Annotated in this window: 54 protein-coding genes and 1 other RNA gene (1 of these 55 cut by a window edge); 24 read left to right on the top strand and 31 right to left on the bottom strand. The window is 61.6% G+C overall.

Features of this window, described 5'->3' with window-relative positions; genetic code table 11:
• Positions 1-143 precede the first annotated feature (143 nt).
• From AC1DUB_RS22175 to ompA, 8 genes are all read right to left on the bottom strand, one after another.
• Entirely contained in the window at positions 144-350 is a 207-nt protein-coding gene (locus AC1DUB_RS22175; protein WP_477731344.1) for a helix-turn-helix transcriptional regulator, read from the bottom strand.
• A 128-nt stretch (positions 351-478) separates the two neighbouring features.
• Complete coding sequence (locus AC1DUB_RS22180) at positions 479-1189, bottom strand: hypothetical protein (protein WP_477731345.1); 711 nt, start codon at positions 1187-1189, stop codon at positions 479-481.
• A gap of 457 nt (positions 1190-1646) precedes the next feature.
• Positions 1647-1856: a hypothetical protein gene (locus AC1DUB_RS22185; protein ID WP_477731346.1), complete on the bottom strand. Its 210-nt coding sequence runs from the start codon at positions 1854-1856 to the stop codon at positions 1647-1649.
• A 31-nt stretch (positions 1857-1887) separates the two neighbouring features.
• Complete coding sequence (locus tag AC1DUB_RS22190; RefSeq protein ID WP_477731347.1) at positions 1888-3114, bottom strand: tyrosine-type recombinase/integrase; 1227 nt, start codon at positions 3112-3114, stop codon at positions 1888-1890.
• A 218-nt stretch (positions 3115-3332) separates the two neighbouring features.
• Positions 3333-3719, bottom strand: a transfer-messenger RNA (tmRNA) gene (gene ssrA / locus AC1DUB_RS22195).
• Positions 3720-3731: 12 nt separating this feature from the next.
• Positions 3732-4397 carry an HAD family hydrolase gene (locus AC1DUB_RS22200; protein ID WP_477731348.1) on the bottom strand — a complete coding sequence of 222 codons (666 nt, stop codon included), beginning with the start codon at positions 4395-4397 and terminating at the stop codon, positions 3732-3734.
• Positions 4398-4414: 17 nt separating this feature from the next.
• Entirely contained in the window at positions 4415-5122 is a 708-nt protein-coding gene (ubiG, locus tag AC1DUB_RS22205) for a bifunctional 2-polyprenyl-6-hydroxyphenol methylase/3-demethylubiquinol 3-O-methyltransferase UbiG (RefSeq protein WP_477718752.1), read from the bottom strand.
• Between the two features lie 67 nt (positions 5123-5189).
• Positions 5190-5831: an outer membrane protein OmpA gene (ompA, locus tag AC1DUB_RS22210; RefSeq protein ID WP_477731349.1), complete on the bottom strand. Its 642-nt coding sequence runs from the start codon at positions 5829-5831 to the stop codon at positions 5190-5192.
• Positions 5832-6086: 255 nt separating this feature from the next.
• Between ompA and gyrA the strand changes: the two genes are divergently transcribed.
• From gyrA to AC1DUB_RS22275, 13 genes are all read left to right on the top strand, one after another.
• Positions 6087-8729: a DNA gyrase subunit A gene (gene gyrA, locus AC1DUB_RS22215; RefSeq protein ID WP_477718750.1), complete on the top strand. Its 2643-nt coding sequence runs from the start codon at positions 6087-6089 to the stop codon at positions 8727-8729.
• A gap of 35 nt (positions 8730-8764) precedes the next feature.
• A complete protein-coding gene (locus tag AC1DUB_RS22220; protein ID WP_477731350.1) occupies positions 8765-9340 on the top strand; it encodes a DUF2059 domain-containing protein in 576 nt (191 codons plus the stop codon).
• Positions 9341-9350: 10 nt separating this feature from the next.
• Complete coding sequence (gene serC / locus AC1DUB_RS22225; protein WP_477731351.1) at positions 9351-10457, top strand: 3-phosphoserine/phosphohydroxythreonine transaminase; 1107 nt, start codon at positions 9351-9353, stop codon at positions 10455-10457.
• 83 nt (positions 10458-10540) lie between these two features.
• The gene (gene pheA, locus AC1DUB_RS22230; protein WP_477731352.1) at positions 10541-11623 is read left to right on the top strand and encodes a prephenate dehydratase; all 1083 of its coding nucleotides are present in this window, start codon (positions 10541-10543) and stop codon (positions 11621-11623) included.
• A 52-nt stretch (positions 11624-11675) separates the two neighbouring features.
• Entirely contained in the window at positions 11676-12554 is an 879-nt protein-coding gene (locus tag AC1DUB_RS22235; protein WP_477718747.1) for a prephenate dehydrogenase, read from the top strand.
• Positions 12555-12564: 10 nt separating this feature from the next.
• Positions 12565-14571 (top strand): bifunctional 3-phosphoshikimate 1-carboxyvinyltransferase/cytidylate kinase, encoded by a 2007-nt coding sequence (locus tag AC1DUB_RS22240; protein ID WP_477731353.1) that lies wholly within the window; start codon positions 12565-12567, stop codon positions 14569-14571.
• A 159-nt stretch (positions 14572-14730) separates the two neighbouring features.
• Positions 14731-16416 carry a 30S ribosomal protein S1 gene (gene rpsA, locus AC1DUB_RS22245; RefSeq protein ID WP_477718745.1) on the top strand — a complete coding sequence of 562 codons (1686 nt, stop codon included), beginning with the start codon at positions 14731-14733 and terminating at the stop codon, positions 16414-16416.
• A 63-nt stretch (positions 16417-16479) separates the two neighbouring features.
• Positions 16480-16794, top strand: coding sequence for an integration host factor subunit beta (locus AC1DUB_RS22250; protein WP_011482723.1), 315 nt, complete (start codon positions 16480-16482; stop codon positions 16792-16794).
• 60 nt (positions 16795-16854) lie between these two features.
• Entirely contained in the window at positions 16855-17136 is a 282-nt protein-coding gene (locus AC1DUB_RS22255) for a LapA family protein (protein ID WP_477718744.1), read from the top strand.
• Positions 17126-18271 (top strand): lipopolysaccharide assembly protein LapB, encoded by a 1146-nt coding sequence (gene lapB / locus AC1DUB_RS22260; RefSeq protein ID WP_477731354.1) that lies wholly within the window; start codon positions 17126-17128, stop codon positions 18269-18271. The genes AC1DUB_RS22255 and lapB overlap by 11 nt, the downstream gene beginning before the upstream one ends.
• Positions 18272-18419: 148 nt before the next feature.
• Complete coding sequence (gene rfaE1 / locus AC1DUB_RS22265; protein ID WP_477731355.1) at positions 18420-19364, top strand: D-glycero-beta-D-manno-heptose-7-phosphate kinase; 945 nt, start codon at positions 18420-18422, stop codon at positions 19362-19364.
• Positions 19365-19416: 52 nt separating this feature from the next.
• The gene (gene rfaD, locus AC1DUB_RS22270) at positions 19417-20424 is read left to right on the top strand and encodes an ADP-glyceromanno-heptose 6-epimerase (RefSeq protein WP_477731356.1); all 1008 of its coding nucleotides are present in this window, start codon (positions 19417-19419) and stop codon (positions 20422-20424) included.
• A 129-nt stretch (positions 20425-20553) separates the two neighbouring features.
• Positions 20554-21105, top strand: coding sequence for a ComEA family DNA-binding protein (locus AC1DUB_RS22275; protein WP_477731357.1), 552 nt, complete (start codon positions 20554-20556; stop codon positions 21103-21105).
• Positions 21106-21239: 134 nt separating this feature from the next.
• Here the strand turns inward: AC1DUB_RS22275 and AC1DUB_RS22280 are convergent, their stop codons facing one another.
• The 8 genes from AC1DUB_RS22280 to AC1DUB_RS22315 all read right to left on the bottom strand — a co-directional run bounded on the left by AC1DUB_RS22280 (position 21240) and on the right by AC1DUB_RS22315 (position 30590).
• Positions 21240-21785 (bottom strand): DinB family protein, encoded by a 546-nt coding sequence (locus AC1DUB_RS22280; protein WP_477731358.1) that lies wholly within the window; start codon positions 21783-21785, stop codon positions 21240-21242.
• A gap of 65 nt (positions 21786-21850) precedes the next feature.
• Positions 21851-25486 (bottom strand): hydantoinase B/oxoprolinase family protein, encoded by a 3636-nt coding sequence (locus AC1DUB_RS22285; protein WP_477731359.1) that lies wholly within the window; start codon positions 25484-25486, stop codon positions 21851-21853.
• A 158-nt stretch (positions 25487-25644) separates the two neighbouring features.
• The gene (locus AC1DUB_RS22290) at positions 25645-25773 is read right to left on the bottom strand and encodes a hypothetical protein (RefSeq protein ID WP_477731360.1); all 129 of its coding nucleotides are present in this window, start codon (positions 25771-25773) and stop codon (positions 25645-25647) included.
• 22 nt (positions 25774-25795) lie between these two features.
• Positions 25796-27106 (bottom strand): TRAP transporter large permease, encoded by a 1311-nt coding sequence (locus AC1DUB_RS22295; RefSeq protein WP_477731361.1) that lies wholly within the window; start codon positions 27104-27106, stop codon positions 25796-25798.
• A gap of 24 nt (positions 27107-27130) precedes the next feature.
• Positions 27131-27733 (bottom strand): TRAP transporter small permease subunit, encoded by a 603-nt coding sequence (locus tag AC1DUB_RS22300; protein WP_477731362.1) that lies wholly within the window; start codon positions 27731-27733, stop codon positions 27131-27133.
• 8 nt (positions 27734-27741) lie between these two features.
• Entirely contained in the window at positions 27742-28710 is a 969-nt protein-coding gene (locus tag AC1DUB_RS22305) for a TRAP transporter substrate-binding protein (protein WP_477731363.1), read from the bottom strand.
• A gap of 26 nt (positions 28711-28736) precedes the next feature.
• Positions 28737-29561 carry a putative hydro-lyase gene (locus AC1DUB_RS22310; protein ID WP_477731364.1) on the bottom strand — a complete coding sequence of 275 codons (825 nt, stop codon included), beginning with the start codon at positions 29559-29561 and terminating at the stop codon, positions 28737-28739.
• A gap of 114 nt (positions 29562-29675) precedes the next feature.
• A complete protein-coding gene (locus AC1DUB_RS22315) occupies positions 29676-30590 on the bottom strand; it encodes a LysR substrate-binding domain-containing protein (protein ID WP_477731365.1) in 915 nt (304 codons plus the stop codon).
• Between the two features lie 121 nt (positions 30591-30711).
• On the opposite strand from AC1DUB_RS22315, the gene AC1DUB_RS22320 reads away from it, so the two are divergent.
• The 3 genes from AC1DUB_RS22320 to AC1DUB_RS22330 are packed head-to-tail and all read left to right on the top strand — an operon-like array spanning position 30712 to position 33526.
• Positions 30712-31695 carry a TRAP transporter substrate-binding protein gene (locus tag AC1DUB_RS22320; RefSeq protein ID WP_477731366.1) on the top strand — a complete coding sequence of 328 codons (984 nt, stop codon included), beginning with the start codon at positions 30712-30714 and terminating at the stop codon, positions 31693-31695.
• Positions 31696-31697: 2 nt separating this feature from the next.
• Positions 31698-32213 (top strand): TRAP transporter small permease, encoded by a 516-nt coding sequence (locus AC1DUB_RS22325; protein ID WP_477731367.1) that lies wholly within the window; start codon positions 31698-31700, stop codon positions 32211-32213.
• 17 nt (positions 32214-32230) lie between these two features.
• A complete protein-coding gene (locus AC1DUB_RS22330; protein ID WP_477731368.1) occupies positions 32231-33526 on the top strand; it encodes a TRAP transporter large permease in 1296 nt (431 codons plus the stop codon).
• 54 nt (positions 33527-33580) lie between these two features.
• Here the strand turns inward: AC1DUB_RS22330 and AC1DUB_RS22335 are convergent, their stop codons facing one another.
• A complete protein-coding gene (locus AC1DUB_RS22335; protein WP_477731369.1) occupies positions 33581-34321 on the bottom strand; it encodes an aspartate/glutamate racemase family protein in 741 nt (246 codons plus the stop codon).
• 38 nt (positions 34322-34359) lie between these two features.
• Here AC1DUB_RS22335 and crcB point away from each other — a divergent pair, with 38 nt between their 5' ends.
• On the top strand, positions 34360-34746 hold the full coding sequence (gene crcB, locus AC1DUB_RS22340) for a fluoride efflux transporter CrcB (protein WP_477731370.1): 387 nt from the start codon (positions 34360-34362) through the stop codon (positions 34744-34746).
• Between the two features lie 156 nt (positions 34747-34902).
• Complete coding sequence (locus tag AC1DUB_RS22345; protein ID WP_477731371.1) at positions 34903-36066, top strand: helix-turn-helix domain-containing protein; 1164 nt, start codon at positions 34903-34905, stop codon at positions 36064-36066.
• Between the two features lie 40 nt (positions 36067-36106).
• Here the strand turns inward: AC1DUB_RS22345 and AC1DUB_RS22350 are convergent, their stop codons facing one another.
• The 13 genes from AC1DUB_RS22350 to AC1DUB_RS22410 form a co-directional block, all read right to left on the bottom strand.
• Positions 36107-36622, bottom strand: a complete 516-nt coding sequence (locus AC1DUB_RS22350) for a copper chaperone PCu(A)C (protein WP_477731372.1) — start codon at positions 36620-36622, stop codon at positions 36107-36109.
• A 103-nt stretch (positions 36623-36725) separates the two neighbouring features.
• On the bottom strand, positions 36726-36953 hold the full coding sequence (locus AC1DUB_RS22355; RefSeq protein ID WP_477731373.1) for a hypothetical protein: 228 nt from the start codon (positions 36951-36953) through the stop codon (positions 36726-36728).
• Between the two features lie 103 nt (positions 36954-37056).
• Positions 37057-37590, bottom strand: a complete 534-nt coding sequence (locus AC1DUB_RS22360) for a YcnI family copper-binding membrane protein (protein ID WP_477731374.1) — start codon at positions 37588-37590, stop codon at positions 37057-37059.
• Positions 37591-37657: 67 nt separating this feature from the next.
• Positions 37658-40021, bottom strand: coding sequence for a TonB-dependent receptor (locus AC1DUB_RS22365; RefSeq protein ID WP_477731375.1), 2364 nt, complete (start codon positions 40019-40021; stop codon positions 37658-37660).
• A gap of 85 nt (positions 40022-40106) precedes the next feature.
• A complete protein-coding gene (locus AC1DUB_RS22370; RefSeq protein WP_477731376.1) occupies positions 40107-40484 on the bottom strand; it encodes a DUF2946 family protein in 378 nt (125 codons plus the stop codon).
• Between the two features lie 75 nt (positions 40485-40559).
• Positions 40560-41369, bottom strand: coding sequence for an ABC transporter substrate-binding protein (locus AC1DUB_RS22375; protein ID WP_477731403.1), 810 nt, complete (start codon positions 41367-41369; stop codon positions 40560-40562).
• Positions 41370-41410: 41 nt separating this feature from the next.
• Positions 41411-42112: an ABC transporter ATP-binding protein gene (locus AC1DUB_RS22380; RefSeq protein ID WP_477731377.1), complete on the bottom strand. Its 702-nt coding sequence runs from the start codon at positions 42110-42112 to the stop codon at positions 41411-41413.
• A 169-nt stretch (positions 42113-42281) separates the two neighbouring features.
• Positions 42282-43016, bottom strand: coding sequence for an ABC transporter permease (locus tag AC1DUB_RS22385; protein WP_477731378.1), 735 nt, complete (start codon positions 43014-43016; stop codon positions 42282-42284).
• 181 nt (positions 43017-43197) lie between these two features.
• Positions 43198-43422, bottom strand: a complete 225-nt coding sequence (locus AC1DUB_RS22390; RefSeq protein ID WP_477731379.1) for a formate dehydrogenase subunit delta — start codon at positions 43420-43422, stop codon at positions 43198-43200.
• 14 nt (positions 43423-43436) lie between these two features.
• Entirely contained in the window at positions 43437-44258 is an 822-nt protein-coding gene (fdhD, locus tag AC1DUB_RS22395; protein WP_477731380.1) for a formate dehydrogenase accessory sulfurtransferase FdhD, read from the bottom strand.
• A gap of 10 nt (positions 44259-44268) precedes the next feature.
• On the bottom strand, positions 44269-47148 hold the full coding sequence (gene fdhF, locus AC1DUB_RS22400; RefSeq protein WP_477731381.1) for a formate dehydrogenase subunit alpha: 2880 nt from the start codon (positions 47146-47148) through the stop codon (positions 44269-44271).
• Between the two features lie 20 nt (positions 47149-47168).
• Positions 47169-48776, bottom strand: a complete 1608-nt coding sequence (locus tag AC1DUB_RS22405; RefSeq protein ID WP_477731382.1) for a formate dehydrogenase beta subunit — start codon at positions 48774-48776, stop codon at positions 47169-47171.
• Positions 48777-48831: 55 nt separating this feature from the next.
• Complete coding sequence (locus tag AC1DUB_RS22410; protein ID WP_477731383.1) at positions 48832-49299, bottom strand: formate dehydrogenase subunit gamma; 468 nt, start codon at positions 49297-49299, stop codon at positions 48832-48834.
• Positions 49300-49426: 127 nt separating this feature from the next.
• Here AC1DUB_RS22410 and AC1DUB_RS22415 point away from each other — a divergent pair, with 127 nt between their 5' ends.
• Both AC1DUB_RS22415 and AC1DUB_RS22420 read left to right on the top strand, forming a co-directional pair.
• The gene (locus tag AC1DUB_RS22415; RefSeq protein WP_477731384.1) at positions 49427-50527 is read left to right on the top strand and encodes a substrate-binding domain-containing protein; all 1101 of its coding nucleotides are present in this window, start codon (positions 49427-49429) and stop codon (positions 50525-50527) included.
• A gap of 29 nt (positions 50528-50556) precedes the next feature.
• On the top strand, positions 50557-51672 hold the full coding sequence (locus AC1DUB_RS22420; protein ID WP_477731385.1) for a substrate-binding domain-containing protein: 1116 nt from the start codon (positions 50557-50559) through the stop codon (positions 51670-51672).
• Positions 51673-51713: 41 nt separating this feature from the next.
• On the opposite strand, the gene senA is transcribed toward AC1DUB_RS22420, so the two are convergent.
• A complete protein-coding gene (gene senA / locus AC1DUB_RS22425) occupies positions 51714-52976 on the bottom strand; it encodes a selenoneine synthase SenA (protein WP_477731386.1) in 1263 nt (420 codons plus the stop codon).
• 40 nt (positions 52977-53016) lie between these two features.
• On the opposite strand from senA, the gene senB reads away from it, so the two are divergent.
• The 4 genes from senB to AC1DUB_RS22445 all read left to right on the top strand — a co-directional run.
• On the top strand, positions 53017-54036 hold the full coding sequence (gene senB / locus AC1DUB_RS22430) for a selenoneine biosynthesis selenosugar synthase SenB (RefSeq protein WP_477731387.1): 1020 nt from the start codon (positions 53017-53019) through the stop codon (positions 54034-54036).
• 10 nt (positions 54037-54046) lie between these two features.
• Positions 54047-55120 (top strand): selenide, water dikinase SelD, encoded by a 1074-nt coding sequence (selD, locus tag AC1DUB_RS22435; RefSeq protein WP_477731388.1) that lies wholly within the window; start codon positions 54047-54049, stop codon positions 55118-55120.
• Between the two features lie 201 nt (positions 55121-55321).
• Positions 55322-55861 carry a TRAP transporter small permease subunit gene (locus tag AC1DUB_RS22440; protein WP_477718716.1) on the top strand — a complete coding sequence of 180 codons (540 nt, stop codon included), beginning with the start codon at positions 55322-55324 and terminating at the stop codon, positions 55859-55861.
• A gap of 46 nt (positions 55862-55907) precedes the next feature.
• Positions 55908-57184: the 5' portion of a TRAP transporter large permease gene (locus AC1DUB_RS22445; protein WP_477731389.1), read on the top strand. 250 nt of this gene lie beyond the right edge of the window; the window shows 1277 of its 1527 coding nt (coding positions 1-1277); its start codon is at positions 55908-55910; its stop codon lies off the right edge, out of view.

A 57184-nucleotide genomic window follows, 5' to 3' on the forward strand; every position in this document is an offset into this window, starting at 1 on the left:
GTCGTCGAATTGCCGGGTCACAGCTTCATGGTTGATCACGAAGACGGCACTGCCAAAATCACCATCGATCTGGTTCAGCGCGATGCCTGCGAGTGCGGCTTGGGCCTGCAGCGTAGCGAACCGCTTGGGGTCGTGGGCGGTGATCATGCGATCGCCCTTTGATCGTGCTTGGTAGCCTCAGCTTTTTTATCAACGTACGCAGCCAAATCTTGCTCACGAACGACGGAGCATCTTGGGCCCAAGCGAATTACCGGCGGGAAGTCCGGGTCTGTTTTAGTTTTGAGCCAGAACGTAGAAAGGCCAATGCCGAGCGCATCAGCGGCTTGGCGGGGACGCAGGTTTTTAACCATCCAACATACTCCAGAAGAGTGCAGCGCAAACTATTTGCACCGCTCTGGACGTATCTTTGTTTGCAGACTATGCCCCGCCGCAAGTGTCTGCTATCCCCCACTTAGGGTGATACTTTTATGGGTGATACCTACTCACCGCCAACTATTTCGCCACCCTTGCGCAGGCGGTCCCATGCTTTATCGAAAGAGTTCTTACTGAACAGCGCAGGCTCCAACAACGCAATTGCTCTGATTTCAGCTTTGGCCCCACTCCTGCCGGGGCCTCTTTTGGGCAGGTTCAACGGGTCATGGTCTTGCTCTTTCAGCATATCCACGATGCGCTGTTCCTGCATGCGCTGCTTGGGCGCGGCTGCCATTACTACCGGCGTGACATCGGTGAGCAGGTATTGATTTTCTTCCCCCGGTGACTCCTCTTCCAGTGCGCCCCTTCTCCTCTCAATAAGCGCCAGAAAGCGCTGCGCCATCTCCTTCCGAATGAACAGATCAGAGCGGTCTATAGAGAGTTTTTGCGCCAGCGTGACAGTACAGAGACCACGATCCGTGAACACGCGCTCTACTTCGCAGTGTCCACCACGGTGTAACGCCCTGATCTGGTCAATGTGCAGCTCGTAGAGCCCGTCAAAAGGTGGGATGAAGTAATCCACACCCCTTGCCGTGAGCCTATCCATGCCGTCGACCCATCCATAGCTGCGGCCGGACATGGCAACCTTATGCAGGCTGATCGAAAGGTCCAAGGGGTATTCGTCAAAATAATAGAGAACATCATCCTCAGAACAAGCCGCCATCCTCGACAGTTCCGAGACGGGATAGAAAGATTTTTCAATGGTCAAATCAAGCATAAATCACCTCAAAACGGTCGAATAACAGCATCAGCCCGCCGGGAAAGGTGTCCGACTTCTCGCCAGCGGAAATTAGTCGCCGGCTAGGCTGGGGCAAAACTGTTTTATCGCCACTGCCTAACCTCAATTGCAAAGGCACGTGGAGTGCGGCGGCGAATCCGCTTTAGTACCCTGTGCACAATGGACAGGCGTTCTATTCGGCGCGAAAGCCGGTCGCTCCGCAGCATCTGCCCGGTTGGCAATCTGATGTCACGCGCTACGAAATAGTGCGTCGAGATTGGTGCGGCAGGGGTAACATTCGATTCAGCCATTTTTCAAAATTCCGGTTTGATGATGGTTAGGGGCTGGCGCAGTGTTGGTTGCACTACCGGCCCCGTCTGTTTTGCCCAGCCATATCCGCCGCTGGGCGTTGCGGTTTACGAGCACCGGCCAATCGCCGGGGCCTCGTTAGAAATGTTCAGTCCTCATGCGTGGTGGCGTCGCCGCTCGGCTCGCGCGCCTTGTCAATTTTTTCTCGCACCCACGGCGAACCGCCCAAGCGGGCGAGCTTTTCGCGTTGATCTGGCGTCAGCTTAATGGATGTTCCCACCATGGCATTGCTCACCAGCGCCACCTTGCGTCCTTGGCCCCTGCCAGCGCCGCCGCGTCCTGTTAATTTCGTGCTCATTGATTTAGTGTATTTCCATTAATCAATAACATCAAGCAATTTTTATCGGAATGCTCGCCAAGCCGTCCAGATAGTCCGCCCACCCTTGCATCATGTCCGACCGATGCTTCAGGTACTGCGTGCGGTTGTACGCCCTGCCGTTGGCATCCTTCACCGCGTGGGCAAGCTGTGCTTCGATCACCAGCGGATCACAGTCCAGCCGCTCGGCCAGCATGGTGCGTGCCGTCGCCCGGAATCCGTGCCACGTCTGCACCTCTGACGTGTAACCCATGCTGATTAGCGCCGTGCGTACTGAGTTTTCAGATATGGGGCGTTCGTGGGCAYGTTCGCCGGGAAACACGCACACGCCCTGCCCCGTGATGGCGTGCAGGTTGCGAAGTATTCCCACGGCTTGCCGGGGCAAGGGCACAAGATGCGGGTCGCCATTTTCCTTGCCATCTTTGCCGCGCTTCATGCGTGTGGACGGAATAGTCCACAGCGCCGCATCAAGGTCAATCTCTGCCCATGTCGCGCCGCGCAGCTCACCGGGCCGCTGAAACAACATGGGCGCCAGTGCCAGCGCCGCCCGCACAATGTGCCCGCCCCGATAGGCCTTGATGGCGCGCAACAGCTCCCCCAGTTTCACCGGGTCTGTGATGGCCGCAAAGTGGGTGCCCCGATATGGTGACAGCGCGCCTTTGAGGTCTGCCGTGATATCTCGGTCAACGCGGCCCGTTGCCACGCCATAGCGCCATATCTGACGGCATAGCATGAGGCCCCTGTCGGCTGTCTCTATCGCGCCGCGCTCCTCCACCTTGCGCAATGTGGCCAGCAATTCCACCGGCTGAATTTCCTTCAAGCGCCGCTCGCCCAGCCAGGGGAACAAGTCGCGCTCAAGTTGGCGTTTTGATCGTTCGGCATGGGCATCGCTCCATTGGGTGGCTTGCTTGTCAAACCACTCCAAGGCGACGACTTTAAAGGTTTCGCCCGCCGGGTTACTGGCTTTGAGCTTTTCTACCTTCCGAAGCAGTACCGGATCGCGTCCCTCAGACTTCTGCAGCTTGGCGGCGTCACGGGCCTTACGCGCTGCCGTTAGAGTCACGACCGGATAACTGCCCAAAGCCATACGGCCCTCTTTGCCTTCTTTCCGGTATTTCCAGAACCACCGTTTAGAACCCGCTGGGCTGACTTCGAGGTAAAGCCCCCCAGAGTCGGCAAGCCGCTCGCGCTTGGCACCGGGGGAACAGGTGGCGTTTTTGCATTGCACATCGGTAAGCATTGGGGGAACAACTCCAAGTCAGAGGGAACAGTCTTGAAGAAAAAAGGGGGAACAGCCTCAAAAAAGCACCCTTTTTCACCTCTTGTTCCCCACATTGTTCCCCCGCCTTGTCGTAGATGTCAATAGTTTCATATGCACGACGTTGGACGATACGAAGTCGATTTCCCAATGAAAAAGGCCGTCTAGTGTATGAAACTAGACGGCCTTGGATTTAATGGTGGTGGAGCTGGGGGGATTTGAACCCCCGTCCGCAAGCCTTCTTCGCGTAGTTCTACATGCTTAGCCGTCTGATTTGAGTCTCACTTCCCGTATCGCGCAGCAGCACGCTATACAGGTTGCCAGCATCCTATTGTCTCGCCTGATACCAAGGTGCCCGGTACCAAGCCAGCCGATGTGTATGACCCTACAGCCGGGAGCCTTCAACTTGCGCTAAAGACCCCTTGCCCAGCCCATCGGCCTGCTGTTGTAGGGCTCACTGGTTATTAAGCAGCGAGTGCGAAACGTTCGTCGTTTGCAGTTAGTTTGTTTTAGTCTGTTTTACGAGCACACTAAGCTCGGCATGCCCCACTGCGCGTCCGTACCCGCGTCGAAACCAGTGCAGCCCCAAGATGGATAGTTTAAGGCATCCGCAGCAAATTCAAGAGCAACGTGGGTTTTGTGATGGTGGCGTCAGCCAGCCAGCCTTGCATATCGGCGGTAGCGCCCAGATAACCATAGGCGGCAGCCACTGTGGGCATGCCGGCAGCCCGGCCGGCGATCATGTCGCGTTCGTCGTCGCCCACATAGATACAGCGCCCGGGCGCCACCATGAGCCGGCGCGCCGCTTCCAGCAGGGGTGCAGGATGCGGTTTGGCATGCGGCGTGGTATCCCCGCTGACGATGACCTGGGCAGTACCAAAGAGCGGCATGGCCTGCGTCAGGGGCAGCGTGAAGCGCGCGGACTTGTTGGTGACCACTCCCCACTTGAGGCCCGCCTGGTCAATTTTTTCAATCAGCTCGGCTACACCGTCAAACGCGTAGGTGCGCTCGGTCATGCAGGCTTCGTAGTTGGCAAAGAATTCTTCTCTCAATGCGGGAAAACCGGCATCGTCGGGCGTCAGGCCAAATGCGACGCCAATCATGCCGCGGGCCCCCGCGCCCGCCATGGGCCGGTATTGCGACAAAGGTAGCGAGACCAGCCCCCGGTCGGTGCGCATCTTGTCGGCCGCGGCACCCAGGTCGGGTGCGCTATCAATCAGGGTACCGTCCAGGTCAAACAGCACGGCATCAATATCATTGAACATGGGTGTCACGGCTTCGCTCAGATTTTCTGGGTCGCCAGCAGGTAATTGACGCTGGTGTCGGCGCTGAGCCAGTAATGCCGGGTCAAAGGGTTGTACTCCATGCCTCTGGTCTGCTGCAATGTCAGTTCGTTGGTCCGGCAATAGCCAGCCAGTTCGCTGGGCTTGATCAGTTTGGCGTATTCATGGGTTCCACGCGGCAACAGGTTCAGCACGTACTCCGCACCGACGATGGCAAACAGAAAGGCCTTCGCGTTGCGGTTGATGGTCGAGAAAAACACATGCCCTCCAGGTTTGACCAGGGTGGCACAGGCCTTCACAATGGACGCCGGATCCGGTACATGCTCAAGCATTTCCATGCAGGTTACGACGTCAAAACTGGCGGGTTGCTCCGCAGCCAGCGCCTCGGCGCTGATTTCGCGGTACTCGACTCCCTCGGTCTGGGCCTCCAGGGCATGAAGCTGGGCAACCTTGAGTGCTTTGGTTGCCAGATCAATCCCGAGCACCTCGGCGCCCCTGCGGGCCATGGCATCGGCCAGAATGCCGCCACCGCAGCCCACATCCAGTACGCGACGACCGGTCAACGGGGCCAGCTCCTCAATCCAGCCCAACCGCAAGGGGTTGATCTGATGCAAGGGACGGAATTCGCTCTCGGTGTCCCACCAGCGATGGGCCAGATCAGAGAATTTGGCCAGTTCGGCAGGGTCAAAGTTTTGGCTTGTAGGCATGTCGCAATTATCGTTGAGGCATAAAAAAACCGCGCCGAAGCGCGGTTTTCAAGCGATCCCGAGAGGATTACTTGTTGGCGCGGGTACCAACAACTTCGATTTCCACGCGACGGTTTTTCGCGCGGCCTTCGGCGGTCTTGTTGTCAGCAACAGGCTGTTTCTCGCCTTTGCCTTCGGTGTAAACGCGGTTTTTCTCAATGCCTTTGGACACCAGGTAAGCCTTGACAGCTTCCGAACGGCGAACCGACAGCTTCTGGTTGTATGCATCGCTGCCGACGGAGTCGGTGTGACCCACAGCAATGATCACTTCCAGATTGATGTCCTTGATCTTGCCGACCAGGTCGTCCAGCTTGGCTTTGCCTTCTGGCTTGAGAACGGACTTGTCGAAGTCGAAGAATGCATCAGCGGCGTAAGTAACTTTGGTCGCGGCAGGAGGAGCAACTGGGGCAGGTGCTGGAGCTGCTGCAGGAGCAGGAGCGGGAGCAGCGACAGGAGCAGGAGCCGGAGCGGGCGGAACAATAGCGCCATCGCAGCCAGGAGCTGCAGTAGCAGGCGTCCAGTTGGCATCGCGCCAGCACAGTTCATTGGTCCCGTTTTTCCAGACCAGTTCACCGTTGCCATTTTTCCAGTTGTCGATCGTTTGTGCACCAGCGGCGGTAACAAGCGCTGCGGAAGCAAACAACATTGCCACTTTGTTGAGTTTCTTCATGGTTCTCCTCTAGAGAAAAGCCGCAGACTTGCTGCGATTAGTGATTTACACGCCGTGAGTGACCATCACTCAAAGCGTTACAACGATTGTGCCACAGCTACTCTAAGCTTCAAGCAAGCTATCGGCTTCATCCGACACGGAAATTAGATTCTTAATCATTTGTTGCTGACTCACCACAAACGGGGCGCTATAAACTCAAGCCTTAAAATTGCGGATTCCCCTCAAGAATCTTGAAAAATCCCAACCAGGCCTCTCATGACCCAGTTCGCCAAAGAAACCCTGCCCATCAGTCTTGAAGAGGAAATGCGACGAAGCTATCTCGATTACGCGATGAGCGTGATTGTGGGCCGCGCACTGCCCGATGCGCGGGATGGCCTCAAGCCGGTGCACCGGCGCGTGCTGTTTGCCATGCACGAGTTGAACAACGACTGGAACAGGCCCTACAAGAAATCCGCCCGTATCGTTGGTGACGTGATTGGTAAATACCATCCGCATGGCGACCAGTCGGTCTACGACACCATCGTGCGCATGGCGCAGGATTTTTCGCTGCGCCATCTGCTGGTCGACGGCCAGGGCAACTTCGGTTCGGTCGACGGCGACAACGCCGCGGCCATGCGTTACACCGAAATCCGCCTGTCCAAAATTGCCCACGAATTGCTGGCCGACCTCGACAAGGAAACCGTCGACTTCGGCCCCAACTACGACGGCAGTGAGCAGGAGCCGCTGGTCATGCCAACCCGGCTGCCCAACCTGCTGGTCAACGGCTCCGGCGGCATCGCGGTGGGCATGGCCACCAACATTCCGCCCCACAACCTCAACGAGGTGGTCGACGCGTGCCTGCACATGCTGAAGAATCCGGAAGCCTCGATTGACGAGTTGATGGAGATCGTGCCGGCACCTGACTTCCCCACCGGCGGCATTATTTATGGCATCAATGGTGTCAAGGATGGCTACCGCACCGGGCGCGGCAAGGTGGTCATGCGCGCCAAATGCCACTTTGAAGACATCGACAAGGGCCAGCGGCAATCCATCATCGTGGACGAACTGCCCTACCAGGTCAACAAGAAGACGCTGCAGGAGCGCATGGCCGAACTGGTTCACGAGAAAAAGATCGAAGGCATCAGCCATATCCAGGACGAGAGCGACAAGTCGGGCATGCGCCTGGTGATTGAACTCAAGCGCGGTGAAGTGCCCGAAGTGGTGCTGAACAACCTGTACAAACAGACGCAGCTGCAGGACACCTTCGGTATCAACATGGTGGCGCTGGTCAATGGCCAGCCCAAGCTCTGCAACCTGAAAGACCTGATCCAGGTCTTCCTGTCGCATCGCCGCGAAGTGGTGACGCGCCGCACCGTGTTCACCTTGCGCAAGGCGCGCGAACGGGGCCATGTGCTGGAAGGCCTGGCCGTTGCATTGGCCAATATCGATGACTTCATTGCCATCATCCGCAATGCACCCACGCCACCGGTGGCCAAGGCCGAACTGATGCTGCGCCCGTGGGACAGCAGTCTGGTGCGGGAAATGCTTACCCGCACCCGCGCCGATGGCGGCGTGGTCAATGCCGACGACTACCGCCCCGACGGATTGGAGAAGGCCTTTGGCATGGGCAGCGACGGACTGTACCGCCTGTCCGAGACGCAAGCCCAGGAAATCCTGCAGATGCGCCTGCAACGCCTGACCGGCCTTGAGCAGGACAAGATCGTGGCCGAGTACAAGGAAGTCATGGCCGAAATCGACGATCTGCTCGATATTCTGGCGAAGCCCGAGCGGGTATCCATCATCATTGGCGAAGAGCTGTCCGCGATCAAGCTGGAGTTCGGCCAGACCAAGCTCGGCGCGCGGCGCAGCCAGATCGAACACAGCTCGTTCGATCTCAGTACCGAAGACCTGATCACGCCGACCGACATGGTGGTGACCCTGTCGCACTCCGGCTACATCAAGAGCCAGCCTCTGTCCGAATACCGCGCCCAAAAACGCGGGGGCCGTGGCAAGCAGGCCACTGCGACCAAGGAAGATGACTGGGTCGACCAGCTGTTTATCGCCAATACGCACGACTACATCCTGTGCTTTTCCAACCGTGGCCGGCTCTACTGGCTCAAGGTATGGGAAGTGCCGGCCGGCTCGCGCGGCTCGCGCGGTCGGCCCATCGTCAATATGTTCCCGCTGCAGGAAGGTGAAAAAATCACGGTGGTCCTGCCGCTGACCGGTGAAAAGCGCAGCTTCCCGGCCGACCAGTATGTGTTCATGGCCACCTCCATGGGCACTGTCAAGAAGACGACGCTGGACGAATTCAGCAACCCGCGCAAGGCCGGCATCATCGCCGTGGACCTGGACGACGGCGACTATTTGATTGGTGCCTCCCTGACCGACGGCAAACACGACGTGATGCTGTTCAGCGACGGCGGCAAGGCCGTGCGCTTTGACGAGAACGATGTGCGCCCCATGGGCCGCAACGCGCGCGGCGTGCGCGGCATGACACTCGAAGAGGGCCAGGGCGTGATTGCGATGCTGGTCGCCGAGGACGAGCAACAGAGCGTGCTCACCGCCACCCAAAACGGCTATGGCAAGCGCACCTCCATCACCGAGTACACCCGTCATGGTCGCGGCACCAAGGGCATGATCGCGATCCAGCAAAGCGAGCGCAACGGCAAAGTGGTTGCCGCGACACTGGTGCATGTCGACGATGAAATCATGCTGATCACCGACAAGGGTGTGCTGGTGCGCACGCGGGTCAGTGAAATCCGGGAGATGGGAAGGGCTACACAGGGTGTTACGCTTATTGGCCTTGATGAGGGCTCACAATTGAGTGGTCTCCAGCGAATCGTCGAAAACGATGCCACGCTTGACGACAACGACGTGGAGAATGACGCAGGCAAAGACGCCGCCACTCCGCTCTAACCTCCTTAATCCATCCCAATCCGGAAGCTATATTCATGAAAAAACTGATCACCACACTGGCGATGGCCGGCCTTGCCTGCTCCACCGCCATTCATGCGCAAACGCCAGACCCGAAAACCGAATGGGCCACCAAAGTCGTCGCCCTGCAGCAAGGCCCGGAGCTTGACCGGCTCGTAGCTCAGCTCGCGGGCAGTACGGCCCAGGAACTGATCGCCAATTGGGGCCCCAAGCTGGAGGCGAATGTACCCAAGGCCAAACAGCAAAAAGCGTCGGATGATCTCAATGCAGAGCTCAAAAAGTATGCCGAAGACACCAACAAGCTGATTGGCAAACAGGTCAGCAAGGTCAGCAGCGACGTCCTGGTACCGGCTTATGCGGAGCGTTTTACGGTGGATGAGCTCAAGCAGATCGCCGCCTTTTTTGAATCCCCTGCCATCAAAAAATACCAGGCCAGCACACCGGAGCTGGGCAATATCTTCATAAAGAAGCTGGTCGAAGCATCGCGCGCCGATGTGATCGCCCGCGTCAAGCAGTTTGATGATGCCGCACTGAAAATTGTCGGCCCCGCACCTGCGGCACCAGGGGCGAGCAAGCCACCCGCCAAAAAATGACCCGATCCTAATGACCCGACCCTTCAATTTTTCCGCCGGCCCCGCGAATTTGCCTGAAGAGGTTTTGCAGCAGGCCGCCGCCGAAATGCTGGACTGGCACGACAGTGGCATGAGCGTCATGGAGATGAGCCACCGCGGCAAGGAGTTCATTTCCATTTACGAAAATGCGGAAGCCGATTTCCGTGAGTTGATGGCCGTTCCGGCCAACTTCAAAATCCTGTTCATGCAGGGAGGTGGCCTGGCGGAAAACGCCATCGTCCCGCTGAACCTGTCACGCGGCGCCTCGGCAGATTTTGTCGTGACTGGCAGCTGGAGCGACAAGTCCCAGAAAGAAGCACGTAAATACTGCAACGTGCAGATTGCCGCCACAAATGCAGGCAGCGACCATACCCAGTTGCCGCCGCCTGCGAGCTGGAATTTGCGGCGCGATGCCAGCTATGTGCATGTTTGCACCAACGAGACCATCCACGGCGTGGAATTTCAGGAGCTGCCCGACATCAAAGCCCTGGGAAGTGATGCGCCGCTGGTCATCGACTTTTCATCCCATGTGGCCTCGCGGCCGGTGGACTGGTCCAGGGTCGGGCTGGCTTTCGGCGGAGCGCAGAAAAACCTCGGGCCCGCCGGCGTCACGCTGGTGGTCGTCCGCGAAGAATTGATGGGGCACGCCCTGCCGGCGTGCCCAAGCGCCTTTGACTACAAGACGGTGGCGGACAACCACTCGATGTACAACACGCCGCCAACCTATGCGATTTATATTGCAGGCCTGACTTTTCAATGGCTCAAACGCCAGAAAGAAGGCGACGTGACGGGCATTGCCGCCATGGAAAAGCGCAACCTTGCCAAGGCGCAACTGCTTTACGACGCCATCGACCGTTCCCAGCTGTACTTCAATCGCGTCGGCAGCGAGTGCCGCTCGCGCATGAATGTGCCATTTCTGCTGCGGGACGAGTCGCGCAACGAGGCTTTCCTGGCCGGTGCCAAAGCCCGCGGCCTGCTGCAACTGAAGGGCCACAAGTCCGTCGGCGGCATGCGTGCCAGCATTTACAACGCCATGCCGCTGGCCGGTATCGAGGCGCTGATCGGCTACATGCGAGAATTCGAACAAAAACACGCCTAGGACGACATGCCTCCACGCTCCATTTGTTCGCAGCCCCTTGACGGGGCATCCAGTGCCGCTCAGACGGCCGGGCGGGCACCGATATGACTACCAACCTCGCCGATTTGCGCGTCCAGATTGACGCCATAGACAAGGAATTGCTGGCACTCCTGAACCGCCGCGCGCAGCTCGCCGAGCAGGTGGGAGAGGTCAAAAAAATCGAAGGCACGCCCTTTTTCCGGCCCGACCGGGTTGCCCAGGTCATTGAGCAGATCCAGCAAGCCAACACCGGTCCGCTCAAGAACGAACATGTTGCAGCCGTCTGGCGCGAAATCATGTCGGCCTGCCTGGCCCTCGAATCGCCGGTGCGCGTTGCCTACCTGGGGCCTGCCGGCACGTTCAGCGAACAGGCGGCCCTTCAATTTTTTGGCGCCAGCATTGAACACGTGCCCTGCATCAGCATTGATGAAGTGTTTCGTGCCTCGGCGGCGGGCAGTGCCGGTTATGGCGTGGTGCCGGTTGAGAACTCCACCGAAGGCGTAGTGTCGCGCTCGCTTGACCTCTTCCTGAACTCGCCGCTGCACATCGTCGGCGAGATCAGCCTGATGGTGCGGCACAACCTGCTGCGGCTGTCTGACTCCCTGGACGACATCGAGGCCGTGTATGCGCATCCTCAGGCCCTGGCACAGTGCCAGGGCTGGCTGACCACCCACCTGCCCAATGCGGAACGCCGGGCCGCGTCGAGCAACGCAGAAGGTGCACGCCTGGCCTCGACCAATCCGGCGTGGGCCGGCATCGCCAGCGATCGGGCGGCAGCGCAATTCGGCCTGCACACGGCGGCCCACGCTATCCAGGACGACGCCTTCAACCGCACCCGTTTTGCCGTGGTTTGCCTGCCGCAAACACTGCCCTCCCCACCCGCTTCCGGCAAGGACTGCGTCAGCCTGGTGGTGTCAGTGCCCAACCGCCCGGGTGCCGTGCACGACATCCTGGTGCCGCTGAAAACCCACGGGGTTTCGATGACCCGCTTCGAGTCACGTCCGGCACGATCGGGCCAGTGGGAATACTATTTCTACATTGACCTGCAAGGCCACCCGTCCCAGCCCCACGTCAAGGCAGCGCTGGCTGATTTGCAGCAACTGTGCGCGTTTTACAAGGTTCTCGGCACCTACCCCGTCAGCGATTGAGGCGCAAGCAAGAGCTCCATGCAAGAATTACAAAAATTTCCGGTACCGCTTCATGTTTGAACAGTTAGGTCTCATCGGATGCGGCCTCATGGGCGGTTCCTTCGCGCTCGCGCTCAAACGTGCCGGCCTGGTCAAGCGCATCGTTGGCTACAGCAAATCCCCCTCCACCACCGAGCGCGCCCGCCAGATGGGGGTGATCGACGTGGAAGCGCCTTCCGCCCTGCTCGCAGTCTCAGGCGCCGATATCGTGCTGCTGGCCGTACCGGTTTCCGCCACCGAAGCGACCTTCAAGGCCATCCGGCATCTGGTGGGGCCCAGCACGCTGATCATGGACGTGGGCTCGACCAAACGGGATGTGGTGGATGCGGCGCGCCGCGTCCTGCGCGACAACGTCGGCGCCTTTGTTCCCTGCCACCCCATCACCGGCAAGGAAGTCTCCGGCGTCGAGCATGCGGACGCGGACCTGTACAGCGGCAAGCAGGTCATCCTGACGCCCATCGAGCGGACTTTCACCGTCCAGCTGCAAAAGGCCACCGAGGTGTGGACCGCCCTGGGATGCCATGTGTTGAAGATGTCGCCGCAGGCCCATGATGCGGCCTACGCAGCGGTCAGCCACCTGCCCCACCTGATCGCTTTTGCCCTGATGAACGGCATCTCGGGCCAGCAGGAAGGCAAGGACTACCTGTCCCTGGCGGGGCCCGGCTTTCGCGACTTCACGCGGATTGCGGCCAGCGACCCCAAAATGTGGCGCGACATCCTGATTGCCAACCGCGAAGAACTGCTGGCGCAGTCCAAAATCTTCCAGGACACCCTGCAATCACTGGAGCAGCTGATTTCCGGTGGCAGTGGTGATGTGCTGGAGGTGCTGATCGAGCAAGCCAGCGAAACGCGCGCCAACTGGCGCATGTCCTCGCACAAATCCCATAAATAAGTCCTGGTCCATGTTCGATATTGAGTACCTGGATATTCCGCCACTGGCCCGGGCGGGAGGAACAGTCCGCCTGCCCGGCTCCAAAAGCATTTCCAATCGCGTCCTGCTGCTGGCCGCACTGAGCCGGGGACAGACCACGGTGCACGACCTGCTGGCCTCTGACGACACCGCCGTGATGCTGGCGGCCCTGAAACAGCTGGGCTGCAGCGTGGAACAGCATGGAACCACCGCCGTCATCGACGGGCTTGGTGGCCAGGTCGGACAGGCCAAAGCCACGCTTTTCATGGGCAACGCCGGCACCGCGATGCGCCCCCTGACGGCCGCCCTGGCGCTGCTCGGTGGCGAGTTCGAACTCTCGGGCGTTGCCCGCATGCACGAAAGACCCATCGGCGATCTGGTCGATGCGCTCAGGCAACTGGGCTGCTCCATCGAGTACCTCGGCAATGAGGGCTACCCGCCGCTGCGTCTGCGTCCCGCCCAGCTAAAGCTCGAAGAGCCCATCCGGGTGCGGGGCGATGTTTCCAGCCAGTTCCTGACAGCGCTGCTGATGGCTTTGCCGCTGGTGGCCAGACAGGACATCCACATTGAAGTGGTGGGCGAACTGATTTCCCGTCCCTACATCGAGATCACCCTCAACCTGCTCAAACGCTTCGGCATTCACGTCCAGCGGCCGCTGGGCGCCGACAACTGGCAGCGGTTTACTATCCCGGCCGGCAGCCAGTACCAGTCGCCCGGTGAAATCCATGTTGAGGGGGATGCCTCGTCCGCCAGCTATTTCATAGCACTCGGTGCAATTTCCGAGCCGACCGCAGGGCAAAATAATATAGAAATTCTGGGTGTGGGCGCCGACTCGATCCAGGGGGACATCCGCTTTATTGAAGCCGCCCGAATGATGGGCGCGCAGATTGAGAGCACGCCCAACTCGCTGCGGATCTCGCGCGGTAAACCCGGCGAAGGATGGCCGCTCAAGGCCATCGACCTGGACTGCAACCATATCCCCGATGCCGCCATGACGCTGGCCGTCATGGCGCTTTACGCGGATGGCACGACCACGCTGCGCAACATCGCAAGCTGGCGCGTCAAGGAAACCGACCGCATTGCAGCCATGGCCTGCGAGCTGCAAAAGCTCGGCGCCACGGTGGAGGAAGGCGCGGACTACCTCAAGATCACGCCGCCCCTGGTGTGGAAAACCGCGGCCATCCACACCTACGACGATCACCGCATCGCCATGTGCTTTTCGCTGGCGGCCTTCAATCCGGCCCAGTTGCCGGTACGGATTCTCGACCCCAAGTGCGTCGCCAAGACCTTCCCCGATTATTTCGAGGCCCTGTTTGCCGTGTCCGAAGCCGCAACCGCGCACATCCCCGTCATCTGCATCGACGGCCCGACGGCCTCGGGCAAGGGTACGCTGGCTGCACTGGCCGCCCACCGGCTTGGCTACCACTACCTTGATTCCGGCGCCCTGTACCGTTTAAGCGCCTTTGCCGCCACGCGCGCCGGCGTGGCGCTGGAGGATGGTGCCGGTGTGGCGCACATCGCCCGGACGCTGCCGGTCCGCTTTCGGGGTGACCGGATTTTCCTGGGCACCGAAGACGTGTCCGAAGCCATCCGCACCGAAGCTGCGGGCATGGCCGCCTCCAAAGTGTCGGCCCACCCCGAGGTGCGTAGCGCCCTGCTGGAACTCCAGCACAGCTTTCGGCGCCTGCCGGGGCTGGTGGCGGATGGCCGGGACATGGGAACCGTCATATTTCCCGAGGCACCCCTCAAGGTCTACCTGACGGCAAGCGCCCTGCACCGGGCTGAACGCAGGCATAAGCAATTGATTTCAAAGGGAATTTCGGCTACAATCGCCGGGATTCAGCAAGATTTAGAGGCCAGGGACGCCCGTGACATGTCCAGGCAAGTCGCCCCTTTGAAACCTGCTGATGACGCCCGCCCGCTGGATAACTCCTATCTGTCGATCGAAAAATCGGTAGATCAGGTGATTGACTGGTGGGAAGGCAGCCGGCCCTTCTGACCCCCGACRCGCTCACCTCATCACGACGCACTGGTCAGCAGGTTCATTAACGCAACCCGCGGCCTTACTAGACGTTTGGCCGCACAAAACCGCCGCAAGCAGCTATAAAAACAATAGCAATCCCGCTATTGGAACCCTGTTCTGTGGATTAGGAAAATCATGTCTGAATCTTTTGCCGATCTATTTAACGAATCACTGCAACGCTCCGAAATGCGTTCCGGTGAAGTCATTACTGCTGAAGTAGTGCGCATCGATCACAACCACGTGGTTGTGAACGCCGGACTCAAATCCGAGGCCTATGTCCCCCTCGAAGAATTCAAAAACGACCAGGGCGAACTTGAAGTCCAGGTCGGCGACTTCGTGTCCGTGGCCATCGACTCCGTCGAAAACGGCTATGGCGACACCCTGCTGAGCCGCGACAAGGCCAAGCGCCTGGCATCGTGGATGAGCCTGGAAAAAGCCCTGGAATCCGGCGAGTTCGTCACCGGCCAGACCAGCGGCAAGGTCAAGGGCGGCCTCACCGTCCTCGTCAACGGCATCCGCGCCTTCCTGCCCGGCTCGCTCATCGACACCCGCCCCATCAAGGATTTGTCTCCGTACGAGAACAAGACCATGGAATTCAAGGTCATCAAGCTCGACCGCAAGCGCAACAACGTGGTGCTGAGCCGCCGCGCCGTGGTGGAAGCCAGCATGGGCGAAGAGCGCGCCAAGCTGATGGAAACCCTGAAAGAAGGCACTGCAGTCAAGGGCATCGTCAAGAACATCACCGAATACGGTGCGTTCGTTGACCTGGGCGGCATTGACGGCCTGCTGCACATCACCGACATGGCATGGCGCCGCGTGCGTCACCCAAGCGAAGTGGTGACGGCTGGCCAGGAAATCGTGGCCAAGATCCTGAAGTTCGACACCGAGAAAAACCGCGTGTCCCTCGGCCTGAAGCAGATGGGCGACGACCCATGGATGGGTGTGAACCGCCGCTACCCGCAAGGCACACGCCTGTTCGGCAAGATCACCAACATCGCCGACTACGGCGCGTTTGTGGAACTCGAACCCGGCATCGAAGGCCTGGTCCACGTGTCCGAGATGGACTGGACCAACAAGAACGTAGCACCGAGCAAGCTCGTGGCGCTGGGCGACGAAGTCGAAGTCATGGTCCTCGAGATCGACGAAGACAAGCGCCGTATCAGCCTGGGCATGAAGCAGTGCAAGGCCAACCCGTGGCAAGAGTTTGCCCAAGACACCAAGCGCGGCGACCGCGTCAAGGGCCCGATCAAGTCGATCACCGACTTCGGCGTCTTTGTGGGCCTGGCTGCCGGCATCGACGGCCTGGTGCACCTGTCTGACCTCTCGTGGAACGAACCCGGCGAAGCCGCTGTTCGCAACTACAAAAAAGGCCAGGAAGTTGAAGCCATCGTGCTGGCAGTCGACGTCGACCGCGAGCGCATCTCCCTGGGCATCAAGCAGCTGGACTCCGACCCGTTCACCACGTTCGTGTCGATCAACGACAAGGGCGCGATCGTGACCGGCAAGGTCAAGACCGTTGACGCCAAAGGCGCCGAGATCGATCTGGGCGAAGACATCATTGGCTACCTGCGCGCCAGCGAAATCAGCCGTGACCGCGTTGAAGACGCGCGCAACGTACTGAAAGAAGGCGACGAAGTCTCCGCCGTGGTGGTGAACGTGGATCGCAAGACCCGCAACATCCAGCTGTCGGTCAAAGCCAAGGACAATGCAGACCAGCAGGAGGCCATGGCCAACCTGAGCCAGCAGTCCTCGCGTGAAAACGCCGGCTTGACCAACCTGGGCGCCCTGCTGCGCGCCAAGATGGAAAACAACGAGAAGTAACGCGACCGCGCAGCGGTGTGATGCGCCCCAGGCGGGTCGCATCGCTGCACAGCATCTTTATCCATGACCCGAAGCGACCTCGTAGAAGAACTGGCAGCCCGATTCAGCCAGCTGACGCACCGCGACGCCGAATATGCCGTCAAGACCATTCTTGATGCGATGAGCGACGCGCTGGTGCGCGGCCACCGGATTGAGATCAGGGGCTTTGGCAGTTTCTCCATCAACCGGCGTCCGCCCCGTATGGGTCGCAACCCCCGGTCCGGGGAAAGTGTGGCCATTCCGGAAAAGCGGGTGCCTCATTTCAAGCCGGGCAAGGCGTTGCGGGAAGCCGTGGACGCACGGACCGAGGAATTGCTGACTGTCACGGACTCCAGATAAGGTTTCAGGTTTTCCCACGGTGGGCTGGCTACAATCGCCAGACCACTAGGGGGATTGCCAGTGAAATACCTGATGTGGCTGCTCAAGGCAGCCATTTTTTTTACGCTCTTTGCTTTTGCACTGAACAACCAGCAGACGGTTGCGGTGCATTTCTTTTTTGGCACCTTGTGGCAGGCGCCTCTGGTGCTGGTTGTTCTGGCCGCCTTCGCTTGCGGCCTGGCGCTGGGTATTCTGGTCATGATGCCGCGCTGGTGGAAAAGACGCAAAGCGGCACGCCACCCCTCCTTCGGGGCCTCCACCAATTTGACTGACGACGCTTCCACGCTTCACCATGGAATTTGACTTCACCTGGGTTCTGCTCGGGTTTCCGATCGCCTTCACACTGGGCTGGCTGGCATCACGGCTGGATTTGCGGCAACTGCGTATTGAAAACCGCCAGGCCCCCAAGGCCTATTTCAAGGGCCTCAACTTCCTGCTGAACGAACAGCAGGACCAGGCCATCGATGCGTTCATTGAGGCCGTCCAGAACGATCCCGACACCTCGGAGCTGCATTTCGCGCTGGGCAACCTGTTTCGCCGGCGCGGCGAATACGAGCGCGCCGTACGGGTGCATGAGCACCTGATGTCGCGCGGCGACCTGACCCAGCCGGAACGCGACCGCGCGCAACACGCGCTGGCGCTGGATTTCCTGAAGGCCGGCTTGCTGGACCGCGCCGAGATCGCCCTGCGCAAACTCGAGGGCACTCCGTTTGAAGAAGAGGCGCGGCTCGCCTTGCTGTCCATTTATGAGCGTTCACGCGACTGGGCCAACGCCACCGAAATCGCTGCGCGGCTGGACAGTTCCAGCCATGGCAATTTCAGCACCCGGCAGGCGCACTACCTGTGCGAGCAGGCCAACGCCAGCGCGGCTGCCGGCGATACCGCCAAGGCATTGAGCGCACTGCATGAAGCCGCGGCCATGGCCCCTGCATCGGTGCGCCCGCTGATGGAGCTGGCCAAGCTGCAAAACCAGCTGGGCCAACCGCAGGACGCCATGCAGACGCTCCTGAAGCTGCAGAAAACCGCACCGCAGGGCCTGCCGCTGGCCGCCGGCCTGCTGGCCAACATGGCGCAAAGCAGTGGCCAGCAACCCGCTGCCCGGGCGCTGCTGGAGGCCAGCTATGCGCAAATGCCGTCCATCGACGTGATTGAGGCAATCGTCAAGCTTGAAACAGACCCGGTGGCGGCCCGCCAGTGGTATGTGCGACATCTCGAGCACCAGACCTCCCTGGTGGCGGCCGGTAAATGGATTGCCGGTGAAAAGCTCGAAAATGAACACCAGCACGCGCTGGTGCAACGCACCCTGGACCAAGCCACCAAGCCGCTGATGCGCTACCGCTGCGCTGCCTGCGGCTTCGAGGCAACCCAGCATTTCTGGCACTGCCCGGGCTGCCAGGCCTGGGACAGTTACCCGACGCGCCGCATTGAAGAGTTATGAAGCTATGAACACCCCCGTGGCTACGCTTCGCTTCGCCTCCCCCCTTGCAGGGGGCGACACTTGCGGCCCGGCAAAGCCGGTTCCGCAGTGTCCACTGGAAAAGATAAAGCGGTACCGCAGCGTTGATCCGGCTTGAAAACAAACAGACATGACAACACTTTCCCTATCCCCTGAAAAAATCGCCAAGGCCCGCGTGCTGGTCGTGGGTGACGCCATGCTGGACCGCTACTGGTACGGTGCCGTGGACCGTATTTCACCGGAGGCACCGGTTCCTGTTGTTCGCGTGACCCGCACGGAAGAGCGCATTGGTGCGGCCGCCAACGTGGCCTACAACATCGTCACGCTGGGCGCGCAGGCTTCGCTGCTGAGCGTGGTGGGCGATGATGAAGCCAGCCACCACCTCGAAGCACTGGTGGCCCAAACCGGCATCACGCCCTACTTTGGCCGCGATGCGAAACTTAAAACCACCGTCAAGCTGCGCGTGATCGGGCGCCAGCAGCAACTGCTGCGCCTCGATTTTGAGAACATACCGGAAAACGAAGTTCTGGCGTCGCAGTCCGCCACGTTTGAAAAGCTGCACCTGCAGCACGAAGCCGTGCTGTTTTCAGACTACGGCAAGGGTGGGCTGGCGCACATCGTCCTGATGATTGCCCAGGCGCGCGCTGCCGGCAAGATCGTGCTGGTCGACCCCAAGGGTTCGGACTATAAACGCTACGAGAACGCCAGCGTCATCACTCCCAACCGCGCCGAGCTGGAGCATGTGATTGGCCCCTGGAACAATGAGACCGATTTGCGGGTCAAAGCGCATAACCTGCGCACCTCGCTCAAACTACAGGCTCTGCTGCTGACCCGCAGCGAGGAAGGCATGACCCTGTTTGATGAGCAAGGCGAACTTCACGTCCCGGCGGTGGCCCGCGAAGTGTTCGACGTCACCGGTGCGGGTGACACCGTCATTGCCACGCTCGCCGCCATGCTGGCTGCCGGACTGAGCCTGCGTGAGGCAGTGCCCATCGCCAACCGCGCCGGCGGCATCGTGGTGGGCAAGTTCGGTACCGCCACCGTGAACTACAACGAGCTCTTTGCCGCCTCTTGAAGCCATTAGCGCCATTAACGCCGTTAGCGCACTGAAACCGAGGAATTTCCCCATGAAAATCGTAGTCACCGGCGCCGCCGGCTTCATCGGCAGCAACCTCGTGAAGGGACTCAACGACCGCGGCATTGACGACGTCATTGCCGTCGACGACCTGACCCACGGCGACAAGTTCCGCAACCTGGCCGACCTGAAAATTGCCGACTACGTCGATGCCGACGACTTTTATGACCTGTTTGCCGAAGGCGCTTTTGGCCCGGTCGAAGCGGTGTTCCACGAAGGCGCCTGCAGCGACACCATGGAGTCCGATGGCAAGTACATGATGGACAACAACTACACGCTGTCATGCGAGTTGTTCCATGCCTGCCAGGAGCAGGGCACGCGCCTGTTGTACGCCTCCTCGGCCGCCACCTATGGCGGCTCCGACACCTTCAGCGAATCCCCCGAGTTCGAGCGCCCGCTCAATGTGTACGGCTATTCCAAGCTGCTGTTTGACCAGCGGATGCGGCGCGAACTTGGCCCCCGGCTTGAAAACGCCGCCACCCAGGTCGCCGGCTTCAGGTACTTCAATGTCTACGGCCCGCGAGAGCAGCACAAGGGTCGCATGGCCAGCGTCGCCTTTCACCAGTTCAACCAGTTCCAGGCCGAGGGCAAGGTAAAGCTGTTTGGCGACTACGGCGGATACCAGGCTGGCGGCCAGATGCGCGACTTTGTTTTCATCGACGACGTGGTCGCCGTCAATCTCTGGTTTCTGGACCACCCGGAAAAGTCCGGCATTTTCAACCTGGGCACCGGAAGGGCGCAGCCCTTCAACGATGTGGCCCTGGCCGTCGTCAACACCTTGCGCCAAGGCCAAAACGCGGCGGCCCTGAGCCTCGAAGACGCGGTGCGCGGCGGGCTGATTGACTACATTTCCTTTCCCCCCGCCCTGGTGGGCAAGTACCAGAGCTATACCCAGGCCGACCTGCACGCCTTGCGCGCTGCCGGCTGCCAGCATGCCTTTGCCGACGTGCAGACCGGTGTGGCGGCTTACATGCAATGGCTGGGCAGCACAAAAATCTAGGGTTTCCCCGAGCGAAAACGCCTTGGGCAGGTCAACCCGGCCCGAAACCGCACGTTATTGAACAGGACATCCTTGTTCACAAGGGTGGATCACGCGTCTGGTTCAATTCAATATTTGAGGAGTTTTCTCATGTTCAAGAAATTGCTGGCGTTTTTCGCCGCTATGTACATGGCAGTGTCTTTTGCTGCTGTCGATGTCAACAAGGCTACCGCCGCCGAGCTCGATGGCATCAAGGGCATTGGCCCGGGCATCTCGGCCAAGATCCTGGACGAGCGCAAGAAAGGCAACTTCAAGGACTGGAACGACTTCATCGAGCGCGTCAAAGGCATTGGTGAAGGCAATGCCGCCAAGTTTTCAGCAGAAGGCCTGACGGTAGGCGGCTCCACCTTCAAAGGCGTCGCCGCTGCGCCAGCTGCTGCCGCCAAAGAAGAGAAGAAAGACCCGAAGGCTGAGGCAAAAGCCAAAGCTGACGAGGCCAAAGCCAAAAAAGAAGCCGACAAAAAAGCTCAGGCTGAAGAAAAAAAGAAAAAAGCCGATGAAGCCAAGGCCAAGGCCGATGCTGACAAGGCAGCCAAAGCCGATGCCACGAAGACCAAAGATGCCAAGCCTGCTGCAAAGGACGAGAAAAAAGACGCCAAAGCTGATGCCGCCAAACCAGCCGCCAGCGCCGCCAAGAAGTAATCTTCCGGAGCAGGCACAACCGGCCTCCCAAAACCCGCCACCTGGCGGGTTTTTTTATGCCTGCCCGCTTTCAAACCTTTGACTCACCGGAGCTTCCAGCTATTGAATACATGGCCGACGGGAACGGTGCAAGGCTAGACCAGTGCAATCAGGTCGGTCACGCCAACATCGATACCGGCCTGCATGAGCAGCGTGCTGACCTGCCCGCGGTGATGCGTCTGGTGGTTAAAAAAGTGTGTCATCGCCTGCCAGACCGGATGCGTGCGCTCAACGCCACTGCTGTTGCCATAGCGCATGGTGAGCTGCAGGAAAACATCGGGCATCTCCACCACCCAGTTCTCGATGGCGGCATCGAGCTGCTCGCGCTTGGCACGCAGCGCTTTCCAGTCGTCGAACACGACCGTGTTCAGGCGGCTACCGGCGGGCAGGTCCAGCACCCTGGCATTCAGGCTGGCCATCCTGATGTCGTTGTCCAGGCCGCACTGGGCAAGTCGGCGTAGCCAGATCTGGTCGGCGACGATCAGGTGGTTCAGCGTCCTGTGAATCGAGCCAAAAAAAGCACCGCGCTCACGCTTTCGCTCATCGTCGGACAGCGACTCGCAGGCGTCATACAGACGCCGGTTCATCCAGCGGTTGTAGTGGGCCAAAAAACGGTAATGATCGGAAAACACCGTCGCCATGGCAGCTGCTCCTGTCCTGATTAGTCCTGCCTTGATTAGATAGCTGCTGTGCTTATTTCACAATCTCAGGCCTGTCCAAACCCCCCGCCCCCCGGCGTGTGGATTTCAAACACATCTCCCGGCTGCATCTCGGCCTGGCCGATGTGGTCCAGCGTTTCCGTCTGGCCACCTGCCCGTACAACGACGTTGCGGCCCACCTGCCCCGCTTCGCCGCCGGCCATGCCAAAGGCGCCATATTTTCGTCCATTCGACAAAATGCTGGCCGTCATGGCCTCCAGGAACCTCACGCGGCGCACACCGCCATTGCCGCCTTGCCAGCGGCCCGCACCACCTGAACCCTGGCGGATCTCGTAGCTCTCCAGCCGCACCGGAAAGCGGAACTCCAGTACTTCGGGATCGGTCAGGCGCGAATTGGTCATATGGGTCTGCACCACCGACGTGCCGTCAAAGCCCGAAACCAGGCGGCCTGACTCATCCGTGACGCCGCCAGCACCCGAGCCGCCGGAAATGGTCTCGTAATACTGGTGCCGCGCATTGCCAAAGGTAAAGTTGTTCATGGTGCACTGGCTGGCCGCCATCACGCCCAGCGCGCCATAAAGCGCATTGGTGATGCAGGTGGATGTTTCCACATTCCCCGCCACCACCGATGCCGGCGGATTCGGATTGAGCATGGAGCCTGGCGGGATGATGACCTTCAACGGTTTCAGGCAGCCCGCGTTGAGCGGAATGTCGTCGTCCACCAGCGTGCGGAACACATACAGCACGGCCGCCATGCACACCGCCGTCGGCGCGTTGAAGTTGTTGGTCTGCTGCGGCGAGGTGCCGGTGAAATCAATTTCGGCGCTACGCCCCTTGGGGTCCACACGAATCGCCACCTTGATCTGCGCGCCGTTGTCCAGCGGCAGTGTGAACTCGCCGTTACGCAGGCGCGTGATGACGCGGCGCACCGACTCCTCGGCATTGTCCTGCACATGGCGCATGTAGGCCAGCACCACGTCCAGGCTGAACGTGTCGACCATCTTGCGCAGCTCCTGCACACCTTTTTCATTGGCGGCAATCTGGGCTTTCAGATCCGCCATGTTCTGCTGCGGATTGCGGCTCGGGTATTTGCCACTCTTGAGCAGGGTGAGCATCTCGGCTTCCCGCAACACGCCGCGTTCGACCAGTTTCACGTTGTTGATCTGCACGCCCTCTTCTTCGATCAACGTCGAGAAAGGCGGCATCGATCCCGGTGTGATACCGCCAATATCCGCATGATGTCCCCGCGAACCGACGTAAAACGTTGGCTGCGTTGACGTACCCAGGTACACCGGCGTGATCACGGTGATGTCAGGCAGGTGGGTACCGCCATGGTAGGGGTCGTTGAGCACATACACATCGCCCGGCTGCATCTTGCCGGCGTTCTCGCGGATCACCGTCTTGATGCTCTCGCCCATGGATCCCAGGTGGACTGGCATGTGCGGCGCGTTGGCAATGAGGTTGCCTTCGGTGTCAAACAACGCGCAGCTGAAGTCCAGCCGCTCCTTGATGTTGACCGAGTAAGCGGTGTTCTGCAGCTGCAGGCCCATCTGTTCGGCAATATTCATGAAGAGGTTGTTGAACACCTCCAGCAACACCGGGTCCACCGTGGTGCCCGCCGCAAAGGTAATGGAGCGTTCGGCGCGGCGGTCCAGCACAAGGTGGTCCAGCGCCGTCAGGGCGGCTTCCCAGCCAGGCTCCACCACGGTCGTCGCATTCTTTTCGGCAATGATGGCCGGACCGGAGATGATGTCGCCCGGCTGCAGGTCTTCGCGCACGACCAGCGCAGCGTCGTGCCACTGTCCGCCCGAGTACATCCTGACGGTCTCGCGACGCGGCACTTCACGCGGCTCATGCGTCGCGTGCCGTGGTTCAGCGGGGGCGTCGCCAGCCACCACGGCTTCCACAGACACGGCTTCCACCACCAGGCCCTTGCCCTGCATCAAAAAGGCAAAGCGCTGCCGGTAGGCGGCCTCAAAGCCGGTCTCGATCTGGTCCAGCGTCCCGAAAGGCACCACCAGCGCCGAGTCGCTGCCCTCATAGCGGACATGAACGCGCTGATGCATGGTGATGGCGCCGGTGCTCACCTGCTGGCGCTGCAACTCAGCCTGCGCCATTGTGGCCAGCCCATGAAGCTTGCTGGCGATCTCTGTGAGCGCCGCTTCCGTCAGCTTGAGCTCCACCGCCTGCTCGCGGATCACGTTCTGGTCTGCCAGGCCCATGCCGTAGGCAGACAGCACCCCTGCCAGCGGATGCACAAACACCCGTGTCATGCCCAGCGCATCGGCCACCAGGCAGGCATGCTGCCCACCCGCGCCACCGAAGCACTGCAGCGTGTAGCGTGTCACGTCATAGCCGCGAGCCACTGAAATCTTCTTGATGGCATTGGCCATCTGCTGCACCGCAATGCTGATAAAGCCTTCAGCCACCACCTCGACAGGGCGGCCGGTCTGCTCGGCCAGTTCGGCGAACCGCGCCTGCACCGCCTCGGCATCCAGCGGCTCATTGGCCTGGTGACCGAACACTTTTGGAAAGTAACGCGGCTGGATCTTGCCCACCATCACATTGGCATCGGTTACGGCCAGCGGCCCGCCGCGCCGGTAACTGGCGGGCCCCGGGTTGGCCCCGGCACTCTGCGGCCCGACGCGAAAACGCTCGCCGTCAAATTTCAGAATGGAGCCGCCACCGGCCGCCACGGTGTGGATGCTCATCATGGGGGCACGCATGCGCACACCGGCCACCTGGGTTTCAAACTCGCGCTCAAACTCGCCCGCGTAGTGCGACACGTCGGTCGAGGTGCCGCCCATGTCAAAGCCGATCACCTTGGCATGGCCGGCAATGGCGGCCGTGCGGGCCATGCCGACAATGCCGCCGGCCGGGCCGCTCAAAATCGCATCCTTGCCCTGGAACACATGGGCATCGGTCAAGCCGCCCGACGACTGCATGAAAAAGAGTTTGACGCCGGGCATCTCGCTGGCTACCTGCTCCACGTAGCGGCGCAGTATGGGTGACAAATAGGCATCGACCACGGTGGTGTCTCCGCGGCTGACGAACTTCATCATCGGACTGGTTTCGTGCGAGGTGCTGATTTGCGTGAAGCCGACTTCCTGGGCGATGCGCCTGGCGGCTTTTTCATGATCGGTATAGCGGTAGCCATGCATGAAAACGATGGAGACACTGCGCAGCCCTTTCTGGTATTGCGCAAGCAGCTCCTTTTCCAATAGCGATTCGTCCAGCGCCTGAAGCACTTCACCCTGCGCACCGACGCGCTCATGGGCCTCAACCACGGCGCTGTAGAGCAGCTCGGGCAGCACGATGTTGCGGTCAAACAGGCGGGGGCGGTTCTGGTAGGCAATGCGCAGCGCATCCCGAAAGCCGCGCGTCGTCACCAGCAGTGTCGGCTCGCCCTTTCGCTCCAGCAGCGCATTGGTCGCGACCGTGGTGCCCATCTTCACACACTCCACCACATCGGACTGGATAGGCTCTCCTGCTTTCAGGCCCAGCAAGTGCCGAATACCGGCCACCGCTGCATCGCGGTACTGCTCCGGGTTTTCGGACAGCAGCTTGTGCGTGATCAGCGAGCCATTGGGCTTCTTGGCCACGATGTCGGTGAATGTGCCGCCGCGATCAATCCAGAACTGCCAGCGTCCACTGCCTGTGTTTGAGGTGTTTTCTTGGGTCATTTTCAACAATCTTTTCTAGAGAATACGGTAACTATTAAAAAGAGCTTCAACAAGGGGGCTGCGATTTGAACTTATTCGAACTTACTCGAACTTACTTGAACTTGTACTGAAGGCCAGCTTGGTGCACAAGGTAGTAAGGCACAAAAATATCGTTGGCTTCAATGCCAGCAGATCGTACCCACTCGCGGGGCAAGCTTCTCGCCAATGCGCTTGATCTCCTGGCCCAGGTCTGCAGGAACGCGCTCAATCCTGATGCCGTTTTTACGCAGTTCTTCGGTGGCGCTCAAGGCCAGTGCCCGACCCCTGTTGTCATTTGGCTTTTCCCATCACCATGTCTGGCACGATGGTGACAATCTGCGGAAACAGCGTGATCAACGCGATGCAAACCACCAGGCACATAAAAAATGGAATGGCAGYCCTGGCAATCACATTGCTGTCTTTGCCCGTCATGTTTTGCAACACGAAAAGATTAAATCCCACAGGCGGCGTCACCTCGGCAATCTCGACCAGCAAAATAACAAAAATGCCGAACCAGACCAGGTCGAACCCGGCCTTCTGGATCATGGGCATCACAACGGCCGCAGTCAAAACAATCATGCTGATGCCATCCAGCGCGGTACCCAGCACCAGATAAACCACCACCAGACAGGCAATCAGGCTGTAGGGCGAGAGGTTCAACGAGCCGACCCACTCAGCCAGCTCTCGCGGCACACCGGTGAAGGCCATGGTCTTGGTCAGGAATGCAGCCCCCGCCAGGATGAACATGATCATGCAACTGGTACGCGCTGACCCCATGAGGGCTTCGTTAAAGTTGGCCCAGGTCAGTGAACGGCTCCAGAGAGCCAAAGCCAACGCCCCTACCACGCCATACGCAGCGCACTCGGTCGCCGTGGCCCAGCCCGCCAGCAAAGACCAGCAAATAAAAATGATCAGCAATGCGCAGGGGATCAGGTTCTTCGACAGCCTCAGCTTTTCCTTGAAACTGGTCACCGGCTCCGCAGGCGGCATGTGCGCCTTGTTTCGAATGGACCACCAGGCGATGTAACCCGAAAACAGCAGCATCAAAACAATCCCCGGCAGAAAGCCCGCCAGGAAAATCCGGATGATGGAGGCGTCTGCCGCGACGGCGTAAACCACCATCGTGATGGACGGAGGAATCAGGATGCCGAGCGTGCCGGCCGTCGCCAGGGAGCCCAATGCGATCTTCTCGTTGTAGCCGCGCTTTTTAAGCTCGGGCAAGGACACCTTGGCAATGGTGGCGCAGGTCGCGGCAGAGGAGCCTGACACCGAGCCGAAAATACCGCAGCCGAGAATGGTGGTGTGAAACAGGCGCCCCGGCACCCGGCCCAGCCACGGTGCCAGCCCTGTAAACATCTCTTCGCTCAGCTTGGTGCGAAACAGGATTTCTCCCATCCAGATAAAGAGCGGCAAAGCGGCCAGTTCCCAACTCGCGTTACTTTCCCAAAAAGCAGAAAACAGGTTGAGCCCCGGCTGCGTGGTGGTGAAAAATGCCTGCCCCACCCAGCCGCAAATGGCCAGAGTCATGGCGATCCAGACGCCGCCAGACAGCAAAAGCAACATCAGGAGCAGCAAGATGCCGCCAATAGTCAAAATGTCCATGTTCTATTTCCTGACTTAAACGACTCAAAGATCTGACGAAAAATCGCCCTGGGCATGCCGTTCCTCGACAAGGCGCACGAAGGTCGGCACACCACCCCGCAGAACAATCACCAACTCATCCACCACGGCGACCAGCAGCAGCACGGCCCCCAGTGCGAAGCTGGACTGTGGAATCCATATCGGCAGCGGCAACAAACCTTGCGCGAGTTCCTTGAACTCCCAGCTCTGGTAAGTGAATCGGACTGCCCAGTAGGCGAGATAGGCAACAGCGCAGGTCGCGACGAACAGGCTGACCAGCTCCAGAACCCTGCGGGTTGGGGGCTGTACCTGCTCAAGCAGCAAGGTCACTCGCACGAAATCACCATGTTTGAATGCGTGCGCCATGGTAAAAAAAGCCGCTGCGGCGCACAGCCATGAAACGATGTCGTTGACAGCGCCCGTGGTAAATCCGAACTGCCGACCCAGCGACTGAACGACCATCAGGGCACAAATCAGGGCTATGCACACCGCTCCCAGCACTGCAGCCGCTAAATAGATGGAGTCCAGCCAGCGACGAAGCGCGGTAAGAGTATTGGCTGGGCGGCTTGCCGCTGCAGCGCTGCCCAGTGCTTCGGGAACGTACGACATATCTGAGCTCACTTCTTGCTGTAGGCGTCGATGACGAGCTTGCCTTCGTCACCCGCCAGATTGAGCCAATCAGCCGTCATGCGTTCACCAATGACTTTGAGCTCTTTTTTCAGGCCATCACTGGTGGTGTCAATCTTCATGCCCTTGGCTGCCAGTTCACGCATGTACTCCGCATCTTTTAGCTCGCTGATTTGCCAGCCGCGTTGCTCGGCTATGGCCGCTTGCTGCAACACGGCGCCCTGAGCGGCGGGATCCAGCGCGTCGAAGGCCTTTTGGTTGACCACCACCGCGTTGCGTGGGAGCCAGGCGTTCACATCGTAAAAATACTTGACGCTTTCATAGAGCTTGCTGTCGACCCCGCTGGCGCTGGAAGTCAGGAAGTTGTCCACCCCGCCCGTTGCCAGCGCGGCCGGCAGCTCGGCCAGCTGAATGGTGACAGGCTGGGCCCCCACCGATGTTGCGATCAAGGCTGTTGCCGGGTTGTAAGCCCGCATCTTGGTGCTCTTGAGGTCTTTCATCGAAGCCACTGGCTTGCTGGAGTACAGACCTTGCGGTGGCCACGGCACGGTATAGAGCAACTTGATGCCTTGCGCCGCCAGGGTTTTGACCAGCAGCGTACGCGACGCGGTATCGAGCCGCCTGGCATCTGCATAGCTGGTAGCCAGGAAAGGAATGGAATCAACACCAAAAACCGGTGCCTCGTTGGAAGCGCCCGACAAGATAAGCTCCCCCACCGGCGTTTGACCAGACTGCACAGCGCGCTTGATCTCGTTGGCCTTGAACAGCGAGGCATTGGCGTGCACCGTGATTTTCAGCTTGCCCGCCGTGGCTTTGTCTATGCCGTCAGCAAACTGCTGCAGGTTCTGCACCTGAAAGGTATTTGCACCGTAACCGGACGGCAAATCCCATTTGGTTTGCGCAAACGCAGCACCCAGGGTCGTGACGGCAGCAAGAGAAACAAGCAGTTTTTTCATCATCATCTCCAGTCAAAAAATAGTGGGGTCTAAAAAGCAGCCAATTGATGGTTCAGCAAGTCGGTGATCAGCATTGCCCCGGGTGCGTGTGTGACGCAAAACTCGGGGCGCGCCTGCGCAATGGCCGCTTGCGGCGTGACACCGCAGGCCCAGAACACGGGAATCTCGTCAGGCAGCACATCGATGGCGTCGCCATAGTCCGGCCTGGCCAGGTCAGCGATGCCGATCTGCGCCGGATCGCCCATGTGCACCGGCGCGCCGTGCACGTCGGGAAATCGCGATGTGATCTGAATGGCGCGAATCGCATCGGCCGCCTTGAAGGGCCGCATGGACACCACCATGGGCCCATGGAACGCGCCTGCGGGTTCGGTGGCGATATTGCTGCGGTACATCGCCACATTGCGTTGCTGTTCGATATGGCGCAGGGGCAGGCCTGCTTTCATCAGCGCCTCTTCAAACGAAAAAGAGCAGCCAATGACAAACGTGACCAGGTCTTTGCGCCAGAGCGCGCCGATGTCTGCAGGCTCGTCCACCACCTTGCCGTGCCGCCAGACACGATAGCGCGGCAGGTCGGTGCGGATGTCGATGTCTGCGCCCAGCGTCGGCAGCCGGGCCTGGCCCGGCTCCGACACCGCCAGCAGCGGACAGGGCTTGGGATTGCGCTGGCAGTAACGCAGGAAGTCATTGGCTTCGGAGGCGGGAAGGATCACCACATTGCCCTGCACGTGTTCACTGGCCAGGCCGCTGGTGTGCGAGGTCCACCGGCCCTGCCGGATGATGCTGCGAACATACGCGGCATTGTTGATGTCGCCGGACCCGAAAACCGACAGTGCTGATTCAGACGGTGTGCTCACCAGAAAACTCCCCCGTTGCGTATGTCACCTTGATGACGATGAGCGAATTGTGTGGGGGTCTTCAGCCTTCAGCAAATTCAAAATTTTTTGCTTATACCATCGATTTTTTCGATATTAAGGGTTTACCTCTGGTCGCCTTTTTGGTGCGTTGTTGCGGCCTCCGGCGAAAGCGATGGCCGACTGCACAACGGTCTCCACGGTTCTGGAACTGGGGTCGGTTCGGTAACTTGCGTTGATCGGCAAGGACTGCAACTTGGCGTCGCAGGTCAGCAGCTTCAGGCGCGCAAAGCCGGTGAGCCGCTCTACCGCGGCGCGCGGCAGCAAGGCCACTCCGAAGCCGCCCTGCACCAGCTGCACCATCGCCGAAATTGAGGAAATGGCGTGCACCTTTTTGGGTTCCATGCGGCGCTGCCTGAACAAATCAAGCAGCGTGACATGCGGCTGCGAGCCTTTCTGGAAGGTCAACAGCTCCATCCCGGCCAGCTCATCGAGTTTGTAAATTCTTTTCTTGTGCAGGTCCGGGTGCCCGACAAACGCCATGTCCATGGATGGCAAGGCCTGGCTTCGCACGCCTTCGGCCGACGCGGGTAACACCGCAAACACGAGATCCAGCGTGCCACGCTGGATCTGGTCGATCAGGATCGGTGTGGTTTCCACCGTCAGCTCCAGCTCCAGCCCCGGGTAGTCGGCTCGCAGCTTTTCCAGCCAGGGAATCAGCCAGGAGTGCAGCACGGACTCGATGGCGCCAATGCGCATCGACATCGCCATGGCCTGCCCCGACCCCATCTCGGCTTTGACTTCGCGCTGCAGTTCCAGCAACTTCTGCGCATAAACCAGAAAACGAGCGCCCGCCACCGTCAGCTTGAACTGCTTGTCACGCCGATCCAGCAGCAGGATGCCCAGTTCTTCCTCCAGCGTCGCAATGCGGCTGGACATGGCCGATTGGGTGAGATAGAGCTTTTCAGCCGCCCGCGAGATGCTTTTGAGTGAGGCCACCCAATAGAAAGCTTCAACAAAACGCAGGTTCATGGCGCGGCCTCATCAGGTAGGGGCAATTTTTGGGGTATGTCCGGGGAACTGGCGCGGGATTTGCGTCGTATCCTATGACGACTTAGCAACCGACTTAGCAACCTATTGTCCAGGAGCCCCCATGAAATTCAAACTTGCATTGATTGCCGCCGTACTCAGTGCCGGCACCGCAGCATTCGCCCAGACCAAATGGGACTTGCCGGCGGCCTACCCTACGTCCAACTATCACACCGAAAACCTGGCGCAATTCGCTGCAGACGTTGACAAAGCCAGCGGAGGCAAGTTGAAGATCACGGTGCATGCAAATGCATCGCTTTTCAAGGCCAATGAGATCAAGCGCGCCGTTCAGGGCGGCCAGGCACAGTTGGGCGAGATTTTGCTCGCCAATTTTGAAAATGAAAACCCGATTTATGGCGCGGATGGTCTGCCCTTTCTGGCATCAAGTTATCCGGCCGCCCGCAAACTGGCCGATGCGCAAAAACCGGCGCTCGACAAACTGCTGGGCACGCAAGGCATGAAGCTGCTCTACACCGTGCCTTGGCCCCCGCAGGGGGTGTATGTCAACAAGGAAATCACCGCCGTCGCCGACATGAAGGGCCTGAAGTGGCGTGCCTACAGCCCCGCCACCAGCAAGATCGCCGAGTTGATCGGCGCGCAGCCTGTGACAGTACAGGCGGCCGAGCTGAGCCAGGCGCTGGCAACCGGCGTGGTCAACAGCTACATGAGCTCTGGCTCGACCGGCTACGACACCAAGACCTACGAGAGCATCAAGTATTGGTATGACGTACAGGCCTGGTTGCCGAAAAACGCCGTCATCGTCAATAAGAAATCATTTGACGCGCTCGATGCGCCTACCCAGGCGGCCGTTCTGAAAGCAGCGGCAGACGCCGAGGTGCGCGGCTGGAAAATCAGCGAAGAGAAAAACGAGTTTTACAAAAAGGCTCTGGCTGAAAAAGGCATGAAGATCATGACGCCGTCGCCCAAGCTGGTGGCTGACTTCCGGCAAGTCGGCGGCATCATGAAAACAGACTGGATCAAACGCGCAGGCGCCGACGGTGAAGCGCTGCTGTCAGCCTACGAGAAATCAACCGCGGCCAAGAAATAAACATGCGCCGGCTGCTTGATGCGCTTTATGACGGCGCGGCCTGGCTGGGTGCCCTCGGCATGATAGGCACGCTGGTCTCCGTGCTGGCCGGCGTGCTGGACCGGCAGTTTGCCTGGTCGCTGCGCGGCACCGACATGTATGCCGGCTACTGCATGGCGGCCAGCGGCTTCCTGGCCTTGGCGCACACCCTCAAAAAAGGCGAACACATCCGCGTCACGCTGATCCTCAACGCCACCAGAGGGCGAGCCAGGCGGGCGATTGAACTATGGGCGCTTGCAGCAGCGACGGCGCTGGCCATGCTGTTTGCTTACTACAGTGTCAAGCTGTCGATCAACTCCTGGCAGTTCAATGATGTCTCTACCGGCAATGACGCGACGCCGTTGTGGATCCCGCAACTCACCATGGGCATCGGGGCCGTGATCCTGATGATTGCCTTTATCGATGAGCTGGTACTGGAGATCATCGGGCGCCGCATTCAGGAGGGCAGCGACGAAGCCGAGGCCTTGCACTACGAATAATCAGAAGAACAAACCCCATGTCTGAACTTGCCATCACCTCCTTACTGATTCTTTCGCTGTTCCTCATCCTGGGCTCGGGCGTCTGGATCGGCCTCACGCTGTCCGGCGTCGCCTGGATCGGCATGCAGCTTTTTTCCTCACGCGCCGCTGGCGATGCCATGGCCGTGACCATCTGGGGTTCTTCATCGAGCTGGACGCTGACGGCCCTGCCGCTTTTCGTGTGGATGGGAGAAATCCTGTTTCGCACCAAGCTCAGTGAAAGCATGTTCAAGGGCCTGGCGCCGTGGGTCAGCCGCCTGCCGGGTGGCCTGCTGCACACCAACGTGATCGGTTGCACCATTTTTGCGGCGGTGTCGGGCTCGTCAGCGGCGACCTGCGCCACCATAGGCAAGATGACATTGCCGGAACTCGCCAAACGCGGCTACCCCGAAGACATCACCATCGGCTCGCTGGCCGGGGCCGGTACGCTGGGCCTGTTGATCCCGCCCTCCATCATCATGATCGTTTACGGCGTCAGCGCCGATGTATCGATTGCCAAACTCTTTATCGCAGGCGTTTTCCCCGGCCTGTTGCTCGCATCGCTGTTTTCGGGCTACCTGATCGTCTGGGCGCTGATGAACAAGGGCAAAATCCCGCCGCCCGACGCGGCCATGACGTTCAGCCAGAAGGTCTACGAATCGCGCCACCTGATTCCTGTGGTGCTGCTTATCAGCGCTGTGCTCGGCTCCATCTACACAGGTATCGCCACGGCGACAGAGGCTGCGGCCATTGGTGTGGTCGGGTCACTGCTGCTGTCGCTCGTGCAACGGTCCATGAGCTGGACCACCTTCAAAGAGTCGCTGCTGGGTGCCACACGCCTGTATTGCATGATTGCGCTGATTCTGGCGGGCGCCGCGTTCCTGACGCTGAGCATGGGCTATATCGGCCTGCCGCGCCACCTGGCCGAGTTTGTATCCAGCCTGGGCCTGAGCCCTTTCCTGCTGATTCTCGCCCTGAGCTTGTTTTACATCATTCTGGGCTGTTTTCTGGACGGCATTTCGATGGTGGTGCTCACCATGGGCGTCATCCTGCCCACGGTGCAGACGGCGGGCCTGGACCTCATCTGGTTCGGGATTTTCATCGTCATCGTGGTGGAGATGGCGCAAATTACCCCGCCCGTCGGGTTCAACCTGTTTGTACTGCAAGGCATGACCAAAAAGGAAATCACCTACATTGCGCGGGTCACGCTGCCATTCTTCTTCCTGATGTGCGGCATGGTGCTGATGCTGTGGTTTTTCCCGCAGATAGCGACCTGGCTGCCCGGCAAGATGTGACCGCAAATGCCGATGGCCAGGACGGCTGACACCTGAGCACCGGCAAGTGGCTTTTCATCGCCAGGGCTGGGTGAGCCGCGGGTCATCGGTCAGCGCCCAGGTTTTAAGGCCCGTCGCCGCTTCAATCGCCTGCCGGTAAGGCGGCATGTTGGTGCACTCCAGCACCATGGCTTGCAGCGACGGCGCACGCTCTTTCAGCGCCCTCGCCGCAGCGACCACATCAGAGGATGCTTTTTGAACATCCAGGGTCTCGCGATTACCCAAAATGGCCGTGGCAAATTCACCCGCAGGGTCCACCCCCTGCACGATCACATCACTCAGCCGTTCAGGCGGCACACCGGCCGCCAGCAGGTGCTCCGCGCCCAACTGGCTGGCGCTGATGGTGAGCACGCCCACGTGAGGCTGGCCAGCCAGCAACCCGGGCAACTGCAGCAGGCTGGACGTGATCACCGGGACCTGCACGGCCGCCTGGAGTTCGCGCTGCAACAGCACCAGGAACCCGCAACTGGTAGTGATGGCCAGTGCGCCGTCACGCTGCAGGGCCTGCACCGCACCCAGGAAAGCAGGCAGCAGCCGTGCGGCCCGCAGACTCTTGGCCGACTGAACCACTTTGGCGGGCCAGGCGCCATGCACCACGTGCCGGCGGGTCGGCACGTCAAAGGTATCCGGATGACCGATGTCACCGGGTGGCCGCGGAAACCGGGTGTCCAGCATCAGGATGCCCAGAAATCCTGCATCGCCGGTTGGAGGTTGGGGCCGGGCTGCGCCCGTCATCACCGCTGCGGTTAAAGTCATGCCTGTATTTTCCCGCCAAAGCAACCGGGGCCTCCACCATGCTGCCTGTTATCGTCATTTGTCTTGGTGCCTCCCTGGGCGCGCTATCCCGCTGGGGCCTGGGCCTGTGGCTCACGCCAGGCGGTGTGATCCCCTGGGGCACCCTGGCCGCCAACCTAATCGGCGGCTACCTGATCGGCATCTGTATCGCTATTTTTCAGTCCATGCCCCAACTCGACCCGGTCTGGCGGCTGGCGCTGGTGACCGGTTTCCTCGGTGGACTGACGACCTTTTCTTCATTTTCGGGCGAGGTCGTGAACTTCCTGATGCAGGCGCGCTATGGCATGGCCCTGGTTACCGCACTGCTGCATGTGCTGGGCTCCTTGCTGCTAACAGTGGCCGGCATTAAAACAGCTATGTTTTTTATAGCGAACAATGCTCATTGATTGCCCCCCGCTGATACTTGGGTCAAGGCTTTTTAAGGCATCAGAAACTCCTGGCATGGACGTGCGCCACCCGGATCCGGCCTGAGCTTGCCCCACGGCGGCAGTCAACCAAAGTCTCCACCTCGCGCAAACCTGCCAAATTGGCCACAATGCCGCATGGCTTCCATGAGCTCCCCCCATTCTGGCCTGGCATCTGCCGGGCAGGATCGCCTGGCGCACATCAGCCAGGCACGCCAGGCCATTCTTTACGGTGACTGGCCACCCGCCGGCATGGCTCTGCCCATCGAAAGCTGGATAGAGCGCTCCTGGCTGCGCTGCCTGGGCAATGGCTGCAGACCGGAGCACGAGCCTTCGTTTGACATGTTGTCGGCCCCTGCACTGCGGAGCACCCTGGAGTCCAACCGTGTGCTGGTGCAGGCAGCGCGGCCAGTGCTCGAGGCGCTGGGCCGTGCCCTTGCCGACACCCGTTACTTCGCCATACTCGCCAACCAGCACGGCGTGGTCGTTGATGTGAACGGCCCGATTGACCGCCGCGACCGGCGTGCCGAGCTGATCACGCGCATCGGCACAGACCTCTCGGAGCATCGGGTCGGCACCACGGCGATCAGCGCGGCGCTGACGGAGCTGCAGCCGGTCTGGCTGCACCGCGGCGAGCACTTTTTCAACATGACCTCGGTATACAGCTGCGCGGGTGCACCTCTGTTTGGCCCTGATGGCCGCTGCGTCGGCATGCTGGACCTGACAGGCATCGAAGCGGCCGAGCGGCCGGAGCTCAAGCACCTGGTCATCCAGTCGGCACGCAGCATTGAGAACGCACTCACGCTCAGCCTTCCGCATCGCCTGATGATCCGGCTGAATTGGCCGGGCCGCGCACTGGGCGACGAGGCCGACGGCCTGGTGTGCGTGGATGCTGACGGCTGCGTCACAGGCGCCAACCAGACGGCACGGCAACTGGTGCCGCAGCTGGCCACGGCACCCCCCCTGGGACTGCATTGCAACGACCTGTTTGCGCTGCCTTATGAAATGCTGTTTGACGCTGCGCGCCAGCAGGCGGCCAACCCCCGCGGCCCCCTGGACATCCCGCTCTGGACGGGCCTGCGGCTGCACGCCCTGCCACTACTGCTGGGCCAGGGCCGCCCCTCAGTTCCGCAGCATCGCGCCACCCCCACCAGCACGCCGCGGCCGCTGAAAGAACTCGAAACCGAGCTGATCCGCCAGGCCGTCGACGATGCGCGCGGCAACGTCATGAAGGCGGCCAAAGCGCTGGGCGTGAGCCGCGCCACGGTGTATCGCAGGCTGGGTCCGGGCAGGCGCAGCTAGCCTGCGCTCCGGGCCTGCGGGCTCGATGGCTTGGGCAGGCTCAGTGCTTGTGCGCAGCGTGAGGCGCCGCCTTGTCGTTGGTCTCGCCCGCCGCAGCGCCAGCATTTGGCGCCACGGTACTGACGGGCACCGTCAGCTCGACTTTGCTGTCAACACCCTTCGCATCCTTGAAGCGCAGCGTCAGCGGCATGGTGCTGCCCTTAGGCAGGGGCTGCTTCAGGTCCATCAGCATCACGTGGTAGCCACCCGGCTTGAGTTCCACGGTTTTTCCGGCGGGCAAAACAAGTGTGGGCAGCCGGCGCATCTTCATCACGTCGTTCTCCAGTTTCATTTCATGCACCTCGGCAATACCCGCCAGGGACGAGGAGACACCCACCAGGCGGACCGTTTCCCTGGCCGTGATCTTCATGAAGGCGCCGGTCCCCTGCTGGCCCTCGACGGTGCTGCGGACCCAGGCGTCCTTCACTTCAATGGTCTGCGCCCAGGCCGAGGTGCCAACCCCGCACAGAGCAGAAAGGGCAGCCACGGCTGCGGCGATTAAAACGTTCAGTTTCATGGGATTCTTTCTAAAAAATTTCTCACCACTGTGCACTGTGCACCACGTGCGTCATGTGTGCGTCATGTGTGCGTCATGTGCACCGATGTGCAATCGGGATGGATCAATTCACCACCTTGGCAGGCTGTGCGGCAAGCGCCAGCTTGAGCCCCGCCTTGTCAAACTCCAGCGCCTGGCAATGCGTACGGGCCTGCGCGATGGCGCCCTGGGCCGCCGGCGAGGCAAGCTGCTTGCCCAGCGCCTTCTGGTAGCCGGCAATCATTTCACTGCATGCGCCTCTCATCTGCGCAATCATCTCGTCGGAGTCACAGGCCTGGCTTGAGACCGACATCAGCAAAACACCCACAACAACAACTGGGCGAACTCCAGCGAGGGGCCGGAGCAGAGTAAAAACGGGGTTCATGGTGTGACCTTTCTGGCAGCGAGCAGCAAGCTCATTTGGGTGGGAGGATTTCAAGCAGCGCCGCCGGGGTTTTCAGCCCCTTGGTGGAAGTTCCGCTTACAGGTATTTCGGCCCAATCAGTGCTGCCTTTTTCGCAGCCCTGAAAAATCTTGAACCATAGGGGTCCGCTCTCTTTGGGAACCCGGCCCCTGAGGACGAACTCGTCGTAGTGCGCATCGGGCAATGCGCTGTCTTTGGAGGCCGCCGCCCAGGTCACTTCGGTCATGCCCTCAGTGACCATGCCGCCATGGCCGTTGTCGTAAGCTGTGGCCAGCTTGCCCAGGCTGGTGGATAGATTCCAGCCTGGCTTGGGCATGGGTTTGGCCCCTTGGAAACCAGCGGGTACGGTGACCCTGATCAGGTTGGTTGCAGACCCCTCGCACCCATGGGACACGAGCATGACGGCTTTGTACATGCTCAGCGCCGTTGTCGTGCGCTCCTGCAGGACTACATGGGAAAAGGCGGGCATGGCGCCCGTCAAAACCGCGCAGCTTGCCATGATTTTTGCAGCCATTAAAAATTTCATGATGCCCTTTCAATAACCAAAAAAATTCAAAAAATAACCAAAGTCGATTGCCGTTTGAGGCCCGGTGTCATAAGGCGTACTTCAGCTCAGCCACATAAGTGCGCTGCGGATAGGGGTGAAAGTTCCAGTACTGGTAGTTGTTGAGGTTGTCGATGCCCAGCGCCGCGCTCCACTGCTTGCTGGCCTGCCAGCGTACCCGCACATCCGTGGTGAAGTATTTGCTCGAGCCCTGGTAGGCGAAACCGTTCACGTCTGCGTTGTTAAGCGTGGAAAACTGGTTGCCGCTGTAGCGGGCGCCAAAGGTGCCGGTCCAGGCTGGGTCGAACCGGTAACTGACCAGCGCAGTAGCGCGCCACACCGGCACGCGTGGCTGATATTTTCCAATGGTGTCGCCGGGCGTACTCACAAAACCGACGTTTTCCTTGATGCGCGAGTCAGCGTAGGTCACGCTGCCGTTGAAGTCCAAGCCTTTTTTGAACACGTCATTGCCGGTGAAGGCCACCTCCATACCGTTGGTCTTGATGCGTCCAACGTTTTGCACCCGGCTGACATTGAGGTTGGCCGCCGGGTCAAAGGTGGTTTGCGAGTACAGCGAGTCGCGCACATTCTCGGTGAAAAAGGTCAGACGCAGCAAGCCATTGCCCAGGTCCTTTTCAGCCGTGAGTTCAGTCGTCCAGGACTTTTCAGGCCGCAGGTTCGGGTCGTTGATGAACTTCGCATTGGTGGTGGAAGTCGCGCCATACAGTTCACTCACGGTCGGAAAGCGCACCGCGCGTCCGGTTGAGGCCTTGAATACGGTGTCAGACGCCCACTGGTAAGAAAGCGCTGCCTTGGGCGACACAAAGCTCTCGCTGCGCGAGGCGTAACTCGTATTCGCCACGTTGCCCGCGCCGAAGGTCGTAAAGCCATTGGAGGCATTCCAGTTCTCGGCCCGCGCGCCCAACACAGCTTTCCAAAGCGGCGAAAAGGTCCAGGCGTCTTGCGCATACAGGCTGCGGAGTTGGGTTTTGCCACCCACGTCATTCGCCACCGTTCCCGGGCCATCGCTTATCCAGTTGCCTGCAATATTGGACTTGAGGATGCGCAGCTTGTAGCTGTCTTGCTGATAGCCAAAGTCTGCGATGTGCGCGCCCTTGATGCCGTCGGGCCGCCAGATGCTCTTGAGCGCCAGGGTGTTCCAGCCGGTACCGTTCTGGTCCTGCAGCGTGCCCGCACCACCGCGCAATGAGCCGGGTTGGGCCGTTGTCGCAGCGCGCTGCTGGTCTTTTTGGTAATCGTAGAGGCTGGCGGCAACTTCCCAGTCAAACACGCCCCGGGTGTTGGACTTGACCGATAACCCATGTATGAGGTGGGTCAGCGCATCGTTGCTGACGCCGAAGTCGCTCGCCGCCAGGGTGTAGCCTTTGCCGTCAATGCTGATGGGGCCGCTGTATACCGGCGCGCCGGCCGCATTGCGCAAGTAGCTTTGCGAACGGTTTTCAGTGCTGTTTTTCCAGTAGCCCAGCGTGTAACTGGCGCGTACCGTGGACGAAAAGTCATACGCCACCTTGAACTTCAGGTGCTCCTGCTCGGTGTCATATTGCGTGGCGCCGCCCAGCAGCAGCCATGGGGTGTTGGTTCTATCCAGGCCCGGCACAGCGCCGGTGACCGCCACCGCGCCCGCGGCCGGTGCGGCCGTGCTGATGGCCCGCGTCGCAAAGGTCAGCGGCTGGCCGGCGCTTTTGGTGCGGTTGGCATTGATAAACCACGACCAGTCGCCGTTGCGGTTGCCCAGCGAGGCGCTCGCCTGGTTGCCGCTGAAGCGGCTGTCGGTGCCGTAAAGCTTGAAGTTCTGGGTGAAACCGCCGAGTTTGGCATGCGCTTCAAACTGCGTCGGCATGCGTGTGATGTAGTCCACCACCGCGCCGACAGAATTGCCCGGATAAGCCGCAGAAAACGGCCCGTAGAGCACGTCAACCCGCTCGATTTCTTCGGGTGTCACCAGGCCCCAGCGCGGCGCGTAGACGGTGCCATTGCCCAGGTAGTTGGACAGCAGAATGCCGTCGGCATACACCGCCGAACGCGCACTGTTGCCCGTGCCGGAGGCCCGGCTGGACAGCACGGCATGGTTGTAGTCGCCGATGTAGCGCTTGCGCACCAGCAGGCTGGGCAGGTATTTCAGCGCATCTTCGCTGTCGGTGGCGTTGATGGTCTGCTCGATCTGCTCGCGGCTCACGCCTTCAATCGTCGTCGGAATCTGCGTCGGCAATGAGGTCGGCTGGCCCCCGTTGACGGTAACCACGCCCAGGGATCTGACGGGTGCGTCCGCGGAAGCAGCGGACGTCTGCGCGGACGCAATCGGGGGGAACACCGCACCGGCAGCCAGGCTTGCCAATACGGCCGTGGCGACGCCACTGCAGGAAAACGCACCCTGTGCGCAGGAAGATGTCATGGAATCCACACTTTGAAATGAACGGTGACTAGCGCACCGGCCACAAGGTCAGCGCGCAGGAAAGCCTCACAGGAGGCGGTTCAATTCAAAGTGCAGGCGGCCCGCGGCTGAAAGGCAGCCCGGGGATGGCGGCGCCAGCGTCCGCCGGAAAGTCCACAGAGGCAACCTGGTTGCCCGGAAAGCAGGGAATGGCAAAGACCGGTAGCGGCGGCGGCGCCAACCCCATGGAGCCGCACAAGTCGCAGTGCGAGCCGGCCGCCAGCGCGTCGCCCGTGCCGGAATCCGAATGGTCAGCAAGCGCTGTGTTGACACTGCAGGTGCCGCCCAGCTTGCCGGTACGCACTTCTTCGGCCAGCATGGACACCGGCGCCAGCAGCGCGGACAGCACGGCCAGAAAGCTTAAGAAAGCTGCCAGGCGTGCCCACACAGCAAGTGGCGGGCGGGATGATGGGCGGGGTGACACGCCCAAATTATAAGTACGCGCTCGAGTCCATGGGAAGCTTGATTTGCGGATTCGGTTCAGGGAGCGCCGCCGGGTTTACTTCGCCGCATTGGAGAAAAACAGCTGCTCGCCATTGATTTTGTAGCTGGCAATGACCGCCTGCCCCGCTGGCGAAACAATCCAGTCCACAAACTTCTGCGCTTGCGCCACTTTGGTGTGCGGGTGTTTGGCCGGGTTGACCACCATGACGCCATATTGGTTGAAAAGGCGTGTGTCGCCCTCGACCAGCACGGCGAGGTCAGCCCGGTTTTTGAAGGACAGCCAGGTGCCGCGGTCTGCCAGCACATAAGCGCCTCCGCCCGGGGTATTGGCCGCAATATTGAGGGCCGGGCCCATGCCGCAGCCACAGGCCTTGTAGTTGGCGAAGCCCGGTGTTCCCGCCGGGGTCTCGATACCTGCGGTCTTCCAGTAGCGCAGTTCGGCCGCATGGGTGCCGCTCTTGTCGCCGCGCGAGACGACATTGGCATTGGCCGCCTGGAGTTTTTTCAGTGCCAGGGCAATGTCCCTGCCCTTCACCCCGGCTGGGTCGGATGCGGGACCGACGAGGACGAAGTCGTTGTACATCACCGCAAAGCGCTGGATGGCAAAGCCTTCGGCCACCACCTTTTCTTCAGCCGCCTGGTCATGCACAAACAGCACATCGGCATCACCGCGGCGCCCCATGTCGATAGCCTGGCCGGTACCGACCGCCACCACCTTGACGTCCATGCCCGTGGCCTTTTTAAACTCGGGCAGCAGGTGCCCAAACAAGCCCGACTGCTCGGTGGAGGTGGTCGAGGCCATGGTGATGGCCTGGGCCGCTGCGGAAGGTGCTAAATAACTGATAGCTGCTTGCACAATCACCACGCTGGCTACAGGCCAAAAATGCTTAACACAGCCTGGAAATCTCACACCAGCTCTCCTTTGACAAACAGATCGGCCTCGCGCGAGGCCTTGCCCAGCATCGGGCCATTGAAGAAATCGTGCACGGGCAGGTCGGCCAGCACCCGGCCCTGCTCCAGGTAGATCACCCTCGTGGCCAGGCGCTTGACCTGGCCCAGGTTGTGGCTGGCAAACACCAGCGTCATGCCGCTTTGCGCAAACTCGGCCAGCAGCGATTCGACCTCGCGCTTGGCATGCGGGTCCAGGCTGGAGGTCGGCTCGTCGAGCAGCAGCACATCGGGCTTGAGGCTCCAGGCCCGCGCCAGCGCCAGGCGCTGCTGCTGGCCGCCCGACAGTGCGCGTGCATGGCGCAGCGCTACCTGGCCCAGACCGACGCGGCCCAAGGCCAGCAGGGCTTGCTCCTTCGCGTCTTTCCAGGGCGTGCCGCGAATCCACAGGCCCAGCGCCACGTTGTTGAGTGCGCTGCTGCGCAGCATATACGGGCGCTGGAACACCATGGCCTGGCGCATCGAAGCATCGCGCAGCACCGAGCCGCTGTCGGGTTTGATCAGACCGTGCAGCACGCGCAGCAGCGTGCTTTTGCCGCTGCCGTTGGAGCCAATCAGCGCCAGCCGCTGGCCAGCCGGCACCCTGAGATMGATACCGCTGAGCGCGCGCACTTTGCCGAAGCGCACGTCCACCGATTTGAGTTGCATCAGGGCGCTCATTGGGTAATTGCCCCCACGCTCACCACTTCGTGCGCTGTACTGCCCCATCGGGGGGACCTTCAGCCCTTGGGGCGGCCCGGCGACGCTCATTGAGCCCCCACGTTTGCCGCTGAAGCGGCTGCACTGCCCCCCGAGGGGGCCTTCGCGTCTTGGGGCGGCCCGGCGACGCTCATGCCGCCGCCCCCTTGAGCAACATGGAGTTGTCACCGACAGCCCCGCGCCAGCGGCTGACGGCCGCGATCAGGGCGTTGAGTGCCAGCACCACCAGCAGCAGCACCAGGCCCAGCGCCAGCGCCAGCGGCAGGTCGCCCTTGCTGGTTTCGAGCGCAATCGCGGTGGTCATCACGCGCGTGAAGCCGTCAACATTGCCGCCCACAATCATCACCGCACCCACTTCCGAAATGGCGCGACCGAATGAGGCGATCAACACCGTGAGCAGCGCATAGCGTTCGTCCCAGGCCAGCAGCAGGCTGCGCAGCAACGGCCTGGCGCCAAGCGAGCGCAACTGCTCGCCATGGGCGCGTTCGGCATCTTCCACGGCTTGCCGCGTCAGCGCCGTCACCACCGGCAGCACCAGCACGGCCTGCGCCAGCACCATGGCCTTGAATGAAAACAGCCAGCCCAGAAAACCCAGCGGCCCGGAGCGCGACAGCAGCAGGTAAACGACAAGCCCCACCACCACCGAAGGCAGCGCCAGCAAGGTGTTGAGCAGGGTGAGCACCGCGTCGCGCCCGGCAAAACGCGCCACGCCCAGCCAGGCGCCGAGCAGCAGGCCCAGGCCACAGGCCAGCACGCAGGCCGTGGCGCTGACGGCCAGCGAGCGGCCCACAATGGCCAGCAGCAGCGGGTCGAAGCCGGTGAGGAGTTGCAGCGCGGTGACGGCGCTTTCAGAAAAAGTATTCATGTCAGTGCCCGCCCGGCCGCCCGAAGGGCACTGAGCACCCCCTCAGGGGGCAGCGAACGAAGAGAGCGTGGGGGTATTTCATCCTAAGCCTGTATCCTAAGCGCGCCGCGGGCATCCCCGCATCGGGAATGGCGAGCTATGAACCGGCATGCATAGGAACGAGGACGCAGCGCTGGCTACGTCACTCCAGCACGCTACGGTGGCGGGCCAGCGCTTGCGCGACCATATCATTCAGTTCCGTGTTGCCGGCGCTGTCCACATGAACAAGCAACTCACGCCGCATGCGCGGCTCCCAGAATTTCTTGATATGCTGCGCGGTGTCCTCCACAGCCTGTGCGCGGTTGGGCATGGCCTCGAAGAAGCTGCCGATCTGGTTGGCCATGCGGATCAGTTGGTCGATGTGCATTGGAGAAGTCCGGTTCAAGGTTGCAGACGCTCGGGGTGGGTATAGACCACCAGGTCGTCACCGCGGGCGAAGCCCACCAGCGTCAGCCCGGCCCGCTCGGCCGTGGCGGTGGCGAGCGACGTGGCGGCGGATACCGCAGCGAGCAGGGGTACACCGGCCAGCACGGTCTTTTGCACCATCTCGAAGCTGGCGCGGCTGGTTACGGCGATGAAGCCTTCGTGAACGGCCAGGCCGCTGCCGGCCAGGGCGCCGATCAGCTTGTCGAGCGCGTTGTGGCGTCCCACGTCTTCGCGCAGCAGCACGACCTCGCCCTCGGGCGTGCACCACGCCGCGGCGTGGACCGCACCGGTAGCCTGCTGCAGCACCTGCAGCGCGCGCACTTGCGTCATCGCGCGGGCGACGGCCCGCCGCTGCGCCGCCGGGCCGTCGGGCAGCACCGGCAGCACCCGCGCGACCTGTGCCAGGCTCTCGGTGCCGCACAAACCGCAGCCGGTGCGCCCGGCCATCGAGCGGCGCCGGTCTTTCAGGCGCGCGAAGGCTGCGCTGGCGACTTCCAGTTGCAGCGTGATGCCTTCCTCGCCGGTGTGCTGCTCCACGTCGTACAGCTCATGGCGGTCCTGCAGGATGCCTTCGCTCAGCGAAAAGCCCAGCGCGAAGTCTTCCAGGTCCAGCGGCGTTGCCAGCATGACGGCGTGCGAGATGCCGTTGAACTCCAGCGCCACCGGCACCTCCTCGGCCACCCAGTCCAGAACCTCGAAGCGCTGCCCGCCGCGCGTGCCGCTGACGGGCACCTGCTCGGCGCCACCACGCGCAAGGAAAGCGTCGTCCGGCTTCATGGTGCAGCCCTCATTTCGCCACCACCGCTTCACCTTGCCCGGACCGCGCCTCGAGCAAGCCTTGCTGGATGCGGTTGAAGCGGCTGTATTCCTGCTGCCAGGCAGAGGGCTGCATCACCGGCATCACCTGCACGGCCGTGACCTTGAACTCGGGGCAGTTGGTGGCCCAGTCGGAGTTGTCTGTGGTGATCACATTGGCGCCCGATTCCGGAAAATGGAAGGTGGTGTAGACCACGCCGGGCTGCATGCGTTCGGTCACTACCGCGCGCAGCACGGTTTCGCCGGCGCGGCTCTTGATGCCGACCCAGTCGTCCTGGTTGATGCCGCGTTCCTCGGCGTCGTGCGGGTGGATCTCCAGCCGGTCTTCGCTGTGCCACGCGTTGTTGGCGGTGCGCCGGGTCTGCGCCCCCACGTTGTACTGCGACAGGATGCGCCCTGTCGTCAGCAGCAGCGGGTACATGCGCGTGACCTTCTCGTCGGTGGCCACGTACTGCGTGATGATGAACCTGCCCTTGCCGCGCACGAACTGCTCGACGTGCATGGTCGGCGTGCCCTCGGGCGCCTCGTCGTTGCAAGGCCACTGGATGCTGCCGAGCTGGTCGATCTTCTGGTAGCTCACGCCGTGGAAAGTGGGCGTCAGCGCCGCGATCTCGGCCATGATCTCCTCGGGGTGCCTGTAGTTCATGGGGTAGCCCAGGGCGTTGGCCAGCTTCTGGGTCACCTCCCAGTCGGCCAGGCCGGCCTTGGGCGGCATGACCTTGCGCACCCGCGAGATGCGGCGCTCGGCGTTGGTGAAGGTGCCGTCTTTTTCCAGGAAGGAGGAGCCGGGCAGGAACACGTGCGCGTACTTGGCTGTTTCGTTGAGAAACAGGTCCTGCACCACGATGCATTCCATCGCCATCATGGCGGCGGCCACATGCTGGGTGTTGGGGTCGGACTGCACGATGTCCTCGCCCTCGCAGTACAGCCCCTTGAAGCTGCCGCTGAGCGCGGCGTCGAACATGTTCGGGATGCGCAAACCGGGTTCGGGGTCGATCCCGACGCCCCAGGCCTGCTCGAAGGCGCTGCGCGCCGTGCTGTCGGACACATGGCGGTAGCCGGGCAGCTCGTGCGGGAACGAGCCCATGTCGCAGGCGCCCTGCACATTGTTCTGGCCGCGCAGCGGGTTCACGCCCACGCCTTCGCGGCCCACATTGCCGGTGGCCATGGCCAGGTTAGCGATGCCCATCACCGTGGTGGAACCCTGGCTGTGCTCGGTCACGCCCAGGCCGTAGTAGATGGCGCCGTTCCTGTGACCGTCGAAACCCGTGGCGAACAGGCGGGCGGCCGCGCGCAGTTCCGTCGCCGGCACGCCGGTCACCGCCTGCGTGGCTTCGGGCGAGTTTTCGGGACGCGCCACGAATTCACGCCACTCGTTGAACGATTGGGCATTGCAGCGTTCGGCGACGAAGGCTTCGTCGACCAGCCCTTCAGTCACGATCACGTGCGCCATGGCGGTGACCACCGCCACGTTGGTGCCCGGTTTGAGCTGCAGGTGGTGCTCGGCGCGGATGTGCGGCGACTTCACGATATCGATGCGGCGCGGGTCCACCACGATGAGCCTGGCGCCCTGGCGCAGCCGCTTCTTCATGCGCGAGGCGAATACCGGGTGGCCATCCGTCGGGTTGGCGCCGATGATCATGATCACGTCGGCCTTCTCGACCGACTTGAAGGTCTGCGTGCCGGCCGATTCGCCCAGCGTCTGCTTCAGGCCATAGCCGGTGGGCGAGTGGCAGACCCGCGCGCAGGTGTCCACATTGTTGTTGCCGAAGGCGGCGCGCACCAGCTTTTGCACGAGGTAGGTTTCTTCATTCGTGCAGCGCGAAGACGTGATACCGCCGATCGACTCGCGGCCGTGTTTCGCCTGGATGCGGCGGAACTCGGAAGCGGCGTAGTTGACCGCCTCGTCCCAGCTCACCTCCTGCCACGGGTCGGTGATCTTCTTGCGGATCATGGGTTTGAGCATGCGGTCCTTGTGCGTGGCATAGCCCCAGGCGAAGCGGCCCTTGACGCAGGAATGCCCTTCGTTGGCCTGGCCGTCTTTCCACGGCACCATGCGCACCACTTCGCTGCCCTTCATCTCGGCCTTGAAGCCGCAGCCGACGCCGCAGTAGGCGCAGGTGGTCGTCACGCTGTGCTCGGCCTGGCCGAGCCAGATGAYGGACTTTTCCTGCAGCGTGGCGGTCGGGCAGGCCTGCACGCAGGCGCCGCAGCTCACGCACTCCGACTCCATGAAGGGCTGGTCCTGCCCCGCCGACACGCGCGATTCGAAGCCTCTCCCTTGAATAGTCAGCGCGAAGGTGCCTTGCGTCTCTTCGCAGGCGCGCACGCAGCGGTTGCAGACGATGCACTTGGACGGATCGTAGGTGAAGTAGGGGTTGGACTCGTCTTTCCTGGCCTTGAGGTGGTTGGCCCCGTCGAAACCGTAGCGCACCTCGCGCAGGCCGGTCACGCCCGCCATGTCCTGCAGCTCGCAGTCGCCGTTGGCCGCGCACGTGAGGCAATCCAGCGGGTGGTCGGAGATGTACAGCTCCATCATGCCCTTGCGCAGCTCCTGCAGCTTCGGGCTCTGCGTGCGCACCTTCATGCCGGCTTCTGCGGGCGTGGTGCAGGAGGCGGGGTAGCCCTTGCGGCCGTCGACCTCCACCAGGCACAGCCGGCAGGACCCAAACGGTTCCAGGCTATCGGTGGCGCACAGCTTGGGCACCTGCACGCCCGCATCGATGGCAGCGCGCATCAGTGACGTGCCCTTGGGCACCGTGACCTGCATGCCGTCGATGTCGAGGGTGACTTCCTCGGTGCTTTCGCGCTTCGGCGTGCCGTAGTCGATCTCGTGGGTAGGGTCGAGCATGGGGGTTCCTTTTTCCTTTTCTATGCCGCTTCGCGATCGGTGCAATCGGGGGAAGCAAGACCAAAGTCCTGCGGGTAATGGTTGAGGGCGGAGAGCACCGGGTACGGCGTCATGCCGCCCATGGCGCAGAGCGACCCGTTGAGCATGGTGTCGCACAGGTCCCGCAGCAGGGCAACCTGCTGCAATCGATCGTTCTGCAGGATGACCTGCTGCGGGCGGTTCTGGTTGGCACTGATCTTGTCGATGACTTCGACGCCGCGCGTGGAGCCAATCCGGCAAGGCGTGCACTTGCCGCAGGATTCAAGCGCGCAGAATTCCATGGCGTAGCGCGCCAGCTTCGACAGATCGCCGGTGTCGTCATGCACCACGATGCCGCCATGTCCCACTACCGCGCCCACAGCGGCATAAGCTTCGTAGTCCAGCGGAATGTCCCACTGCGATTCGGGCAGGTAGGCGCCCAACGGGCCGCCGACCTGCACCGCCTTGATCGGCCGGCCCGAGGCGGAACCGCCACCAAAGTCGAACAGCAGCTCGCGCAAGGTCAAACCAAACGCTTTTTCGACCAGGCCGCCGTGCAGGATGTTGCCGGCCAGCTGGAACGGCAGCGTGCCGCGCGAGCGGCCCATGCCGAAGTCCTTGTAGAAATCCGCACCGCGCGCCAGGATGAGAGGCACCGTGGCCAGCGTGATCACGTTGTTCACCACCGTCGGGCGGCCGAACAGGCCCTCGACGGCCGGCACCGGTGGCTTGGCCCGCACGATGCCGCGCTTGCCTTCCAGGCTTTCGAGCAGCGCGGTCTCTTCACCGCACACGTAGGAGCCGGCGGCCTTGCGCACCTCCAGCGAAAAGCTATGCGCCGACCCCAGGATGTCCGCGCCCAGGAAGCCGGCCGCCTCGGCATGGGCGATCGCCGCGTTCAGCACCGCGATGGCGTGCGGATACTCGGAGCGCACGTACACATAACCCTGCGTCGCACCGGTGGCGATGGCAGCGATGGTCATGCCTTCGATCAGCACGAAGGGGTCGCCCTCCATCGTCATGCGGTCGGAGTAGGTGCCGGAGTCGCCCTCGTCGGCATTGCAGACGATGTACTTCTGCGCCGCCGGCGTATTGAGCACCGTTTTCCACTTGATGGCCGCCGGGAAGGCCGCCCCGCCCCGGCCGCGCAGGCCCGCGTCGAACACCTGCTGCACGATGTCGGCCGGTGCCAGCGCCAGCGCGCGGCGCAAGCCCACGAAACCCTCGTGCGCCTCATAGTCGGCCAGCGACAGCGGGTCGGTGATGCCCATGCGCGCGAAGGTCAGCCGCTCCTGCTTCTTCAGGTAGGCAATCTCCTGGGTCAGCCCCAGATGCAGCGGGTGCGCGTCTCCCTGGAGGAAGCCGGCTTCGAACAGGCTGCCCACATCGCCCGGCGCCACCGGCCCATAGGCCACGCGACCCTGTGGGGTAGCGACTTCGACCAGAGGCTCAAGCCAGAACAGGCCGCGCGAGCCGTTGCGCACCAGGCTCACGGCCAGCCCCCGCGCAGCCGCTTCCTTCTCGATCTTTTTCGCCACGCGGTCGGCGCCGGCGGCCAGCGCCGCGGAGTCGCGCGGCACATAGACGGTGATGCGGTCTTGGGGATTCATTCGGAAACCTCCGTGCTGTACGTTGCGGTATTCGCCTTGGGAACGGCCCTGCGGCTCATGCTGCGCTCCTGGCTTGGGCCACAAGGGCATCGAAGGCCTGCGGCGTCACGCGCGCATGCAGTTCGTCGCCCATCAGCAGCGCCGGCGATGAGGCGCACAGACCCAGGCAGTAGGCCGGCTCCAGCGTGAACTCGCCGTCTTTCGAATGGCCATGCAGTTCGCAGCCCAGGTGCTGCCTGGCATGCGCCAGCAATGCCTCGGCCCCCATGGCCTGGCAGGCTTCGGCGCGGCAGATGTGGATGACGTGGCGGGCGGCCGGCGTGGCGCGGAAGTGGTGGTAGTAGGTGATGACGCCGTGCACCTCGGCGCGCGACAGGTTGAATTCGCCGGCAATCGCGGGCACCGCATCGGCCGGCACGTGGCCCAGCGCATCCTGGATGCCGTGCAGCGCGGGCAGCAGGCCGCCCGGGGCGTCCTTGTGGGCGGCGGCGATGGCGCGGGCGGTTTCAATGGTGGTGTTCATCGTTTAAATAGGCTGTTAGAGGCATATGAACCGGGAGGTGTTGCAGCCAGTGTATTTGCCGATAAAATCCGATGCAATATGATCTGAACGGCCTTCTTAATAGGCTTTAAACAACATATATACATTGATGTACAAAGTCACCATCAAGCCGCAATGGACCATCCGGCAAGCCGGCGGCGCCGTGCTGCCCCCACGCGTGGTGGAGTTGCTGGTACGCGTTCACGAGCAAGGCAGCCTGGCCGGCGCGTGTCAGACCTCGGGGGTTTCCTATCGCCACGCCTGGGAGCTGATCCGCCAGGGCGAGGCCCTGTTCGGCGAGCCCCTGGTGCTGATGGAGAGGGGCAAGGGCTCGACGCTCACGACCCTGGGCGAGAAGCTGGTGTGGGCCGACCGGCGCATCGCCGCGCGCCTGTCGCCCATGCTCGATTCGCTGGCCTCCGAGCTGGGCGCGGAGATCGAGAAAGTGCTGTCGTCGGTGCCGGCCTTGCTGCGCATCCATGCCAGCCACGGCTTCGCCATCGAGACGCTGCGCCATTTTCTCGTCGCGGGCGGCGTGCCGAACGACCTCAAGTACTGCGGCAGCGTGGAGGCGCTGGCTTCGCTGCACAACGCGGGCTGCGACGTGGCGGGCTTTCACGTGCCGCTGGGTGAATTCGAGGCGCCCACCGTGGCCCATTACAGCCCTTGGTTGAGCCCGCGTTCGCAGCGGATCATCCATGTCGCCTCGCGTCGCCAGGGCCTGATGGTGGCGCAGGGCAACCCCCAGAAAATCTATGCGCTGAAAGACCTGGCGCGGCCGGGCGTGCGCTTCATCAATCGCCAGGCGGGCTCGGGCACGCGCTTCCTGCTGGACATGCTGCTGCAAAAGGAAGGCATAGCACCCGCACAGATCAAGGGCTACGAGCAATGCGAGTTCACCCACGCTGCGGTCGCGGCCTTCGTGGCCAGCGGCATGGCCGACGCGGGCTACGGCGTGGAAACCCCGGCGCGCCAGTTCAAGCTCGATTTCATCCCGAGCCAGACAGAGCGCTACTTTCTGCTGTGCGACGAGCGCTCGCTGGCCGCGCCCGTCGTCCAGCAGATGCTGGACACCCTGCGCAGCGAAGCGTTCAGGCGCGCCGTCGACCAGTTGCCCGGCTACGAGGCCGACGAGTGCGGCCGCGTCTCGGAACTGGGCGAGGTTTTCCAGACACTGCGTCCCCGGCCGTCCGGCAAAGCCAGACCTTGACCCATCGCCCTGCCCCACAATTGCCCATCATGCACAAGGTCGAACTGTCCTATTCACTCGGCACCAGCCGTGGCCCCGATGCGCTGATCCGCAACCCGCTGATGGACCTGTTGCATGCGGTGAACGAGCACGGCTCAATTTCTTCGGCTGCGAAAGCGCTGGGCCTGTCCTACCGCCATGTCTGGGGCGAGCTCAAGAACTGGGAGCAGACGCTGGGACGCTCGCTGATTGTCTGGGACAAGGGCCAGCCCGCGCGCCTGACCGAGTTTGGTGAAAAACTGCTGTGGGCAGAGCGTCAGGCGCAAGCCCGGCTGGCGCCGCAGATCGAAGCCCTGACCAGCGACATTGAACGCGCCTTCTCAACCGCCTTTGACGACAATGCCCACGTCCTGACGCTGTATGCCAGCCACGATGCGGCGCTGTCGGCGCTGCGCGAGCAGGCGGGCTCCCGCGGCCTGCACCTGGACATCCGCTTCATGGGCAGCGTGGACGCGATTGCCGCACTGAACGCCGGGCGCTGCATGATGGCCGGCTTTCACACGCTGGATCAACCCACCAGCAAGTCGGTGGCGGCGCACACCTACCGCAGCCTGCTCAAGCCCGGCCTGCACAAACTGATCGGATTTGCCCACCGCACCCAGGGCCTGATCGTGGCCAGAAACAACCCGCTGGGCCTCACGGGCCTGATGGATTTGAAACGGGCCGGCCTGCGCTATGTCAACCGCGCCGAGGGCACGGGCACGCGCGTGCTGCTGAATGAACTGCTCGCGCAGGCCGGCATGCGCCCCTCCGATATACAGGGCTACGCGAGCCAGGAACCCTCGCACGCCGCCGTGGCGCAGGCCGTTGCCAGCGGTGCCGCAGATGCGGGGCTGGGCATTGAAGCGGCTGCCCGCGAACAAGGCCTGGGCTTTGTACCCCTGACCCAGGAGCGCTACCACCTGGTGTGCCTGAAGTCGGCCCTGCCCGAGCCGCAGGTGCAGGCCCTGGTGAAAGAGCTGCAAAGCCCCGAGTGGCAGGCCACCCTGGACAGGCTGCCGGGCTACCACGGCGATCTGGCCCAGAGCGGCAAGGTGCTGTCCCTGCGTGCCACCCTGCCGTGGTGGAACTACCGCAAGGAAAAAATCAATAAAAAAGAGCCCTGACCCAATCAATTATTGGGCATAAGGGCATAAAGCTATTATTTTTATAGCGAGCAGGACCTGAATCCGCAAAAGATGTCATCGCGGTCAGGCAGGTAGAAGTTCCGGTATTTCGGGCTTTTCATGCGCGCCCGGGTGGCCATGGAGGCACCACGCAGCACCTTGTGGCTGCCAAACCAGGGCTCGGAATATTCACGATAAGGGTCGGGTGCAAAACCCGGATAGGGGCGGAAGGTCGTGCCCATCCACTCCCACACATCGCCCCAGCGAAAGCCACGGCGCGCCGCCGTGTGGGCGGCAACTTCCCACTCGACTTCGGCGGGCAGGCGGCGCCCGGCCCAGCGGCACCAGGCGTCGGCCTCCCACCACGTCATGTGCATGGCCGGCTGGTTGCCCAGCATGCGCATGGGCCGGCCAAAGCGGGTCTGCATGACGGCGCCGCTGGCCACGCCGATCTGATCCACGTAACGCGGGCCCCGGCGGCCTTCGCCGGCCGCCTGGCCTTGCAGCCACTGCCAGCCTTCGGCCTGCCACAGCTCCTGGCGGTCATAGCCGCCGTCATCCACAAACTCCACAAACTGGGCCCAGGTGACGGGCTGCGCGTCAATTTCAAACTCGGGCACGCTGATCGGGTGGACCGCCTTCTCGTTGTCAAAGGCAAAGCCACTGCCCAGCGCCCCGCCGGCGCTGCCCATCTGCCAGACGGTCGCCGGAATCAGCAGGGGTTCGCGCACCGCCATCGGCGCCGGGGTCAAGGCCTCCTGCAAAGGCCTGTCCAGCGGCAGCCCCAGGGTCTGGGCCGTATAGACAAAAGCTTCGCCATGCATGTCCTCATGGAAGAGGCAGAGGCGGTAAAAATACAKGGCCTCGTCATCCTCTGCCGCCTTGCCCAGCAAATCCAGCGTGCTTTCCAGCGTGTCCAGCAAATACGCACGGCAGCGGCTCATGTCGGGCACATCCAGCGTCCAGCGTGTGTCGTGCGGCACATGGGTGGAATCCCACCAGCGGTCGGCGTTCGGCTCGATGGACGCCAGCCGGGGATGGGCGGGCTCACAGCGCGTGCCCAGCGCGCGCTGCATGTTGCGGCCGATCCACCACTCCTGAAACCAGCCCACATGGCCCAGTTCCCACAAGGGGGGATTGATCGTGGCCAGTTGCGGGACGGCGAAATTCACCCCCTCCAGCGCCTTCTGGTACTGGGCAAAGAGGTGCAGCGTATGATTGCGCGCATCCATCAACGCCAGCGACAGCAGCTCCCGCCCCGCACTGCGTATCAGGGAAGAATCGATCAGGTCTGAGGTGGCCATGGCGGGTGAATTTTCCGGCGAACCGGATGACGGGTGGGGTATGGAATCTGAAACCAAAACAGTAGTCCTCGTAAGCCCGGCGACGGCCGACGCCAACAACGGCAACTGGCATACCGCGCACCGCTGGGCCCAATTTCTATCGAGTCATTGTGACATCGCATTGACTTCGACGTGGACGCCTTCCCCGGAAGCGCTGGCGGCCCGAAGCCCCGCCCCCCAGGCCATGATCGCCCTGCATGCCCGCCGCTCGGCGCCCTCCATCCAGGCCTGGGCAAAAGCACACCCGGACAAACCACTGATTGTGGTGCTGACCGGCACCGATCTCTACCGCGACATCCATACCGACGCCGATGCGCAGCAATCACTGGCGCTCGCGTCCCGCCTGGTGGTGTTGCAGGAAGCCGGCCTGGCCGCGCTGCCCGTCGCATGGCGCGGCAAGGCACAGGTGGTGTACCAGTCAGCCCCGGCGCTGCGGCCCGCCGTCAAATCCAGCCGCAGCTTCCGTGCGCTGATGGTCGGCCATTTGCGCGAGGAAAAGGATCCGCTGACCTACATGCAGGCCGCTTGCAGGGACTTGCCGCCCGGCATTCATTTTGACCAGATCGGCCTGGCGCTGGCGCCCCAGTTTGAAGAGGCAGCCCGCGCGACCGCGCGGCGCACGCCACGCTACCGCTGGCTGGGTGGCCTGCCGCGCGCGGAAACGCGTCAGCGCATCAAGCGGGCGCATGTGCTGGTGAACTGCTCCCGGATGGAGGGGGGAGCCCACGTCATCCTGGAAGCTGTCCAGTCGGGCACGCCGGTGCTGGCTTCGCGCATCAGCGGCAATGTGGGCATGCTGGGGGCGGATTACGCGGGCTACTTTGCACTGGGCGACGACGCACAGCTTGCCGCGCTGGTGCGGCGCTGCGCGCTTGAGCCGGATTTCCTGGCGCGGCTGCAAAAGCAATGCGGGCAGCGCGCGTATCTGTTTGACCCTCGGGAGGAAAAACGCCTTGTCATAAACTTGGTGACTTCTACCCTGGGGCAACCCCCTCACACCGCGCCCCGCCAGCCTGCCTGAAAGATTCATCATGAATGCGCCTGACCCGATTTCGACAACGACCCCGCCCGCCACGCCCAGATTGACCAGCCTGTCGCACGGCGGCGGCTGTGGCTGCAAGATTGCCCCGGGCGTGCTCAGCGAGATCCTCAAAAATTCCAGCAACCTGCCGATCCCACCGCAGTTGCTGGTCGGCATTGAAACCGCTGACGACGCCGCCGTTTACCAGCTCAATGACGAACAGGCGCTGATTGCGACCACCGATTTCTTCATGCCCATCGTGGACGACCCCTACGACTTCGGCCGCATCGCCGCCACCAACGCGATCAGCGACGTGTATGCGATGGGTGGCACGCCCATCATGGCGCTGGGCCTGGTGGGCATGCCCATCAACGTGCTGCCGCTGGAAACCATTGGTGCCATCCTGCGCGGCGGGCAGGATGTCTGCCGCGATGCCGGCATTCCGATTGCGGGCGGCCACACCATTGACTCGGTGGAACCGATCTACGGTCTCGTCGTGATGGGCCTGGTTCACCCCTCGCGGGTCAAGAAAAACTCGGGTGCCCGCGCCGGCGACGTGCTGGTGCTGGGCAAACCCCTGGGCATCGGCATCCTGTCGGCTGCGCTCAAGAAGGAAGTCCTTCCCGCCGAAGGATATGCCCGCATGATCGCCCTGACCACCCAGCTCAACAAGCCCGGTATCGCACTGGCCCAACTCGAAGGCGTGCATGCGCTGACCGACATCACAGGCTTCGGCCTGGCCGGCCACGGGCTGGAACTGGCACGCGGCGCCGGCCTGCAGGCCAGGCTCGAGTGGTCCCGCATCCCGCTCATCGCCGGTGCGCGCGAGCTGGCGGCGCAAGGCTGCATCACCGGCGCGTCGGGGCGCAACTGGGCCAGTTATGGCCAGGAGATCACCTTGCCATCCTCCTTTGCCGAGGTGGACCGGGCGCTGCTCAGCGATCCGCAAACCTCCGGCGGCTTGCTGGTGTCCTGCAGCCCGGATGCCGCAGCCGAGGTCATGGCGATTTTTCAGGCCCAGGGTTTTGGCGAGGCCGCCGTGATTGGCGAGATCACCACGGGGCATGGCCTTAGCGTCTACTGACACTAAAAACTAACGCCCGGTCTGCTGCGCCGGAATAAGGCCCGAACACAGGGCCGGGCAGCGCAAGAAAACTAGGGTAAACCCGAAACTTTTTTGTCAGTCTTTATTCAGTGGCGCACGAGGCAGACAGCGTACCATTCAGGCCTTGGTGACCGCTCGCGGGCACTTCTTCATTCAAAAAAAACTTTTCGGAGACAGTCCGTGTCCGCATTACTCAAACTCGCCCTCGCCTATGACTGGATTTCCACCCGGTTTGGCAAAATCGCCGCCTGGACGGTGCTACTGGCCGCGCTGATTTCAGCGGGCAACGCCTTCGTGCGTTATGGCCTGGACATCAGCTCCAATGCCTGGCTCGAAATCCAGTGGTATCTGTTCGCGGCCATGGTCATGCTGGGTGCGCCGGTGGTGCTCAAGCTCAATGAGCATGTGCGCGTGGACATCATTTACGGCAAGCTCAAGGGTTACGGGCCGGTCTATGTCGACCTGTTTGGCCTGATCTTCTTTCTGCTTCCCGTCATGGGCCTGTTGTCCTACCTGAGCTGGCCGCTGTTTGTGAGCATGTACCAGTCGGGCGAGATGTCGCCCAATGCCGGTGGCCTGATCCGCTGGCCCGCCATGCTGCTGCTACCGCTCGGTTTCGGTCTGATGTTTGTCCAGGGCCTGTCCGAAATCATCAAGCGCATCTGCTACCTGCAGGGCAAGTTCGAGATGGACACCCATTACGAAAAGCCGGTTCAGTAAACCGCTCCATCGTTCATCCAGAAAAAAATACTCTCAGGACTACCAAATGCAGATGGAAAATTTTGCCCCGATCATGTTCGCGGGCCTCGTGCTGATCATGCTGATCGGCTTCCCGGTCGCCTTCTCACTAGCCGCACTTGGGCTGGGCTCAGGCTTCCTGGCCATTCAGATGGGCTGGTTCCCGGCCAGCTTCATGTCCAACCTGCCGCTCAACATGTTCGGCATCCTGTCGAACGAGTTGCTGCTGGCCATTCCCTTCTTCACCTTCATGGGCGCCATCCTGGAGAAGTGCGGGCTGGCGGAAGACATGCTTGACTCCATGGGCCAGCTGTTTGGCCCGGCCAAGGGCGGGCTGGGCTACTCGGTCATTATTGTCGGCTTCATCCTGGGCGCCATCACCGGCACGGTCGCCGGCCAGGTGATTGCCATGGCGTTGATCTCGCTGCCCGTGATGATCCGCTACGGCTACAACATGCGTTATGCCACCGGTGTGCTGGCCGCCTCCGGCACCATCACCCAGCTGGTACCGCCGTCGCTGGTACTGATTGTCATGGCCGACCAGCTGGGCCGCTCCGTCGGCGACATGTACAAGGGCGCTTGGGGCCCCTCCATCCTGCAGGTGTTGATTTTTGCCGGCTACACCTTCATGCTGGGCGTCTTCAAACCCCATCATGTGCCAGGCGTGCCCAAAGATGCCCGTACCCTGAACGGCTGGGCCCTGTGGGCCAAATGCCTGCGCGGCATCATCCCCTCTGCAATTCTCATTTTCGCCGTACTGGGTTCCATGGGCGGTCTGCCAGGAATCAACACCGCCATCGCGACGCCTACGGAAGCCGGCGCCATGGGCGTGGTCGGCGCGTTGATTCTGGCGGCCATGCATAAGCGGCTGACCCGCCCGCTGATCTGGGAAGCCATGCTCGGTACCATGCGGCTGACCGCCATGGTGGTGTTTATCCTGATCGGCGCTCGCGTCTTTTCCATGGTGTTTCAGGGTGTCGATGGCGCCAAGTGGGTGGAACACATGCTCAGCGGCCTGCCCGGTGGACAGACGGGCTTCCTGATCGCTGTCAACCTCTTTATTTTCTTCCTGGCCTTCTTCCTCGACTTCTTTGAGATCGCCTTCATCATCCTGCCCATGCTGGGGCCGGTTGCCGACAAGCTGGGTATTGACCTGATCTGGTTTGGCGTGTTGCTGTGCGTGAACATGCAGACCAGCTTCATGCACCCACCGTTCGGCTTTGCACTGTTTTACCTGCGCGGTATTGCCGACACGCTGTTCAAGGAAGGCCGCATTCCCAAAGCCATCAAGTCCAACGACATCTA

This window comes from Polaromonas sp. P4_F9 (assembly GCF_056401235.1).

What these genes read in the sequence shown, in the direction of transcription:
- AC1DUB_RS22175 (WP_477731344.1), bottom strand. Translation starts at nt 350, where the DNA reads ATGGTTAAAAACCTGCGTCCCCGCCAAGCCGCTGATGCGCTCGGCATT.
- AC1DUB_RS22180 (WP_477731345.1), bottom strand. Translation starts at nt 1,189, where the DNA reads ATGCTTGATTTGACCATTGAAAAATCTTTCTATCCCGTCTCGGAACTG.
- AC1DUB_RS22185 (WP_477731346.1), bottom strand. Translation starts at nt 1,856, where the DNA reads ATGAGCACGAAATTAACAGGACGCGGCGGCGCTGGCAGGGGCCAAGGA.
- AC1DUB_RS22200 (WP_477731348.1), bottom strand. Translation starts at nt 4,397, where the DNA reads ATGTTCAATGATATTGATGCCGTGCTGTTTGACCTGGACGGTACCCTG.
- ubiG (WP_477718752.1), bottom strand. Translation starts at nt 5,122, where the DNA reads ATGCCTACAAGCCAAAACTTTGACCCTGCCGAACTGGCCAAATTCTCT.
- ompA (WP_477731349.1), bottom strand. Translation starts at nt 5,831, where the DNA reads ATGAAGAAACTCAACAAAGTGGCAATGTTGTTTGCTTCCGCAGCGCTT.
- gyrA (WP_477718750.1), top strand. Translation starts at nt 6,087, where the DNA reads ATGACCCAGTTCGCCAAAGAAACCCTGCCCATCAGTCTTGAAGAGGAA.
- AC1DUB_RS22220 (WP_477731350.1), top strand. Translation starts at nt 8,765, where the DNA reads ATGAAAAAACTGATCACCACACTGGCGATGGCCGGCCTTGCCTGCTCC.
- serC (WP_477731351.1), top strand. Translation starts at nt 9,351, where the DNA reads ATGACCCGACCCTTCAATTTTTCCGCCGGCCCCGCGAATTTGCCTGAA.
- pheA (WP_477731352.1), top strand. Translation starts at nt 10,541, where the DNA reads ATGACTACCAACCTCGCCGATTTGCGCGTCCAGATTGACGCCATAGAC.
- AC1DUB_RS22235 (WP_477718747.1), top strand. Translation starts at nt 11,676, where the DNA reads ATGTTTGAACAGTTAGGTCTCATCGGATGCGGCCTCATGGGCGGTTCC.
- AC1DUB_RS22240 (WP_477731353.1), top strand. Translation starts at nt 12,565, where the DNA reads ATGTTCGATATTGAGTACCTGGATATTCCGCCACTGGCCCGGGCGGGA.
- rpsA (WP_477718745.1), top strand. Translation starts at nt 14,731, where the DNA reads ATGTCTGAATCTTTTGCCGATCTATTTAACGAATCACTGCAACGCTCC.
- AC1DUB_RS22250 (WP_011482723.1), top strand. Translation starts at nt 16,480, where the DNA reads ATGACCCGAAGCGACCTCGTAGAAGAACTGGCAGCCCGATTCAGCCAG.
- lapB (WP_477731354.1), top strand. Translation starts at nt 17,126, where the DNA reads ATGGAATTTGACTTCACCTGGGTTCTGCTCGGGTTTCCGATCGCCTTC.
- rfaE1 (WP_477731355.1), top strand. Translation starts at nt 18,420, where the DNA reads ATGACAACACTTTCCCTATCCCCTGAAAAAATCGCCAAGGCCCGCGTG.
- rfaD (WP_477731356.1), top strand. Translation starts at nt 19,417, where the DNA reads ATGAAAATCGTAGTCACCGGCGCCGCCGGCTTCATCGGCAGCAACCTC.
- AC1DUB_RS22275 (WP_477731357.1), top strand. Translation starts at nt 20,554, where the DNA reads ATGTTCAAGAAATTGCTGGCGTTTTTCGCCGCTATGTACATGGCAGTG.
- AC1DUB_RS22280 (WP_477731358.1), bottom strand. Translation starts at nt 21,785, where the DNA reads ATGGCGACGGTGTTTTCCGATCATTACCGTTTTTTGGCCCACTACAAC.
- AC1DUB_RS22285 (WP_477731359.1), bottom strand. Translation starts at nt 25,486, where the DNA reads ATGACCCAAGAAAACACCTCAAACACAGGCAGTGGACGCTGGCAGTTC.
- AC1DUB_RS22300 (WP_477731362.1), bottom strand. Translation starts at nt 27,733, where the DNA reads ATGTCGTACGTTCCCGAAGCACTGGGCAGCGCTGCAGCGGCAAGCCGC.
- AC1DUB_RS22305 (WP_477731363.1), bottom strand. Translation starts at nt 28,710, where the DNA reads ATGATGAAAAAACTGCTTGTTTCTCTTGCTGCCGTCACGACCCTGGGT.
- AC1DUB_RS22315 (WP_477731365.1), bottom strand. Translation starts at nt 30,590, where the DNA reads ATGAACCTGCGTTTTGTTGAAGCTTTCTATTGGGTGGCCTCACTCAAA.
- AC1DUB_RS22320 (WP_477731366.1), top strand. Translation starts at nt 30,712, where the DNA reads ATGAAATTCAAACTTGCATTGATTGCCGCCGTACTCAGTGCCGGCACC.
- AC1DUB_RS22325 (WP_477731367.1), top strand. Translation starts at nt 31,698, where the DNA reads ATGCGCCGGCTGCTTGATGCGCTTTATGACGGCGCGGCCTGGCTGGGT.
- AC1DUB_RS22330 (WP_477731368.1), top strand. Translation starts at nt 32,231, where the DNA reads ATGTCTGAACTTGCCATCACCTCCTTACTGATTCTTTCGCTGTTCCTC.
- AC1DUB_RS22335 (WP_477731369.1), bottom strand. Translation starts at nt 34,321, where the DNA reads ATGACTTTAACCGCAGCGGTGATGACGGGCGCAGCCCGGCCCCAACCT.
- crcB (WP_477731370.1), top strand. Translation starts at nt 34,360, where the DNA reads ATGCTGCCTGTTATCGTCATTTGTCTTGGTGCCTCCCTGGGCGCGCTA.
- AC1DUB_RS22345 (WP_477731371.1), top strand. Translation starts at nt 34,903, where the DNA reads ATGGCTTCCATGAGCTCCCCCCATTCTGGCCTGGCATCTGCCGGGCAG.
- AC1DUB_RS22350 (WP_477731372.1), bottom strand. Translation starts at nt 36,622, where the DNA reads ATGAAACTGAACGTTTTAATCGCCGCAGCCGTGGCTGCCCTTTCTGCT.
- AC1DUB_RS22355 (WP_477731373.1), bottom strand. Translation starts at nt 36,953, where the DNA reads ATGTCGGTCTCAAGCCAGGCCTGTGACTCCGACGAGATGATTGCGCAG.
- AC1DUB_RS22360 (WP_477731374.1), bottom strand. Translation starts at nt 37,590, where the DNA reads ATGAAATTTTTAATGGCTGCAAAAATCATGGCAAGCTGCGCGGTTTTG.
- AC1DUB_RS22365 (WP_477731375.1), bottom strand. Translation starts at nt 40,021, where the DNA reads ATGACATCTTCCTGCGCACAGGGTGCGTTTTCCTGCAGTGGCGTCGCC.
- AC1DUB_RS22385 (WP_477731378.1), bottom strand. Translation starts at nt 43,016, where the DNA reads ATGAATACTTTTTCTGAAAGCGCCGTCACCGCGCTGCAACTCCTCACC.
- AC1DUB_RS22390 (WP_477731379.1), bottom strand. Translation starts at nt 43,422, where the DNA reads ATGCACATCGACCAACTGATCCGCATGGCCAACCAGATCGGCAGCTTC.
- fdhD (WP_477731380.1), bottom strand. Translation starts at nt 44,258, where the DNA reads ATGAAGCCGGACGACGCTTTCCTTGCGCGTGGTGGCGCCGAGCAGGTG.
- AC1DUB_RS22405 (WP_477731382.1), bottom strand. Translation starts at nt 48,776, where the DNA reads ATGAATCCCCAAGACCGCATCACCGTCTATGTGCCGCGCGACTCCGCG.
- AC1DUB_RS22410 (WP_477731383.1), bottom strand. Translation starts at nt 49,299, where the DNA reads ATGAACACCACCATTGAAACCGCCCGCGCCATCGCCGCCGCCCACAAG.
- AC1DUB_RS22415 (WP_477731384.1), top strand. Translation starts at nt 49,427, where the DNA reads ATGTACAAAGTCACCATCAAGCCGCAATGGACCATCCGGCAAGCCGGC.
- AC1DUB_RS22420 (WP_477731385.1), top strand. Translation starts at nt 50,557, where the DNA reads ATGCACAAGGTCGAACTGTCCTATTCACTCGGCACCAGCCGTGGCCCC.
- senB (WP_477731387.1), top strand. Translation starts at nt 53,017, where the DNA reads ATGGAATCTGAAACCAAAACAGTAGTCCTCGTAAGCCCGGCGACGGCC.
- selD (WP_477731388.1), top strand. Translation starts at nt 54,047, where the DNA reads ATGAATGCGCCTGACCCGATTTCGACAACGACCCCGCCCGCCACGCCC.